The 57,671-nt window shown below is 41.3% G+C and carries 57 protein-coding genes and 1 pseudogene (1 of these 58 running past the window's edge); 16 read left to right on the top strand and 42 right to left on the bottom strand.

The window, feature by feature from the left end:
• On the bottom strand, window positions 1–55 hold the 5' end (the start) of the coding sequence (locus T355_RS15540; protein ID WP_071997181.1) for a phage portal protein. The gene continues 1,919 nt to the left of window position 1, outside the view; the window shows 55 of its 1,974 coding nt (coding positions 1–55); it begins with the start codon at window positions 53–55; its stop codon lies off the left edge, out of view.
• Window positions 56–188: 133 nt separating this feature from the next.
• On the opposite strand from T355_RS15540, the gene T355_RS0106975 reads away from it, so the two are divergent.
• On the top strand, window positions 189–2,048 hold the full coding sequence (locus T355_RS0106975) for a hypothetical protein (protein ID WP_027397135.1): 1,860 nt from the start codon (window positions 189–191) through the stop codon (window positions 2,046–2,048).
• Window positions 2,049–2,241: 193 nt separating this feature from the next.
• Here the strand turns inward: T355_RS0106975 and T355_RS13850 are convergent.
• From T355_RS13850 to T355_RS0106945, 6 genes and pseudogenes are all read right to left on the bottom strand, one after another.
• Window positions 2,242–2,862 (bottom strand): annotated as a pseudogene (locus T355_RS13850) (terminase TerL endonuclease subunit); the annotation flags it as partial.
• Between the two features lie 139 nt (window positions 2,863–3,001).
• The gene (locus T355_RS0106965) at window positions 3,002–3,235 is read right to left on the bottom strand and encodes a hypothetical protein (protein ID WP_027397134.1); all 234 of its coding nucleotides are present in this window, start codon (window positions 3,233–3,235) and stop codon (window positions 3,002–3,004) included.
• On the bottom strand, window positions 3,235–3,513 hold the full coding sequence (locus tag T355_RS14995) for a hypothetical protein (protein WP_071997180.1): 279 nt from the start codon (window positions 3,511–3,513) through the stop codon (window positions 3,235–3,237). Before T355_RS14995 ends, T355_RS0106965 begins: the two co-directional genes overlap by 1 nt.
• Entirely contained in the window at window positions 3,510–3,725 is a 216-nt protein-coding gene (locus T355_RS0106955) for a DUF4314 domain-containing protein (RefSeq protein WP_027397133.1), read from the bottom strand. Before T355_RS0106955 ends, T355_RS14995 begins: the two co-directional genes overlap by 4 nt.
• Window positions 3,725–3,934, bottom strand: coding sequence for a DUF4314 domain-containing protein (locus T355_RS0106950; protein ID WP_027397132.1), 210 nt, complete (start codon window positions 3,932–3,934; stop codon window positions 3,725–3,727). Before T355_RS0106950 ends, T355_RS0106955 begins: the two co-directional genes overlap by 1 nt.
• Window positions 3,935–4,027: 93 nt before the next feature.
• Window positions 4,028–4,474 carry a YaiI/YqxD family protein gene (locus tag T355_RS0106945; protein WP_027397131.1) on the bottom strand — a complete coding sequence of 149 codons (447 nt, stop codon included), beginning with the start codon at window positions 4,472–4,474 and terminating at the stop codon, window positions 4,028–4,030.
• A 159-nt stretch (window positions 4,475–4,633) separates the two neighbouring features.
• Here T355_RS0106945 and T355_RS0106940 point away from each other — a divergent pair, with 159 nt between their 5' ends.
• Entirely contained in the window at window positions 4,634–4,840 is a 207-nt protein-coding gene (locus T355_RS0106940; RefSeq protein ID WP_027397130.1) for a hypothetical protein, read from the top strand.
• Between the two features lie 601 nt (window positions 4,841–5,441).
• Here the strand turns inward: T355_RS0106940 and T355_RS0106930 are convergent.
• From T355_RS0106930 to T355_RS0106915, 4 genes are all read right to left on the bottom strand, one after another.
• A complete protein-coding gene (locus T355_RS0106930; RefSeq protein WP_027397129.1) occupies window positions 5,442–7,058 on the bottom strand; it encodes an NACHT domain-containing protein in 1,617 nt (538 codons plus the stop codon).
• 13 nt (window positions 7,059–7,071) lie between these two features.
• The gene (locus T355_RS0106925; RefSeq protein WP_027397128.1) at window positions 7,072–8,133 is read right to left on the bottom strand and encodes a zinc-ribbon domain-containing protein; all 1,062 of its coding nucleotides are present in this window, start codon (window positions 8,131–8,133) and stop codon (window positions 7,072–7,074) included.
• A gap of 299 nt (window positions 8,134–8,432) precedes the next feature.
• Entirely contained in the window at window positions 8,433–8,693 is a 261-nt protein-coding gene (locus tag T355_RS14990) for a hypothetical protein (protein WP_037329980.1), read from the bottom strand.
• Window positions 8,693–8,902, bottom strand: coding sequence for a DUF4314 domain-containing protein (locus tag T355_RS0106915; RefSeq protein WP_027397127.1), 210 nt, complete (start codon window positions 8,900–8,902; stop codon window positions 8,693–8,695). The genes T355_RS14990 and T355_RS0106915 overlap by 1 nt, the downstream gene beginning before the upstream one ends.
• 629 nt (window positions 8,903–9,531) lie before the next feature.
• Between T355_RS0106915 and T355_RS0106910 the strand changes: the two genes are divergently transcribed.
• Window positions 9,532–10,011: a hypothetical protein gene (locus T355_RS0106910; RefSeq protein ID WP_027397126.1), complete on the top strand. Its 480-nt coding sequence runs from the start codon at window positions 9,532–9,534 to the stop codon at window positions 10,009–10,011.
• Window positions 10,012–10,126: 115 nt separating this feature from the next.
• Here the strand turns inward: T355_RS0106910 and T355_RS0106905 are convergent, their stop codons facing one another.
• From T355_RS0106905 to T355_RS0106895, 3 genes are read right to left on the bottom strand one after another with little or no spacing between them, the layout of a single operon-like run.
• Entirely contained in the window at window positions 10,127–11,092 is a 966-nt protein-coding gene (locus tag T355_RS0106905; RefSeq protein ID WP_051555443.1) for a TPM domain-containing protein, read from the bottom strand.
• Window positions 11,092–11,649 carry a LemA family protein gene (locus T355_RS0106900; protein ID WP_081777633.1) on the bottom strand — a complete coding sequence of 186 codons (558 nt, stop codon included), beginning with the start codon at window positions 11,647–11,649 and terminating at the stop codon, window positions 11,092–11,094. The genes T355_RS0106905 and T355_RS0106900 overlap by 1 nt, the downstream gene beginning before the upstream one ends.
• 25 nt (window positions 11,650–11,674) lie before the next feature.
• Entirely contained in the window at window positions 11,675–11,875 is a 201-nt protein-coding gene (locus T355_RS0106895; protein ID WP_027397123.1) for a hypothetical protein, read from the bottom strand.
• 155 nt (window positions 11,876–12,030) lie between these two features.
• On the opposite strand from T355_RS0106895, the gene T355_RS0106890 reads away from it, so the two are divergent.
• Entirely contained in the window at window positions 12,031–12,816 is a 786-nt protein-coding gene (locus T355_RS0106890) for a hypothetical protein (protein ID WP_027397122.1), read from the top strand.
• A 65-nt stretch (window positions 12,817–12,881) separates the two neighbouring features.
• On the opposite strand, the gene T355_RS14730 is transcribed toward T355_RS0106890, so the two are convergent.
• Window positions 12,882–14,195: a GGDEF domain-containing protein gene (locus tag T355_RS14730; protein WP_027397121.1), complete on the bottom strand. Its 1,314-nt coding sequence runs from the start codon at window positions 14,193–14,195 to the stop codon at window positions 12,882–12,884.
• 249 nt (window positions 14,196–14,444) lie between these two features.
• Here T355_RS14730 and T355_RS0106880 point away from each other — a divergent pair, with 249 nt between their 5' ends.
• Complete coding sequence (locus T355_RS0106880; RefSeq protein ID WP_027397120.1) at window positions 14,445–15,758, top strand: Na+/H+ antiporter NhaC family protein; 1,314 nt, start codon at window positions 14,445–14,447, stop codon at window positions 15,756–15,758.
• A 114-nt stretch (window positions 15,759–15,872) separates the two neighbouring features.
• Here T355_RS0106880 and T355_RS0106875 read toward each other — a convergent pair whose 3' ends face one another.
• Genes T355_RS0106875 through mqnE (T355_RS0106855) form a run of 5 tightly spaced genes read right to left on the bottom strand, consistent with a single transcriptional unit; the run spans window position 15,873 to window position 22,111 of the window.
• On the bottom strand, window positions 15,873–17,993 hold the full coding sequence (locus tag T355_RS0106875) for a M13-type metalloendopeptidase (protein ID WP_027397119.1): 2,121 nt from the start codon (window positions 17,991–17,993) through the stop codon (window positions 15,873–15,875).
• 28 nt (window positions 17,994–18,021) lie between these two features.
• On the bottom strand, window positions 18,022–18,870 hold the full coding sequence (locus T355_RS0106870) for an MTAP family purine nucleoside phosphorylase (RefSeq protein WP_027397118.1): 849 nt from the start codon (window positions 18,868–18,870) through the stop codon (window positions 18,022–18,024).
• 1 nt (window position 18,871) lies between these two features.
• Complete coding sequence (mqnC, locus tag T355_RS0106865; protein ID WP_027397117.1) at window positions 18,872–19,894, bottom strand: cyclic dehypoxanthinyl futalosine synthase; 1,023 nt, start codon at window positions 19,892–19,894, stop codon at window positions 18,872–18,874.
• Window positions 19,895–20,983: an aminofutalosine synthase MqnE gene (gene mqnE, locus T355_RS0106860; protein ID WP_027397116.1), complete on the bottom strand. Its 1,089-nt coding sequence runs from the start codon at window positions 20,981–20,983 to the stop codon at window positions 19,895–19,897.
• A 33-nt stretch (window positions 20,984–21,016) separates the two neighbouring features.
• Window positions 21,017–22,111, bottom strand: a complete 1,095-nt coding sequence (mqnE, locus tag T355_RS0106855; protein WP_027397115.1) for an aminofutalosine synthase MqnE — start codon at window positions 22,109–22,111, stop codon at window positions 21,017–21,019.
• Between the two features lie 292 nt (window positions 22,112–22,403).
• Between mqnE (T355_RS0106855) and dcuC the strand changes: the two genes are divergently transcribed.
• Window positions 22,404–23,678, top strand: a complete 1,275-nt coding sequence (gene dcuC / locus T355_RS0106850) for a C4-dicarboxylate transporter DcuC (RefSeq protein ID WP_027397114.1) — start codon at window positions 22,404–22,406, stop codon at window positions 23,676–23,678.
• Window positions 23,679–23,712: 34 nt separating this feature from the next.
• Window positions 23,713–24,834, top strand: coding sequence for a M20/M25/M40 family metallo-hydrolase (locus T355_RS0106845; protein WP_027397113.1), 1,122 nt, complete (start codon window positions 23,713–23,715; stop codon window positions 24,832–24,834).
• A gap of 90 nt (window positions 24,835–24,924) precedes the next feature.
• Here the strand turns inward: T355_RS0106845 and T355_RS0106840 are convergent, their stop codons facing one another.
• From T355_RS0106840 to thiT, 7 genes are all read right to left on the bottom strand, one after another.
• Window positions 24,925–25,602: a Flp family type IVb pilin gene (locus tag T355_RS0106840; RefSeq protein WP_027397112.1), complete on the bottom strand. Its 678-nt coding sequence runs from the start codon at window positions 25,600–25,602 to the stop codon at window positions 24,925–24,927.
• A gap of 182 nt (window positions 25,603–25,784) precedes the next feature.
• A complete protein-coding gene (locus T355_RS0106835) occupies window positions 25,785–26,507 on the bottom strand; it encodes a Flp family type IVb pilin (protein WP_027397111.1) in 723 nt (240 codons plus the stop codon).
• Between the two features lie 171 nt (window positions 26,508–26,678).
• Window positions 26,679–28,187 (bottom strand): methyl-accepting chemotaxis protein, encoded by a 1,509-nt coding sequence (locus T355_RS14725; protein WP_051555442.1) that lies wholly within the window; start codon window positions 28,185–28,187, stop codon window positions 26,679–26,681.
• Between the two features lie 574 nt (window positions 28,188–28,761).
• The gene (gene rd / locus T355_RS14985; RefSeq protein ID WP_071997179.1) at window positions 28,762–28,920 is read right to left on the bottom strand and encodes a rubredoxin; all 159 of its coding nucleotides are present in this window, start codon (window positions 28,918–28,920) and stop codon (window positions 28,762–28,764) included.
• A 41-nt stretch (window positions 28,921–28,961) separates the two neighbouring features.
• Window positions 28,962–30,083 (bottom strand): GTP pyrophosphokinase, encoded by a 1,122-nt coding sequence (locus T355_RS14720; protein ID WP_051555441.1) that lies wholly within the window; start codon window positions 30,081–30,083, stop codon window positions 28,962–28,964.
• Window positions 30,084–30,236: 153 nt separating this feature from the next.
• Window positions 30,237–31,937, bottom strand: coding sequence for a carbon starvation protein A (locus tag T355_RS0106815; RefSeq protein ID WP_027397110.1), 1,701 nt, complete (start codon window positions 31,935–31,937; stop codon window positions 30,237–30,239).
• 507 nt (window positions 31,938–32,444) lie between these two features.
• Window positions 32,445–32,984, bottom strand: a complete 540-nt coding sequence (gene thiT, locus T355_RS13820; RefSeq protein ID WP_037329976.1) for an energy-coupled thiamine transporter ThiT — start codon at window positions 32,982–32,984, stop codon at window positions 32,445–32,447.
• Window positions 32,985–33,194: 210 nt separating this feature from the next.
• Here thiT and T355_RS0106805 point away from each other — a divergent pair, with 210 nt between their 5' ends.
• Together T355_RS0106805 and T355_RS14715 are read left to right on the top strand one after the other, a co-directional pair.
• Window positions 33,195–35,303 (top strand): Crp/Fnr family transcriptional regulator, encoded by a 2,109-nt coding sequence (locus tag T355_RS0106805; RefSeq protein ID WP_027397109.1) that lies wholly within the window; start codon window positions 33,195–33,197, stop codon window positions 35,301–35,303.
• Window positions 35,304–35,514: 211 nt separating this feature from the next.
• The gene (locus T355_RS14715; protein WP_051555440.1) at window positions 35,515–38,532 is read left to right on the top strand and encodes an ATP-binding protein; all 3,018 of its coding nucleotides are present in this window, start codon (window positions 35,515–35,517) and stop codon (window positions 38,530–38,532) included.
• Between the two features lie 75 nt (window positions 38,533–38,607).
• Here the strand turns inward: T355_RS14715 and cdd are convergent, their stop codons facing one another.
• The 4 genes from cdd to T355_RS0106770 all read right to left on the bottom strand — a co-directional run bounded on the left by cdd (window position 38,608) and on the right by T355_RS0106770 (window position 43,496).
• Window positions 38,608–39,033, bottom strand: a complete 426-nt coding sequence (cdd, locus tag T355_RS0106795) for a cytidine deaminase (RefSeq protein ID WP_037329974.1) — start codon at window positions 39,031–39,033, stop codon at window positions 38,608–38,610.
• Between the two features lie 889 nt (window positions 39,034–39,922).
• Window positions 39,923–41,872 (bottom strand): DUF2075 domain-containing protein, encoded by a 1,950-nt coding sequence (locus T355_RS0106780; protein WP_027397106.1) that lies wholly within the window; start codon window positions 41,870–41,872, stop codon window positions 39,923–39,925.
• Window positions 41,873–41,898: 26 nt separating this feature from the next.
• The gene (locus T355_RS0106775) at window positions 41,899–42,852 is read right to left on the bottom strand and encodes a gamma-glutamyl-gamma-aminobutyrate hydrolase family protein (protein WP_027397105.1); all 954 of its coding nucleotides are present in this window, start codon (window positions 42,850–42,852) and stop codon (window positions 41,899–41,901) included.
• 119 nt (window positions 42,853–42,971) lie between these two features.
• Window positions 42,972–43,496 carry a cysteine hydrolase family protein gene (locus T355_RS0106770; protein WP_037329973.1) on the bottom strand — a complete coding sequence of 175 codons (525 nt, stop codon included), beginning with the start codon at window positions 43,494–43,496 and terminating at the stop codon, window positions 42,972–42,974.
• Between the two features lie 148 nt (window positions 43,497–43,644).
• Between T355_RS0106770 and T355_RS0106765 the strand changes: the two genes are divergently transcribed.
• From T355_RS0106765 to T355_RS14710, 3 genes are all read left to right on the top strand, one after another.
• Window positions 43,645–44,073 carry a MarR family winged helix-turn-helix transcriptional regulator gene (locus tag T355_RS0106765; RefSeq protein WP_027397103.1) on the top strand — a complete coding sequence of 143 codons (429 nt, stop codon included), beginning with the start codon at window positions 43,645–43,647 and terminating at the stop codon, window positions 44,071–44,073.
• A 72-nt stretch (window positions 44,074–44,145) separates the two neighbouring features.
• Entirely contained in the window at window positions 44,146–45,327 is a 1,182-nt protein-coding gene (locus tag T355_RS0106760) for an acyltransferase family protein (RefSeq protein WP_027397102.1), read from the top strand.
• 276 nt (window positions 45,328–45,603) lie between these two features.
• Window positions 45,604–46,986, top strand: coding sequence for a diguanylate cyclase domain-containing protein (locus T355_RS14710; RefSeq protein ID WP_051555439.1), 1,383 nt, complete (start codon window positions 45,604–45,606; stop codon window positions 46,984–46,986).
• Window positions 46,987–47,073: 87 nt separating this feature from the next.
• Here the strand turns inward: T355_RS14710 and T355_RS0106750 are convergent, their stop codons facing one another.
• The 4 genes from T355_RS0106750 to T355_RS0106735 all read right to left on the bottom strand — a co-directional run bounded on the left by T355_RS0106750 (window position 47,074) and on the right by T355_RS0106735 (window position 50,950).
• The gene (locus T355_RS0106750) at window positions 47,074–47,979 is read right to left on the bottom strand and encodes a DMT family transporter (protein WP_027397101.1); all 906 of its coding nucleotides are present in this window, start codon (window positions 47,977–47,979) and stop codon (window positions 47,074–47,076) included.
• A 51-nt stretch (window positions 47,980–48,030) separates the two neighbouring features.
• Window positions 48,031–48,318 (bottom strand): hypothetical protein, encoded by a 288-nt coding sequence (locus tag T355_RS0106745; protein WP_027397100.1) that lies wholly within the window; start codon window positions 48,316–48,318, stop codon window positions 48,031–48,033.
• 18 nt (window positions 48,319–48,336) lie between these two features.
• Window positions 48,337–49,728, bottom strand: coding sequence for an N-acetylglucosamine-specific PTS transporter subunit IIBC (gene nagE / locus T355_RS0106740; protein WP_027397099.1), 1,392 nt, complete (start codon window positions 49,726–49,728; stop codon window positions 48,337–48,339).
• A 94-nt stretch (window positions 49,729–49,822) separates the two neighbouring features.
• Window positions 49,823–50,950 (bottom strand): hypothetical protein, encoded by a 1,128-nt coding sequence (locus T355_RS0106735; protein WP_027397098.1) that lies wholly within the window; start codon window positions 50,948–50,950, stop codon window positions 49,823–49,825.
• Between the two features lie 266 nt (window positions 50,951–51,216).
• Between T355_RS0106735 and fucO the strand changes: the two genes are divergently transcribed.
• The 3 genes from fucO to T355_RS0106720 all read left to right on the top strand — a co-directional run bounded on the left by fucO (window position 51,217) and on the right by T355_RS0106720 (window position 53,401).
• Window positions 51,217–52,362: a lactaldehyde reductase gene (gene fucO / locus T355_RS0106730; protein WP_027397097.1), complete on the top strand. Its 1,146-nt coding sequence runs from the start codon at window positions 51,217–51,219 to the stop codon at window positions 52,360–52,362.
• A 216-nt stretch (window positions 52,363–52,578) separates the two neighbouring features.
• Window positions 52,579–52,893: a DMT family transporter gene (locus tag T355_RS0106725; RefSeq protein WP_027397096.1), complete on the top strand. Its 315-nt coding sequence runs from the start codon at window positions 52,579–52,581 to the stop codon at window positions 52,891–52,893.
• A 31-nt stretch (window positions 52,894–52,924) separates the two neighbouring features.
• The gene (locus T355_RS0106720) at window positions 52,925–53,401 is read left to right on the top strand and encodes a pyridoxamine 5'-phosphate oxidase family protein (protein ID WP_027397095.1); all 477 of its coding nucleotides are present in this window, start codon (window positions 52,925–52,927) and stop codon (window positions 53,399–53,401) included.
• 250 nt (window positions 53,402–53,651) lie between these two features.
• Here the strand turns inward: T355_RS0106720 and T355_RS0106715 are convergent, their stop codons facing one another.
• From T355_RS0106715 to T355_RS0106695, 5 genes are all read right to left on the bottom strand, one after another.
• Window positions 53,652–54,398: a hypothetical protein gene (locus tag T355_RS0106715; protein ID WP_027397094.1), complete on the bottom strand. Its 747-nt coding sequence runs from the start codon at window positions 54,396–54,398 to the stop codon at window positions 53,652–53,654.
• Window positions 54,399–54,507: 109 nt separating this feature from the next.
• Window positions 54,508–54,780 carry a DUF1653 domain-containing protein gene (locus T355_RS15140; RefSeq protein WP_027397093.1) on the bottom strand — a complete coding sequence of 91 codons (273 nt, stop codon included), beginning with the start codon at window positions 54,778–54,780 and terminating at the stop codon, window positions 54,508–54,510.
• Window positions 54,777–55,190 carry a peptide deformylase gene (locus T355_RS0106705; protein WP_027397092.1) on the bottom strand — a complete coding sequence of 138 codons (414 nt, stop codon included), beginning with the start codon at window positions 55,188–55,190 and terminating at the stop codon, window positions 54,777–54,779. Before T355_RS0106705 ends, T355_RS15140 begins: the two co-directional genes overlap by 4 nt.
• 16 nt (window positions 55,191–55,206) lie before the next feature.
• On the bottom strand, window positions 55,207–55,650 hold the full coding sequence (locus T355_RS0106700; protein WP_269318792.1) for a LysR family transcriptional regulator: 444 nt from the start codon (window positions 55,648–55,650) through the stop codon (window positions 55,207–55,209).
• A gap of 24 nt (window positions 55,651–55,674) precedes the next feature.
• A complete protein-coding gene (locus T355_RS0106695; RefSeq protein ID WP_051555438.1) occupies window positions 55,675–56,475 on the bottom strand; it encodes a DAPG hydrolase family protein in 801 nt (266 codons plus the stop codon).
• A gap of 489 nt (window positions 56,476–56,964) precedes the next feature.
• On the opposite strand from T355_RS0106695, the gene T355_RS15265 reads away from it, so the two are divergent.
• A complete protein-coding gene (locus T355_RS15265) occupies window positions 56,965–57,126 on the top strand; it encodes a hypothetical protein (RefSeq protein ID WP_155851687.1) in 162 nt (53 codons plus the stop codon).
• Window positions 57,127–57,218: 92 nt separating this feature from the next.
• On the opposite strand, the gene T355_RS15260 is transcribed toward T355_RS15265, so the two are convergent.
• Together T355_RS15260 and T355_RS13805 are read right to left on the bottom strand one after the other, a co-directional pair.
• Entirely contained in the window at window positions 57,219–57,368 is a 150-nt protein-coding gene (locus T355_RS15260; RefSeq protein WP_155851686.1) for a hypothetical protein, read from the bottom strand.
• A partial coding sequence (locus tag T355_RS13805) for a hypothetical protein (protein WP_037329970.1) occupies window positions 57,361–57,671 on the bottom strand: 311 nt, incomplete at its 5' end. The genes T355_RS15260 and T355_RS13805, both read right to left, overlap by 8 nt.

Here is a 57,671-nt window from a genome sequence, read left to right as displayed (position 1 = left end):
AAAGGTAATTCTTTGGCTTGTCTCTTGAACGAAACAGTTTAGAAAATAGATTCATAAATGATGCCTCCTTTAAAGGAAATTTGATAGAAAACGAGAATATTTAAAAACGTTATGGATAATGATTTATTCTGTATCTAAAAATATTATTTTAAATAAGCATCTCAATACCATTAACGGGAGTGATTTTAATGAGTAATAACGAAAAGTTGTACATCAGACAACATACACACATTGTTCCTTTTTATCATACTGTAGATCGAAAAGACTTATATGATAGTTGGAATTGTACCAAAATATTAAACAAAATATTTTATTTTGACGTTAACGAGGAATCTATATACTATAGGTTTGATAGTTTGATCGAACGCCCTAATCTGTTGAATAAAGAGCATGATTACTTAAGTGCGAGTGAAAGGGATGCTTTTGAATTCTCTTTACTACTTACCAATAAAGATGGAGTGCTTAGCGATATCCCAATATTCTTGTTTAGTGATAAACAAGTGATATCCATTCATGATATCACTATAACTTTGTATGGAAATGGGATAGGTTTTTTATCTTATGATATAGGAAGTAAAGCTGAATTTGGAGATTCTGCAAAAAATATATCTGAGTTTTGTAAAAAATATCGCCATTTCTTGTGGATTGGTGTTTATAAGCCATATTTTATTATGCCAAGCGAAATAAAAAAATCTTTCGATTTTTCAGAGAACGATAATATAAATGAATTGATTGCTAATATCTATTCAAACTCATATGATTTACAAAATATGAGTTCTTTTTCCTTTACAGACTTTATTGAAAAACTATTAGATAATTTAATTGAACTAATATCATCCTCAAGTTTATCGTCGTATCATTTTTTTGATTATTATGCATGTAGGAATTATTTTGCTCTATATAAACCAGGGATAAATATGGAATATGTCAAAAATGTATTGCCAGATTTTGTACTAGAATATAATGGTTGCAAAGAACCAGAAATGATTACAAACGATTTATTTTGCTATACGGATATTAATTGCATGATATTTTTTTCATGTAATCCATTTTTTGAACTAAAGATGCCTACGCTTCATTCTGAGCGATTTAGTAATTATTTTTCTGGATTTATTAAATATAAAATGATTCAGAGAGTGTATACGGATGTATTACAACAATATTACTTTTTAAAGAGTTTAAGTCAGTTATATGCATATGAAAAATTGCCCAAAGACCCACAGGCATACTCAGGTAATTTATCAGATGATCTATATAAAAAAATAAAGGAACTTAGATTAAAAATTAATTTATTTTATTTGTTAAACACAACTTCGTTTGTCAGTTATGAAAAATCTATCAATGATATTTATCTCTATGCGAAAAAAGAATGTAATATAAGTGAAATTTCTGGGAACCTTGAAAAGGGTGTTGATGCTATAGCAGAGATGAGTCAGCAGGTAATGGCCGAAAACAATACTAAAAGGCTGAAAAAGGTTGAGCGTGTAGTAGGTATATTAGCATTTTTCGGGATATGTTCAGTTTTTGCTGATTCATTATCTTTTTGTGACCAGTTCTTTGATGCAAAAGATAAACTACCGCAACTTTTAGAAAATTTTAATATTAATAAAAAAGAAGTTCCTGGGCAATGGATAACCTTGATATGCATTTTTGCAGTAATATTAGCCTTTAATATAACTGGCCTACTAGGATTAATCATACCTGAAGGTATCTTAAATTTTATTATAAAAATACAAAATAAACTTTTAAAAACTCCTGAATACATAAGAGATGCAATTTCAAGAATTAAATATATTAAAAATGAGGGTTTGGGTGTTTTATTTCCCCCTTTATTTAAGGAGCTAAAAAAAACCATAAAGAGAAATTACATCTTACACCCTGGCCGGCTGCTCTTTGTAGCTAGTAGTATACCATTGGTATACATAGTTGCAGAATCTCAAATCATTAGTATTTTTGATGAAGAAGTACAGTGGATATTTGTAATTATTCTATTTATATATAGCACTTTGGTGCTTTATTATACTCATAAGATTTTAAGCCATGAGTAACTAATAAAAATCATTTCAAAATATGTCACCATAAAAAAAATGAGATGGAAAACCTATCCAAAACTGAAAAAAACATTGTCCCTTTTTATGCTTAAGCAAAACTATAGAAGCATGGAAATCTGGCAGAAACACCCCAAACAGACTATCCATCTGCTTGAGTTATTGGCAAAAAGGCTGTAGCACCTGTTGTGTCTTAAATCAACAGCAGCCCACGCCCATCATACACACTTTCACCATTATCCAATCCACAGCGGATTGCTCGGTCAAGGGCCATTATTGTGGCCACAACACCGTCAATCTTCTCTGTGGATTTTTCTTTGTCCGGCTTTATGTTACCGGCCGGGTCTGTCTTTATGAAGATGTTATCCATCATCCATCTAAGTACCGGATGCCCTCCATGAGCTATTTTCTCCTCCAACGTCAGCTTCATAAGCTCCTTGGTTGGTGGGTTCATATCCTTAAAACCCTGACCAAATGGGACCACTGTAAAGCCCATCCCTTCAAGGTTCTGTACCATCTGCACAGCTCCCCAGCGGTCGTATGCGATTTCCCGGATATTAAACCTTTCATTCAGCTTATCAATGAACTGCTCAATGTAGCCGTAATGGACCACATTGCCCTCAGTTGTCAGCAATTTTCCCTGCTTCTCCCACACATCATAAGGCACATGGTCGCGCCTTACTCTTACATCAACGTTGTCCTCAGGAATCCAGAAATAAGGAAGAATATAGTATTTATCATCTTCGTCCAAAGGCGGAAACACCAGCACAAAGGCCGTTATATCCGTGGTACTGGATAGGTCAAGACCTCCATAAAATGAAAGGCGAAAAAATAGGGATGGCCTCAAAAGGTGCAGTTTGGGGCGGATTTGGGAAAATCGATTATTTTGGTGAGTAAATTATAATTACAAATAAAAAATGGCCAGCTCCTTAATTATAGAAACTGGCCTTTACTCATTCATAACAATGTGGACATATGCAAAATCCGTTACTGTACTGATCTATTCCACCACTTCTTATCCATGCAGGCACATTAGGAAATAGATCTTGTAAGTATCCCATTTTTCTGCCGTAATCTAGGTATTTGACGTACATAAGTGACTCTTCCTCGTTTAAGGTATATATTTCTACATTACCGCAACAAGAACACTTAGCCACAATATCAATGCAAACCTGTTCTTCTATCATTATGCACCCTCCCCTTCATCAAACTCCGCTGTTAGTTTTCCTCTGAATTCTCTCGTGTTCTCCTTATTAGGCTCACCATAATAGAAGCCAACCACTGAAGTTGTATTCTTCTTATCCTCCATTATGAAGGTGATGTCACCTTCCTGAGAATAAAGCGTATAAACCTCCACTGCTTCCCTAGTACCGCAATCTGGACAGATCTCAGTACAGTTGTCTTTCCTTGACAGTGCCGGATAACCATCATACTCCTTGCCGCAAATTGGACATACTCTCATCATTCCACCACCTCAAAATCATCCTCATCCAAAACAACAATTACTCCCGATATGTTATCCCATGAAATCTGGATATATCCAAAAACATCCACTGTCCTGACGGTCCCCATGGTTCCAACCGGTGGTGACTGTGGTCCGTACTTCTTAAGAAGCTTTACCCTCATTCCAGGTTGATAGGTTCTTTCAATACGGCTTACTTCCTTGTCGCTTTTCATTATTTAACCACCTCGATCTCATCCTCACCCAGAACCACATTTAATCCCGAGCCGTTATCCCATGCCACCATAACCGAACCGATGTCATCCACGCCTCTTACCGTTCCCTCTGTGCCTATCGGCGGTGCCTGAATATCATCCATCTTTACCAATCGTACCCTCATTCCTGCCAGGTATGTAGCCTTGGCCTTTGCAATCTCATCTCTCATAGCATGACCTCCTCACCATCATTATGTCGTGGTTTGGGCTTCTTGTAAGCGGCCAAAATAAAAAACTGCCCTCATTTGAGAGCAGCTATATTATTAATCTGTTATACTTGCCAACAACCTTGCCAATGACTCCTTGAACTTTATGTCATCATCTTCCAAGCGTTTCCTTGGTCCCCTTAGGTGATGTTTCCCAGATGCCCTGCGCGCCTTCTTGGTAATGTGACGTTCCATAAGTAGCCTATCTATATTTTCATTGGTATACAGCCAACCATTCTGATGGATAGCATACGCCTTCTTACCCAGAGTCATAGCTGCAACACCGTAGTCCTGAGTAACCACCACATCACCTTCGTGGCACAGATTAACAAGGGCAAAATCCACCGCATCCGCCCCTGCTCCAATTATCTTTACCTCACTGTAGTCTGATTTAAGTATATGATTAGTATCACACAGAAGTGTCACTGGAACACCATATTTCACGGCCACTTCCTCAGTCTGCCTAACTACCGGGCATCCATCTGCATCAACAAATATTCTCATATTATCCGTCTCTTTCATTTATCTTTGGCTTGTATTATAACACAATACTTAATAACCAAAAACTGTACATCCATACCATCATCATAACTAAAATGTATTATAAAATAACCGAAATAAATGGTATAATTGGTCCGTAAGATATGTGAGGGGGGCTTATATATGACCGACAACAATCCTATAGTGTCTTTCTTTGACGGGCTTTTAGATCATATTCCTGTACCTTCTTTGAACGGACAAGACAATAATCTATCAAAACAGTTTTTGCAAGAAGTAGAAAGATATGAGTTGGAAGCACAACGCTTTCAGGCTATAAAACAGCACCTCAACGAAATTCCGGACAAACACATGGTTGACGATAATTTCTGATATAAACCTTAACACTCCTTTCTGTATGGGCTACTGTTTCTTCCTTCACAATAGTCCAATACACTGTGGGCTGCCACCCAGCGGCCCAACTTTCTTTATGATGTAAGCCGGGATACAAATTACTTACACTACATCCCGTTTACATAGGGGCTGCATATGCGGCTCCTTTTTTATTGCGCCCATAAAAATATCCCCTCCTTCCTGGTTGTCCAGAAAAGAGGGTACATATCATTTGTGGGTATCTCCGTTTATAAAATCACTTTTTCTTTTTACCCTTTATTTTGCGGTGATCATCAGCATTGACGCTGACTTCAACGACTCCATCCTCATCGTGTCTATTAAATTCGTTGCGCAAAATTACCACAGTCTCCACGTGCAAGCATAAACTTAATATTTCTACGAATAATCTCTCATTTTCCTGTATCCCCTATTCACCATACCGCCAAATCCACCTAATAACCCTAAAAATACAAAATCCCCCGAAAATAGCAAAACTGCTACCTCCGGGGGATGTATTTTTATGCCTTCCGATAACGGGAATTTATAGGAACTGATATATTGATACTTAATCCTGGAATCAGGTTATAATACCATCATCCTTTTACATATCTAAAACTGCTTTTTCTTCCTGGGCTGCATAGTAATCCTGATAAGATTGATGCGCAAAAACATATTGGTTATCCCTCTTGTCCATAATTCCGAGATGAACAATGAGGTTTAAAGCATATAAATTATCATAGGAGAAATTATAATCTTTCTGACAACGATTCATAATATCCATGATTATTTCTTTAGAAATACCAGAATTTGTTTTATTATTTTCAAAGGTTTCATAGCCAATACGTCTTAAAAGCAAATGTATCCTTTCCTCATCAAGATACTCATCATATTTTTCCTGCTGTTCGCGGACAAACAGTGCTTTCAAAAAATCACCAATAATTCTTCCTTCACGTCTTGGAACAGCTCCCGTTGTTTTAACAATAAACAATAGACTTTTAAGAATTAACGGTTTTTTTATGAGCTGGAACAAATTTTCATCCTGGTCAATCGCTTCCCTTACCTTATTTTTTTCACCTTCAGATGCTGTATTCTTCTGTATGAATTCCTCAACTTTCCCGTTGTCCATTTCAAGAAGATTAAATACAGGGATTCTCGAGAATTCCTTACCATCCTGTGGGCGATTTGTAAGAATAATAAAAGTATCAGGATAATTCTCAAGAATATTTGTTAACTCACGCCGACGCTTTGTTTTTAACATATTCCTTTCAGTGTAGGGGATTTCATTATATCCGTCAAAATAAAGATTTATCCTTCCATTTTTCAATAAAGCCTTCAATTCATCTAATTTAATATTCAATTTATCTGCAATATAGTCTTCCAAAGTCAAATGTTCATCTGTCGCCATTCCAAGATATATTAACACAGGAATTTTGCTACTTTTTCCAGCTTTATAATCTTTAGCATCAAGATAAACAATATATTCTAAAGTAGTTGTTTTTCCCGCTCCTGCATCTCCCCAAAGAATCATGCGTTTTTCCTCGATAGAAGCTATTAATTCTCGTACAGATCCTTTTCGAGCGACTTTTTCTCCAGTATCATTTTCGACTGCATTTATATCTAACAGAGAAACATCTTCCTCCGAGTCCAGCTGCACAATTTTGTTAATCTTATCCTTGTACTGACGGATAACGGCATTAATATACTCAAAAGTGTTTTCCTTTGATCCTCCGGATTGATAAATCACTTTCTTCAATTGGCCTATTTGCTCGTTTGTTATTTTTAAACAAGCAATCAAAATATCCAATATTTTCTCATAAGATTGTCCTCTGGTCCAATCTTTACAAGCATGGGCTTCTAAATTTCTCAAATCATATGCTCTCTGGATTTGTTTTGCTCTTATTCCCAAAGCACTTAAAATTGGAGAAAAACCTCCTTGCTCTTCTTTAATAGAATTATATTTAACTCGATTAACGATACATAGCACTTTTCTTGCATATGGTTCAACTTTATTAATAGCAGGAAAAAGCGTATGTAGAGGTTGACTTTCTGTGGCAAGGGCATCTAGAGTTGGTATCAGTCGCGTTCCAAGACCATTTAAATCGTCCTCATCTATGTCATATTTAAGAGTATCCAAAAATACCTTCGCCGCTTCTTCAATATTTTCATCATAACGAGGACGAACCTCTTTTACTATAAAATCAATGATTTCCTTTTCCATATTAAACCTTCTTTTACTTTTTCTTTCTACGTATTATGATAAGACTACGCTCACCACATTTAGAACATTCCATTCTCTTAGTTATTGAACTACCTAACCACGAATATCCACATGAACATTTCCACCAAACCCATACTATCTTCATCTCAAGGCCAACAAACTCGTGAAATGGCATTCCATTTTTTTCTTCATCCCACCATTTTGCTGCCGCATATTCATCATAACGTGTTTTTCTGTGGTCATTATTTTGCAATATACCTTCCAGACTATTTAGTATTTCTCCCATCCAGCCACCTTTTTCTGTATATTTTTTTGCAATTTCTATCGCATGTGGTTCTTGCTTAAATCCTAATATACTCAATTTATATATAGCACCAAATAATCTAATCTTCTTTTTTTCATCGTCTAAATTAAAAAAAGTTTCAATAATTTTTTCATAATCTCTCGAATAATCAAATTCCAAACTGCTTATTTTTCCATATAAACCAAAATATTCAATAAAGCGAAGCCAGCTATAAATACTTCTTTGCGTAGGTTTTTTAGGAAACATACCGCTATCTAAAAGCTCTTCCGTGTAGTTTTCAATATTGATTCCTGTTAGATTTAATAATTTTGTTAAATAGTTTCTCCTTCTGCGTCTCAATATCAATTTTAAAAACTCATCTACCCAATAAGAAGGTTCTTTCTTCCATTCACTATTTTTAAACTTATTCTTTTTACACGGAACAAAAATCCCTTTTATCCCCAACATACATTTTTTGTTTATTTTATGTCTATGATCCTTTATATGTCGATAATATTTTTGAGGTTGGTCAATAGCATCCCAAGCTAAACATAACATAACTGCTTCGTGAAGACTATTTATCTTTGTGTCATCCAGTTTATTTATAATGTCTTCTCTTAAAATATCATTCTGTTCTGCTGTATTATAACAAAGAACCGCTAAGTAAGGATTAACTTTACACATTTCAAGTATAGTCTGGTGCATTCTCTCTGTTTCCAAGGAATGAACCAGATAACGTATTTTATCAAACTGAACTGGATCTTCACATTTTTTAGCAAATATCTCATTCATGTATAAATCACTTTCCTGCTTATTTTTTCCTTCACCCTTGATTAATTCTACATTTATTACACAAATCCTTTAAAACAATTTCATTTATCATTGCATATTATGAGCTTTGAATTATATGCTTTGAATCTTTAAATTAAAACACTTTTTTGACATGACTATATGTATTCAAGTGATACGCTGAAAGTGCCTGACAGCCTACAATAAAAGGCAGTCAGGCACTTTCAGCTTTTTTTATTGAATTATCATATCCAACTATTTAATAAAATGTTGCAACAAAAAATCTAACCCCTTATTGATTTTTACTCAAACTCCGCTGTCAGCTTACCTCTGAATATCTTTGTCGCCTCCTCATCAGGATCACCATAATAGAAGCCCACCACTGAAGTCATATTCTTCTTATCCTCCATTATGAAGGTAATGTCACCCTCCTTAGAATAAAGGGTATACACCTCCACTGCTTCCCTATTACCGCAATCTGGACAGATCTCAGTACGGTTGTCTTTCCTTGACAATGCCGGATAGCTGTCGTACTCCTTGCCGCAAATTGGACATAGTCTCATTACTTCACCACCTCGATTTCATCCTCACCCAGAACCACATTTAATCCCGAGCCGTTATCCCATGCCACCATAACCGAACCGATGTCATCCACACCTATTACCGTTCCCTCGATGCCTATCGGTGGTGCCTGGATATCATCCATCTTGACCAAACGGACTCTCATTCCTGCCAGGTATGTTGCCTTGGCCTGTTCAATAGCTTTTCTCATATAGCATGACCTCCTCACCAACATTATGTCGTGGTTTGGGCTCCTTGTAAGCGGCCAAAATAAAAAACTGCCCTCGTTTGAGAGCAGCTATATTATTCAAGACATTCTTCTAAAGGTATAAAATTGGTATAAAAGTCAATATCAAAACAGTTTGAAATCCTTTATTTGCAAGACTTACCGACAAAAGGCATAAATATCAAGCGGATATTTGTATTTGTATTATTAAATATGAAATACTGCAAAATGTACAATATCTTTTCTTCATCTATCCAAAAAAAATACAAAAGTGACGCAATTCGCAATACATTTTCATATTTAAAAAGAGACTGCGAAAAAGCACCAAAATAAATTGTTAGTAAGAACTGATATATAATGCTATAATTTCTGCAAGAATATATAACGAGCTTTAAGATGTCCCCCACCTCTTTAGGTGGGGGGAAACAAACTTTAACAGCTAGCGAGCATATCTCCCAGCTCGTTGCGACACGAACGAAGTGAGTTAGTCCTTTAGGGAAACGCTAATTGGAAGATTTTTCTTCTTAAAGAAGAAAAATTTGAACAATGGCGTTATAATTTTGAAGTGTGGCTGCTTGATATAGCAGGGCCATATTAAGACGGAGAAAAAGATTATGTTACATTTAAAATTGTCACTTACAAGGCTATTCGTGCTTGTCACTTTACTGTGCTATGTTTTGAGCGGTGTGTGTGCAGCGGAAAATATGGCGCCAGTTACATACACGGCGTACACATCCCTTTATTGGTTACGCGAGGCGGGCGTTCCAGAGGCGGCTGAATTTGCAAACGCCATTGGTGACAAGAAAGTTAGCCTTGCGAAAGATACCGTTCAAAATTACGATGAGCTGGCACCGGTGAATCAGCTTTACATTGAGATGCGCTACGCTGCGCTCAACGAATACATAATACAAAACGATTATCGGAACACGCTTGACATCGCTTGCGGATTTGCCCCGCGTAGTCTTGCCATGTCGCGCCGCGGAATATATTTCGTTGGGGCGGATCTTGCTCCAGCGATTGCGGAAGTCAAGAGAATAAGCGCAAGCCTTTATCGAGTCCCAGGGGCTGAAAGTGAAGCGGATTCCACTGTTTAAAAAGCCCGTCACCTTGCGTTGCGCCAAAGGGTTTAACATCGAACAGTACCGTAAATTGGAAACATTGAAAAACGAAACGTTCCTCTGGGAAATTACATTGTCTGATTAATCCTTTTTACCAGCCGCCGGATGAGCCGCCGCCTCCAGAGGAGCCTCCACCGAAGCCGCCTCCTCCGCCGCCACCGCCGAAGCCGCCTCCACCACCGAAGCCGCCACCTCCGCCACTAAACATGCCCTTGTAGTCAAGGGAACCCAGATGGCCAAAGGAAACTATATATAAAATAGCCATAAACGCAAAAATAGTTAAATTCAGCATTGGCAACAGGACATAACATATCAAAACATAAAAAAGTCCCACGCCAAGAGCAAGCCCAAATGTTCCGTAGAGAATATATTCCCACCATGTATATTCTTCATCCTCTACATTGGCACCTGTCCCTGTATTGACACTTGCAGCTGGATTGTCCTTTACTGCAGTATCATTGCCCAATGCCGTACTTTTTGCATCAGAAGATGAAGAATTTTCAATTACAAAGCCCTCTGGCGGTGCCGCTCCATATTCCTCGTATGTTTTTCCGGCCAGCTTGAAGTAAGCATCAGCTATACCTACGGAATAATCGCCATTTCTAAAGTATGGCACCATACCATCCAGGACCTCACCTGTGTAGCCGTCCGTTAAGGCACCCTCCAGCCCGTAGCCCACTTCTACACGAAATCTTCTGTCTTCCTTGGAAATCAGAAGCAACACTCCATTATTCTTTTTTCTGTCTCCTATTCCCCATTTACGAAACAGCTCGTTGGCGTATTCCTCGATGGATTCCCCCTTCAAGGAAACAATGGTTACCACCACCAGCTGGGCACCAAAACGCTTGTCCAAATCCTGGCCGATGGTTAAAATTTCCTGCTTTTCCTCTGACATCACCATGCCGGCATAATCAGCCACATAAATTTCTCTCGTTGGCGGTGCGGGAATGTCTGCTGCCAGGGCCGTTCCACAATTTACAAATTGTCCCAATATTACCTGACACACAAACAAAACCAAAACCAGCAACGAATGCCAAAGGGTACGCTTCCCCCACATCAGAATGCCACCTGTGGCACACTATGGGCCGATTCCTCAGCCGCAAATGATGCAATAGGAGAATAACCCATCATTCCAGCAAACATAATTCCCGGGAAGGTGCTGACAATAACATTGTAGTCCTTAATGGCATTATTGTAGTCCTTGCGGGCCACAGCAATACGATTTTCTGATCCGGATACTTCCCGCATAAGCTCAGTAAAATGAGCATCCGCCTTTAACTCCGGATAGTTTTCCACCACTGCAAACAGATGGCCCAATGCCCCTGATAACGCAGCATCAGCAGCTGCCATTTCCTCTGGGGAGCTGGCCCCGGCCACCTTGGCTCTGGCGGCTGTTACCTCCGTAAGAACCTTTTCCTCGTACTTCATATACCCCTTTACGGTGTTCACCAGATTAGGTATTAAATCCGCCCGTCGTTGAATCTGATTTTCCACCTGACCATATTGGGCATCGACGTTAATCCGTGCTTCCTTTATGCTGTTATAGGTTCCAATTCCCCCAAAAATAATAACCGCCAACAGCACAATTGAAAGAATACCGCTAACTCTAAGCAAAATAATCCCCCCTGAACCTTATTTATTATTTGTTATATTCATTGGCAATCTCCTGAAATGTTCTTTTGCCATCAATATAATCGGCATATACAATTTCCGGTGATTTACCATGATAAATCTGACATATTCCACAGCTTTCACAATTAGCGCGACAATAAAAATTATCATATATATACTTCTCCCGCTCCGCAGTAGTTGAAGTTTCGATATTAGGAGGACTTCCCATAACAACACCTCGCATTCATCATTTTCTATGCATAATATTTTTTCTATAGTATATCATTCTTCATATAATAAATGTTTTTTTATTGAAGGAAAGACAGATATTTTTGTCGAATTTGATTAAAGTGTAGGAAAGTGCTTTAAGGGAGGTTAAAACCGATGGGAAAAATTATGTTTAAATCATTAGCCATAACATTATTGGCATCCGTTGCTGCTACAGCGGCTCTGGCAGCCCCTATGCAGCAGGCGCACCAAATCGATATTTTGTCCCAGACAGGTATGGGAAGTAAAGGCTGGTTCGTAACGCCGGCAAAGGACAAGGATTGGGAAAAATGGCATTATGCCATAACAGATCTTGATCATGACGGCAATGTCGAGCTATTCAAGGCCAAGGAGGCAGGCCTGGATGGGGCAGCTTATATCCAGTGTGAGGAAATGGACGCAAAAACCTTGGAACGCCGTTGGGGTGTATATCTTACTGGTGGATCGGATTATCCGGATATTTTCAGCGCGCCAGATTCAGCAAAAAATCCTCAAATATATGCAAATCCTGGGGAAGGGATTTATTATTACATATTTGACAGCGTAAAATGGCAAACAGAATTTGAGAACACCACCAAAACTTATGCTATACGCCTGATTGGCGATTTGCTTATTGATGAATTTGCTATAAAGAAATGGCAATTATCCGGCTATGATGGCACGGAAACAAATCACTATTATCTGCCTGGATGGCTAAACAGCGAAGCAGAAAATCATACCGCAGATCAGCCTCCTGTAGAAATTGATAAATCAAGATATGACAATCTCTTACAGGAGCACTTGGGCGGTGGCCAAATTCAACAGGGAGCCATTGGCTGGATGGATACCAAGGAATTATTGACCCAGCTTCAGGAAAAGAAATCCTTTAATATGTTATGGGATTCCTACAGGGCTTTCAAATAACATCTAAACCTAATATATCCCCCTGAGCACCATATGGCTTAGGGGGATATTTCTTTTTCTACGATTTATTTATACTTTTTTACAAACAAAAATATGGTCCGATTATCCTTTGAATAATCATCAGCCCGCAGCATCTCAGTAGTAACCGGAATATATTTCCCTCCTACAAGCCTTTTATATGGAAATGAATAATAATTCTTTTTGCCTTCAAAAAATTCCTTAACAAATTCTATATCCATGTACTTTAAATACGTTTCCTGATCATCGGTATGAATATACCCAGCCTCAACGTAACGCTTTATATCTACAGAAAGAGAATATCTGGTACCATTGAAATTTTTAAACTCCTCCTCATCAATATGAATAATCTGGTAGCTGTTAGTTGTAAGATTCAGCTTCAAGACCTTTTCATACATACAGCTGAGGGCATTGTGGGCACTCTGTCTGCCGGTGCGGTCTACTCCCTTGAGAGCATAGTATTGCTCCTTATCACGATACATGCGCTCATCGGCAATCTTGGCCATTTCATATATATCTTTCTCGCGGCACTCTGTTTGGGTAACGTAACCCAATGATATGGACATGCTATCAACCAGCTTGCCGTGCCAGCCTTCCACCACACTGTTAAATTGGCAAATAAAACGTGGAAGATTAGCCGGAGAAATATAAATAACCGCAGCAAACTCATCGCCACCAAGCCTATATACCCGACCATACTGCGAAAAGCACTGTCTGAGGCAATCCGCAACCCCAATAATCAGCTCATCTCCAGCATCATGACCCAATGTATCATTTACAATTTTAAGACCGTTAACATCAACGGACAGAAATACCATGTTAGTTTGCAGCTTTGAATTATCATATTCCTGCAGATTTTCATTGTACATCTTGCGATTATAAAGCTGAGTAAGACCATCAATATAGGAATTATAAATAAGCTGTGATTCCTTGTTCTTCTCATAGTTTATATCACGGACTGCAAAAATAGCCTTTTTAAGAACGCCATCCTCATCCACCTGCCCAGGAAAAAGAATAGCCTCCAGCCAGCCGGTATTAATTCCTTCATATTGATAGGTAATATACTTTTTATCCCGCAAACGATACCCCATGGTGCTGATTTCCGTAAAATCCACCATGCCAGAAATATACTCCGGTTTAACCAACATCCGGCACATATCCTTGACAGAAATACTGATATTTCCGGTACTTCCCATAATAGTATGGACATGAGCCTCATCCACATATATTTCCCTATACATTTCTGTCACCAGGTCAAAGGAATATATGTAAATATAGAATTTTGACATGGAATCAACAACTGCCAGCTGTTCCCGCAGATTTGCCTCACAGTCAAAGCTCATTTCCATACTGCTATTCATTAAATTATCCATTAGCCTATGTGAATTGCCCATTTTTATTACCTATTTAAAACGCATAAACTAAAAAAACATAATCCGACTACTTCTATTTTGTACCTTCAGTTTATTTCTCCCTTCCCCCCTATTTTTCCTGCTTAAAGCACAGAAAAATAGAATATTTTTAACAAATAGGGTATAATGTTCAAGGACTTTTTATTTACTGGAAAAACTTAGTAAAGTAAATCTTCATCTTGTTTAGGAGGAACGAAATTGGAAAATAAAAAAAGCTTTGGAGCACTGCTGCCTATAGCAGTTTTTGTGTTCCTTTATCTGGGACTGGGTATTACCCTGGAGTACATAATGGATGTACCCATGGGTTTTTATAATGTTTCAGTAGTGGTTGTATTTATGATAGCCCTTCTGGTGGCCTGCATACAGGCAAATGGCATTAATATGAATGAAAAATTAAAAATCATGGCCAACAGCATGGCTGACCCCAATATTATCACCATGATTTTAATTTTCCTTATGGCAGGCGTTTTTGTTGGCGTTTTGGGAAGAAGCAGTGCTGAAAGTGTGGCGTATTTTATCCTGTCCCTTATCCCGGCAGATTATGCTATTCCTGTGCTTTTCCTTATCAGTGCCTTTGTATCATTGGCTATGGGTACCTCTGTAGGAACTATTACACTTATAACGCCTATTGCAATAGCCATTGGTGGCTGCACTGGCTATCCTATGCCACTTTGTGTGGGCACCGTTATGGGAGGAGCCATGTTTGGTGACAACCTTTCCTTTATTTCTGACACCACCATCGCTGCCTGCAACGGTCAAGGCTGTAAAATGCAGGACAAATTCAAGGCTAACTTTAAAATCGCTGTTCCAGCAGCCATTTTAACCATAATAGTTCTCTACTTCCTCACGCTGGAACGCCCGACAGGTGACCTTCATATTGAGGAATATAACCTTATTAAAATTATTCCATATCTTCTGGTACTCATTGGCGGAGTAATGGGCTTTAACGTATTTTTAGTGCTTCTTGTGGGCATTTTCAGTGGTTCTATTCTCATGCTGGGCATGGGTGAAGTATCATATTTGGACTACCTGGCAAATATCGGCAAGGGTACTGCCGGAATGTTCGAAACCTCCATGGTGGCCATTCTGGTATCCTGCATTGGTGGTCTTATAGCTTATAATGGTGGATTTAATGCCCTTCTTTCTACAGTACATAAGATTTTCAGCACCAAAAAGGGTGGTATGCTGGGCATAGGTATGCTGGTTGGCTTTATGGATATTGCCACTGCCAATAATACCGTCGCTATCGTAATGACCAACCCTATTGCCAAGAAAATTTCCGAGAGCTTTAATATTTCAGCCAAGGAATCCGCTTCCTTGCTGGATACCTTCTCATGTATATTCCAGGGTATTCTTCCATACGGTGCCCAGATGCTGGTGGCCCTTTCCATTGCAGCCAGCCTTGGCTGGGAAATTTCCGCTTTTCACGTACTGCCTTATCTTCTTTACCCTTATCTGTTATTAGTAAGCTCCATACTCTTTGTCTTCCTTCCAAGCATAGATGAGGATTAATTTTTAAACTTAATAACTGGCTAAAAAAATAACTCTGCTATTAATCAGTTTAACTGACTAACAGCAGAGTTTTCTTATTGCTTAATTAATTGCTTTATTTAGCTTATTTCAGACCTACCATACAAGAATCCGCTTTTCAGGAGCCAGATACATTTTGTCCCCAGGCTTTATGTCGTAGGTCTCATTGAATTTATCAAATTGCTGCAATATAACGTTGACCCTTAGGTATGGCAACGGATGAGGATCAGTATTCACCTGAAGCTCGCCAAACTCTTTGGTATATATGCTTTGCCACAGTTTGCCATATTGGTTGAAGAATTGCTTGTAATTAAAATCCGGCTTATTCTTGGCAATTGACAATATGCACTGCATGCCACCAATATCCGCAATGGTCTCTCCCTTATTGATTTCACCGTTGCAATGAAGTCCTTCATATACGGTAATACTATTAAGGTAGTCCACCACCTTCTTGGCCCGCTCATTGTAGGCGGCCTTATCCTCAGGAGTCCACCACTCCTTCAGGTTGCCGTTTTCGTCAAACTGGGAGCCGGTGGTATCAAAGCCATGGGAAATCTCATGGGCAATAATCATGCCTATGCCCCCCATCTTCTCCTCATAGGTGTAGTCGCTGTAATAGAATACACCATTGAGAATACCAGCTGGAATATTAATGGAATTGTCAGCAATATTATACATGGCATTAACGGTGTAAGACGGAACCCAATTGATTTCCACCTCGCCGTTCATCTTCTTGATGTACTCACCAATCTCCCATTTTAAAAGGGCATTACGCACATCAATAAGATTCTTGCACTTGTTCAGCTTAATATCATTCCACTTCTTAGGCTTATCCGGCATAACGGCACGAACCTTCAGATTATCCAGCTTAGTAATAGCCTTTTGACGGACCTCAGGTGAAAAGAAGGTTTCATCTTGAAGCATAGCCTTATAGTAATTGGTTACATCAGCTATTATACCTTCAATATCCTGCTTTACTTCCTTGCTGCAATAGGCCTCGGCATAAAGATTGGAGAGCGGTCCTGGTAATACAGCCTTTACATATTCCACACCCCGTACCCAGTCTGGTACACTTCCTTTATATCCCCGTACTGCCAGATTATGCTCCATGGCAATATCATTGGCGGCGGAATTAAGCATTTCCATATTTTCCAGCATACGATAAACAATAAGGGTATCCTTCATATCCTGAAGGTGCTCCTCGTTGTAATATGCCGCCAAAGCCTTTATATAGGCAGGATTTGGAACGGAAAACCGCTCTGCTTGATCAAGGCCATATTTATTAAGGTACGCCATAATAGGATAGCGGCCAGCCATTTCCTTCAGCTCATCAAGAGTTACTGGATTGTTGGTCTTTTGGAGATAATCCGCCTTGGAGGCCTCCTCACGGGTATACATGGTACCAGCCAAAGCATATTCCAAACGATACATGGCCTCGATTTTTGCCTTGGCAGTTTCCTCATCGTACTTTGCCAGCATCATCATCTTCTTGGCCGCCACATCATTGGCATTCTTAATACGCTTGCCCAGCACCGTCATATTGGAATATTCCGCCGCATCTCCCAGGGTAAGGCCCATAGGAATAATATTCATGGCATAATGTTTGGTATCATTCAGATCCGGCTGCAAATCCGGCTCACAGAAGGCACTGTTGGGAACCTCATCACCAATAATGTAATTATCCATGTCCTCCAATGTCTGTATGGCCTCTATTTTGTTCACATCATCCATCAGAGGCTGCAGACCAATTTTATCACGCTTGTTCCAGTTCTTCACCATTTTATAAACCTTCTGGCAAATTGAACCGTCGTGGGAAAACTGGACAGGAGTTTCCAGCAGATTGGCAATGTTATAGTCCACCTTGCTGTTCACTTCATTAAACACATCATAGGATGAGCTGATACCATACTCACCCATTTGCTTTATCCAATAATCGTTGTTGTAGGAATAGAAATTATCCTTGGCAGAAAAGCTGGGCACCTCATGCTTCTTGTCGATAACGCTGACATCCATCCAAGGACTGCCACCATCAGCAATAGGCTTGTTGGCACTGACATACTTTTGATCAGCTGCCCCCTTTGGCTCCTCCTTCTCCAGGATAACCGTGGTCTGCTGAACATCATTTATCTTTGATGCTTCAGAGGCATTAGGTAAAAATACAAAGGCGCAGGCCATTGCCAAAGCCAATAGCTTCATTTTAAATTTCACAAAGACCATATTATCACCGCCATTTCACATCAAATCATCAGCCCTTGGCTGACTCCTGATTGTACACATCCTTTAACAGGGTTTCCTTGCGCAGCTCAAGACATTCGCACTTTCTGTCCTCCGCATCAACATTTCTTATGGTTTCCAAAATAATCTCACCAATCATAGGTGCGTCGTCATAGAAAATGTCTGTCATGTCCTGATGGGACCATTTTTTTATGCCCTCGCCATAATTAACGGTAAAATACAACCCCGCATAGCAGGCACCTATCTCACGGGCAAGATACACCTCAGGGCACATGCTCTGGCCCACAATATCTGCATGGCCGTTAAGCATAGCCACCTCAGCAGGACTTTCAAAATGTCGGCCGTCGGTTACAGCGTATGTACCTCTGGTGAAGATACGTCCATCAAAGCGCTTTTTGGTAGCCTTAATAAGGGCCTCACGAAGCTCCGGGCAAAGGGCATCACGCATTACGAGCAAATATCTGCCATCCAGCATAACATCCTTGCGCATAGACATATCAAGGTAATCATCCGGTACCATAAAATCACGGATATCCAGGAGCTTATTTACTGTTCCTACGCCTCCCTCGGAAATAATACGCTTTACTCCCGCCTCACGGAACACCCAGAACACCTGACGGGAGGCATCTGCTCTGGTGACACCACTGCGCCAGCCGTGCATTCTTACTGTGAGAACGTGCTTCTCCCCTACAGTAAAATGACGGAAGGCCGGACTTTTGCCGTATGGAGTATCAAAATAAAGGTTCTCTGCCACTATTTTAACATCTTCATCCTTCACATTGGCAGGAAAATTTGAGGAAAGAGTGCCGGAACCACCCACCACAGCATAATCTGCCTTGGGAATCATATTATCAGCCATATCAGAATCTCCGTAAAATCTCATATTTGGTATTTCTCTGGGCTGGCTTTTTGCCTGCCCCTTTAATCATTTCAACCATCTTATTAATGGACATATCATAAGCTGTTCCTGCGGCCCTCACCACATTTTCCTCCAGCATAATGCTGCCCAAATCATCTGCACCAAAGCCAAGAGTCAGCTGGCCGATACGCTCCCCCTGGGTTACCCAGGAGCCCTGAATGTGCTTGATATTATCCATATACAGACGGCTCATGGCCAGATTGCGCATATAATCCCAACCAGATACCTTCTCCCCACCCATTTCAGTGTTGTGAGGCTGGAATGTCCAGGAAATAAAGGCTCTGAAGCCACCTGTCTTATCCTGAAGCTGACGAATTCTGTCCATGTGTTCAATGCGCTGAGCCATGGTTTCACCCAAACCGATAACCATAGTTGCCGTTGATTCCATACCAATGGAATGGGCACACTCCATAACATGAAGCCAATCATCAGTCATTATTTTCTTAGGGCTGACCCGCTTGCGCACCTCATCCACCAGGATTTCAGCACCGCCACCCGGGAGGCTGTCCAGCCCCGCAGCCTGCAATCTTTTAAGGCATTCCAATATGGAAATACCCTCCTGATAGGCAAAATGCTGGATTTCCGTGGCTGTAAAGGAATGAATGGTTATATCATATTTGCTCTTAATGGCCTTTAGCATATCCTCATAATATTTAAGGCCCAAATCAGGGTACAGTCCCCCCTGAATCATCAGCTGGGTACCACCCGCATCCACGGTCTCCTGCACCTTTGCCAAGATTTCCTCATTGGTCAGAAGATAGGCATCCTTGTGGTCCTTGCGACGGAAAAAGGCGCAAAAACGACACTCATTTTTGCACACATTGGTATAATTTATATTTCTGTCCACAATAAAGGTTACGGTATCATCAAACCGCTTGCGGCGTTCTGCATCAGCCGCACGGCCCATTTCTATTGGATCGCCGTTATTTAGAAGTTCCACGGCCTCCTTGGATTTCATACGCATTTATTCCGCCTCCTTTATTGGATGATAGAAGGTATCTCTTTCCACAGGAACCATCCCCGTCTCAGTAATAAGCTTTCTAAGACGCTCTCTGGTTGTACCGGTACCGGTCTTGGCACCGGCCTCATGGATAATCTTCTCCTCACCGATGGTACCATCCAAATCATCGGCACCAAAACCGAGGGCCAGCTGTGCCAACGGTGTTGTCAGCATAATCCAGAAGGCCTTGACGTGATCAATATTATCCAAAATCAGGCGGGACATAGCTATCATCTTCATATCCTCCCATGAGCCCACACGCTTTAGGTGACTAAGCTGGGTATTGGCTGGATGAAACGGGAAGGCAATAAAGGCCTGGAAGCCACCTGTTTCGTCCTGAATATCCCGTAGGGTAAAGAGGTGCTGAAGCCGCTCCTCAATGGTTTCAATGTGACCGTACATAATGGAGCAGTTTGTTCTAATACCAAGCTCATGAGCCGCTTTTATTGTTTCTATCCACTGGGCTGTGGTGGCCTTTTTAGGGCAAATTTCCTTGCGCACACGATCATTAAGAATTTCTGCACCGCCACCTGGCAAGGAGGACAAGCCTGCCTCCTGCAAAATCTTCAAAATTTCCTTTACAGATTTTCCTGTCATCTGGCTAAAATGCACCACCTCAACAGGGGTAAAGGCCTTAATGTCCACATTTGGAAGGGCCGCCTTCACCTGGCGCACCACATTCAAATAATAATCGAAGGTCTTGGTTGGATGCAGCGCACTTACAATATGGATTTCCCCAAGATTTTTGACTTTTTTGGCATCCTCAAGGACCTTGGCAATATCCTCCGGTTCCATAACATAGCCCCGCTTGTCCCCCTCCTCACACTGGAAAGCACACAGAGGACAGCCGGAGGTGCAGATATTGGTCAGATTTATATGTCTGTTTACATTATAATAAACATTTTTGCCACTTTTCTTTTCCTTCATTTTGCGGGCACTGGAGGCCAGAAAAAGAAGGTCATTATCTTCGTAAAGGGCAAGGGCATCCTGAAGGGTCAGACGATCCCCGTTTTCAGCCTTTGCCCTTGCAATTTTTATAGCTTCTTCAGTCATTTTGGTAAATCTCCTTAAGAACTAAACTGATGCTCAATCGAAGCGACGCAATATATTGAAATTGCAGTCACAGGCAGCCGGAATACGGCCTGCATCACGAATAATCTTAATAATATGATCCTCACTAAGAGCCGTAGGACTGGTTGCCCCAGCATCGTGAAGAATAGTTTCCTTATGAACAGTGCCATCAATATCGTTGGCACCAAAGCCCAGAGCTATTTGGGCCACTGGAACTGTAAGCATTACCCAATAGGCCTTGATATTCTTAATGTTATCCAACATCAAACGGGAAATGGCCATGGTTCTCAGGTCATCCCACATGGAGGTCTGCTTTACATTCTTTCCCAGCTCTGTATTTTTAGGCAGGAATGGGAAACATATAAAGGTCTGAAGGCCTCCCGTTTCATCCTGAAGATCACGTAATTTTATAAGGTGATCCACCCGCTCCTCAATGGTCTCAATATGACCGTACAGCATGCTGGCATTTGTTTTGATACCCAGCTTATGGGCAGTTCTGGCTACCTCAATCCATTCATCAGCAGTGGCTTTCTTTGGGCACAGCTCAGTTCTTACTCTGTCGGAAAGAATTTCTGCACCGCCTCCCGCAATGGCTTTAAGGCCAGCGGCCTTTAATTTTTTAAGCACTTCCTCAACACTGAGGCCGGAAATCTTAGAAAAATGGGTAATCTCAACCCCTGTAAAGCCCTTTAAATAAAGCTCCGGAAATTCATTATGCAGGGCCTGAAGCCGCTCCAAATAATCCTCAAAGGTCCAGTCCGGATGAAGTCCACTTACCACATGAAGTCCTGCCAAATTTGGGTCCTTTTTGGCATCACGAACAACATTAAGGGCCTCCTCAATGGAAAAGGCATATGCTCCCTTGCTGTCCTTATCCTTGCCAAAGGCGCAAAACTTACAATGGGAGGTGCATATATTCGTAAGATTTACATGGCAATTCACATTGTAGTAAACAATATCGCCGCACTTCTTTTTTCTCACCATATCCGCCATATTGCCCAACCAGGCAATATCATGGCAGTTAAAAAGACGGATACCATCTTCTCTGGTAAGTCTTTCTCCATTTAATATCTTTTGCTCAATATCTGCATATTCATCAGTTGCGTACAAAGCTTATATCCCTCTATTTCTATATATATTCTCGACATGTATGATGTATTTGTTTGCATACGGAATACATTATACCCTAAATGTTCTTTTTTTTCATCCCATTTGCATTTATTATGAGGGTATTTTCTGATTATTCTATGAAAAGATTTTTTGAAATAAGAAATATAGTTTTATTTATTTACGTCACTTACTTAAAAGTGCAAATGATTTTTCTGCAAATTTGAAAAATATATAAGTTTAGCTTATAATTACTAAGGAATTTTTTTATACAGTGAGATTAGGAGGTAGAAAAATGTTACTCGCTGGAATTATTATTGTTATTCTTACATTTGCGCTGATTATCAAAAAGGTTGAGGCGCGCCTGGTACTGTTCTTGGCTGGTATTATCATGTGCCTGATTGGTAATATGCCAGAGGATATTATGCCTGCTTTTATCAAAGCTATGACTAATAATTCTCTCGTACCAACCATCTGTACCGTAATGGGTTTTTCCTATGTTATGAAGCTGACCGAGTGCGACCAGCATCTGGTTCAGTCCATCTCAGGAGTTCTTAAGAAGGGTCGCGTTATTCTTGTTCCATTGTCCTTCTTCCTGACCTGGTGGATCAGCTTGGCTATCCCATCTGCATCTGGTTGTTCTGCAGCTGTTGGTAGTATTTTGATTCCAACTCTTATTGCAGCTGGTGTTCATCCAGCCATGGCTGCTGCCACCGTATTGGCTGGTACTTGGGGTAGTGCCATCAGCCCTGGTAATGCTCATAATCCATTTGTTGCTGACTTGGCTGGCACCGATATGATGACTGTTATCATCAACGAGACCCCAGCTTCCATCATTGCATCCTTCGCCTGCGTTGCAGTAATGACTGCTTATGCTGTTATTATGAAGGAAGGCGCTAATGAGGAGCGCAGTGAGGCGTATCGTGCATCTATTGAAAATGATGGTGTACATGATTTTGATTCCTTCAAGGTTAATCCTCTCAAGGCTATTGTACCACTGGTACCACTTGTACTTTTGATTCTCAGCTCCAAGCAGATTGCTGTGCTGCCAGAAATGAGCGTTGCTCTTTCCATGATTCTCGGTGTTGTTCTTGGTCTTTTAGTTACCTGGTCCAACGCACAGCAGGTTTGCAAGAACTTCTTTAGAGGCATGGGCGATGCTTACAGCGATGTAATTGGTCTTATCGTCTGCGCCAGCATCTTTACCACTGGTATGTCCGCTATAGGTCTTACCAAAGCCATGACTGAGCTCATGGAGGGCTCTCAGTCCGCAGCAGCTGCTGCCGGCACCTTTGGTCCTTTCCTTATTGCTGTTATTTCCGGTTCAGGTGATGCTGCTGCCTTTGCATTCAATGGTGCAGTAACTCCATTTGCTGAGCAGTTCGGTCTCAGCATTATGAACCTCGGTTCTCTGGCACAAATTGCCGGTGCAATGGGCCGTTCCATGTCCCCAGTGGCTGGTGCTGCTATTATCTGCGCTGGTTTGGCCAAGGTTAACCCTATGGAAGTAACCAAGCGCAATGCTCTGCCTTGTATTGCAGCAGCAATTGCACTGATGCTTTTCTTGTAATTGATTAATGAATTAAACGGAAGAAGGAATTTCCATGATTAATGAACAGCGTGTGCTGGATGAGTTTTTGGAATTGGTGCAGATTCGCTGTTCCACTCATGATGAGCGTGAGATAGCTGACCTGTTGACAAAGCGTTTGGAGACCTTAGGTGGTACTGTAAAGGAAGATAATGCCGGCAGTAAAATCGGTGGCAACACCGGTAATTTGGTGGCAGATTTCCCTGGTACTATTGAGGCTCCTACTGTAATGCTTACAGCCCACATGGACTGTGTTGAGCCATGCGAAGGCGTTAAGCCTGTAATAAAGGATGGTATCATCTATTCTGACGGTACTACTATCCTTGGTGGCGATGACAAGGCCGGTGTGGTGGCTATTTTAGAAACATTACGTCAGCTCAAGGAGAATAATCTTCCTCACGGCCCACTTCAGGTGGTGTTCACCGTGGCTGAGGAAAATGGTGTTCATGGCTCACAGAATCTGGATACCAGTCTCCTCCACTCTGATTTTGGCTTTACCCTTGATACTCATAATCATCCTGGTTCCATGACCTTTATGGCTCCTGGCAAGAATCAGATTAAGATTCATATTGAGGGCAAGGCAAGCCATGCAGGTGTTGACCCGGATGCAGGTATTAATGCTATCTGCGCTGCTGGTATGCTTATAGCTGATGCTCCTCAGGGACGCATTGACGAGGAAACCACCTGTAACCTTGGTAAAATCGTCGGTGGATCCGCTACCAATGTGGTGGCTGAAAGCTGTGATGTATTCTACGAAAGCCGCAGCCGTGACAAGGCAAAGCTGGATAAGATTACCAAGGACATTTGCGACCACTTCGTAAATGGTGCAGCCAAGACACATTGCAAGATTACTGCAGAGGTTAGTCCTGATTACGGCCCATATTGCCACGAAAAGGACTCCCCGGCTATCAAGACAGCAGTTAAAGCCGCTGAAAAGCTGGGACTGCCTGTAAATCTTGAGGAATCAGGCGGTGGCTCCGATGCCAACCACTTCAACACCTACGGTGTCCCTACTGTAGTTCTCTCTGTTGGAATGGAAAAGGCCCACACCAAGGATGAGTACATTGAAATTAAGGATTTGTACGACTCTGCAAGATGGACCTTGGAAATCGTAAAAACCGTTGCTGAAAACAAATAAAAAATAATTGCCCCTTAATTGGGGCAAAAAAATTGAGGTTAGCCGATTGGCTAACCTCTTTTTTATTTGGTACTACGTTTAATATTAATTTTAGTTGAGTCCCGTCGTAAGACCGGCCTGTCTACCAGTCGTACCACTATTACCATTAGTTTTATAGTTAGGATTAATTACAATCTCAACATCTGTTAATTTACCATTTTCAAATTTGAACTTCTCTGCCTTAACTCCAAGACTATTTGTTGTAGGATTACTAACGTTATCCAAAGCATAATCGGAGTAAAAGTATCTATGGGTTGAGCCGTCCTCTACAGACGAAAATCCAAAAATACTAAGATCTTGAAGCGTAGTGTTACTAGCATTACCGCCCCGTGTCAAGGAGAAATTATATCCATTTTCATCATAAGAAAAAGTTCCCAACAAAACACTTCCTGAAGCCGCAGTCCCCAGTATACTTTCAACTTCAGCCTTGGACCTATTACCATTACCAATAAGCTTATCTTTAATACTTTTCAAATACTTTACATCCACAGCCAAACGCTCACTATTAGGAACATTCTTCAGATCTTCTACACTCATTGATGCCCATCTATCCTGCTCTGTTTCAACCCCAAGAGCCTGGGCTACTCTGGTAAAGGTATTGGAAATGGCTTCATCAATTCCACTGCCCTGCATAGCTATAGCAATAGCCAAAATAAACGCCAAAAGCAGAGCATACTCCACTATCCCCTGACCATTTTGTCTTCTTCCAACACTTAATCTTTTCAACATAATGAATCACCTCTCTAAGTACATTATGCCTCTGATTAATCACATTCCTGTTACCTTATTATCGTCAGCCAGTACTTTATACTTAATTATAAATTAAAAAATTTTATTCATCAAACCAATTTTCATTATTTATAAAAATTGAGGTTAGCTTTTTTGCTAACCTCTTTTGTTTTTCTTATTTTTTACTTAGTTACTGTGACATTAAGATCTGCTCTACTGGTTCGCCCATCAATTTCTTTACCCGAATTTGGATTAACTGCTAAATTTACACTTGTGACTTTACCATCACTGTCAAATCCTATATTCATTATTTTTATACCATTACCAGTCTTTTTCTTACCATTATTGTAGAACTCCTGACTATTGGAAAGAGCATAATCAGAAAAAAGATAGCGACGGGAAGAATCAAATGCTGTGCCGTCCGGGGATTTTGTAGCCCAATTAAATAAGTCATTACCCGAAGCAGATATTTGATTATCAAAATTTGTTTTAATAAAATTACCATCTGCATCCGTGTCTTCAGTGAAATGTCCTAATAAAATACCATTAGAATCTATTTTATCTAGCTTGCTTACATTTACTTTTAAAATACTCGCCAGTGTTGCTTTATCCATGCCAATAAAATGATTGCCAATATTGGACAAAAAATCCCGGTCAGATGCCAGTCGTGCCGCAGCAGATGCACTGTCATTTAAAAGATCATTGGCATTCATCGTACTCCATTTATCCTGATCTGTCTCAAATCCCAAAGCCTGAGCCACTCTAGTAAAGGTATTGGCAATGGCAGTATCAATTCCACTCCCCTGCATAGCTATAGCAATAGCCAGAATAAACGCCAGCAACAAGGCATACTCCACTATACCCTGTCCCTTTTGTTTTTTCATATCTCTTACATTCATCAACATAATGAATCACCTCTCTATAAACATTATGTCTTTCATTAAACACCCTTCTGTTACCTTTTTATCGTAATTATTGAATTTTAACTTAATTTTTATTACCCTAATAATAAAACAAAAATAGGTGAAAATCCATGCTTTCACCTATTTTAATTTTATTTTAATCTTATGCTGTTTTTAAACCTTAAACTGTCTTACAGCCTCCTGCAACAGCTCTGCCTGGGCACTGAGCTCCACAGATGCAGAAGCGCTTTCTTCAGCCGTGGCAGAATTTGTCTGCACTACATTTGATACCTGTACAACCCCTTGATTAAGCATTTGCAGTGATGAATTCTGCTTTACAGAAGCATCGGCAATTTCGCTGACAAGAGATGCCACCTGACCTACGCCATCCTTGATACTCTTTAAAGCCTCAGAGGTTTCATTGGCCAGCTGGGTTCCGAGATTAACCTTGGTAATGGATTCCTCAATAATATCCGTGGTTTCCTTGGCAGCCTTGGCGCTTCTGGCAGCCAGATTTCTGACCTCCTCTGCTACCACTGCAAAGCCCTTGCCGTGCTGGCCGGCCCTGGCCGCCTCGACAGCTGCATTAAGGGCCAAGATATTGGTCTGGAAGGCAATCTCATCAATTACCTTAATAATCTTGGCTATATTGTTGGAGGATTCATTTATATCTCCCATGGCTTTTAACATTTCATTCATGCGCCTGTTACCCATATCTGCTTTGCCGTTGGCATCACGGGTAATATTGTTGGCGTGTTCAGCCTTCTGGGCGTTCTGGGCTGTCTGGTTTGTAATCTCCTGAATCGTGGCGGATAGCTGTTCCACAGAAGCCGCTTGGGTGGTAGCACCCTGGGCCAGCATATTGCCACTGTCGGAAATATTTTTGGACCCTGCAGCCACCTGTGATGCCGAAACACCAATACTCTTCATTAGCTCGTGCATGGTGTTCTTCATCTTATTGGTATTTATTGCCAGCTGAGCCAGCTCATCACTGCCAACAACTGTAATATCATTGGTAGTAAGATCACCAGATGCAATTCTGGTCATTGTCTCCGTAACATCATATACTGCATTCATCTTGCGGTTGATGATATAAATGGAAACTGCACCAACAATGAGGAACAAAACAACTGCGGCCATTGCCATCTTAACCAAAAATTCCCGTTCCTGAGCAATAACAGGCGCACTTGGAGCACCAACAAAAAGCATGCCCACACGCTTGCCACTGCCGTCAACAATAGGCTGATAGCAGGTGTAATATGGTACGCCGATTACATCCGCCTCCACATTGGCAACCTCACCCTTGCCCATTACTGTGGCAACAATATCATCGTTAGCCTTGGTACCAACTGCCCGCTGACCGTCCTTCATAACATTGGTGGAAACACGGGTATCATTATTGAAAATTGTAACAGCCTCTTCCCCAGCCAGAGCATCCAATTCGCTGGAAAGGCCCTCCATCAAGGTTGAGCCCTTATACAGCTTGCCATCCTTGATATTCCACTCACCGGGGTACTTAACTTCAATCAGCTGCTCTACCCTCTCAGCCACATCAGCCACCTTGCTGATATAGGCTTCATCAAAGCCCTTTGCTGAATTTATGTAAGCCAGAATCCCCAGCAATACACACGCAACCAGCAAACAACCATCTACAAATATTACTGCCTGTGTTTTTAACTTCATACTCTTCCCTCTTTTCGGCGAATTGAGCCTAATAATCTGACTTGCATTTTCGTTCACAACTTCACATTTGTAAAATTCGCTACGATATATAAAATATCCTTTATTGGTATTAAATTTTTAATAAAAATACACTTTTCATTTGCAGATTTTTCCAATAATTCCTATTTAAATGATATTTATTCGCATTTTTTTAAGTCCCTTCACAAAGGTACCCAAAATAAGTATAATAAAGATACAGACAAAATATTCAATAAAGTCTGACTCTTTTTTCTAACAAAAAAGGGGGTGCATAGGTGAAATTCAAAACGGATGCTATTTGGTATGAGATTTTATGGTAGAAGGTGATGGAATAATAGACGACCTTCTGGAAAACGTGGAAGTAGACCGGTAAGCAGTCGTCGAAAGTTGATGTTTTTGCCGATTATTAACTGCCGAATTATTAACTACCGTGTTATTAACTATCGTGTTATTAATTGCCGTTTTATTAACTACCGAATTAGTATAATTTGTGAATCAAAAAGCAGGATTCCTGTTATTGGGACCCTGCTTTTCTTATGCTTTTCCTTATGACCTTTTATACTTTTTCAAACATATCCTTGGTGACACCGCAAATTGGGCATACCCAATCATCAGGAATATCCTCGAAAGGTGTGCCTGGAGCGATACCGCCATCTGGATCCCCCACCTCAGGATCATAAATATAACCGCATGGTCCACACTGATACTTGTCCATAATAACTCTCCTCTCTTAAATAAAACATGTATATAAATAAATTATACATCACCCCAAATACCGGAAATCCATTTGCTTTCATTAACCAGACGCAGCTTGCGACTGATTTCAAAAAGCTCATCCGTATCTTGCTTAACCTTTTTATCATTTCCACTGGCAGACAAGGCGTAAAAACGCTTCACCTGCTCTCTTGTGTATTTATTCTTTATAAGAATAGCCTGACACAAGTTATTAAACAGCATATTGGTAGTGAAAAATTCCGTATGGGTTTCACGGGCAAAATACCTTGTGAGTTTTAGCATGGTATCACTGTATTCAAGCAAGGCTCCATACAAATCTCCCAAAGTCTTGAGTTCAAACCAGAAAAGGTGCCGCAAATGATTGTAGGCCGGCGTTGGCAAATATTCCAGCTGCAAAGCTGTGCTATACATTTCAATGAACTCATGATACTCATCATTCTTGGAAAGGTACTCGTTAAGAGTTACCTCATCCAAAGGCAATATCTGGTACTCCCCATGGGCAATCTGATGAATGATTCCATCCTTGTATTTCTGAATATTTTCACTCAGCTCCACAAACTGGTTGTCGGCTATCTCCAAAAGTCCCGCAATTCGGGAAAACTCACGGCGTATTGTACTAGGGACACCAAAAGAGCTCTTGTAACCCAAATCATGCTCTATTTCAGCCCAGGCATGCTGCAAAACTGTACGTATCTGAATCTCACAGCGAATTTTGCAAAGCTCCTCATTATAGCCATCCTCAGGGCGCAAAGATACAATATTATGGAGAGAAAGATAACCAAACTGGGTTGCCGTAAGGGCAGCCCTTTTGTCCACGGAATTTTCCTCATCCACCACAAAGGTCTCTCGCAAAGCATCGGAAATCTTGTCCACAGTATCATTTAGGTAACAAATAATACGGGCACCACAAAGGTCTGTTATATCGTAAATAGATGAATACTTACCACTTTTGCGGCGCAACTTATCTGCCAGACTGTCAACTGTCTTTATACGGTGGCTGACTTCCATCGTGAAGAAATTATGCTTTTTTATCATCTCCGTTAATTTATTATGAAGGATTTCACCTAATTCATTATAGGTATCAATGTTCTTTGAGTAAGTCTGAAGTATTTCTTTCTCCTTACTCAGCAAGTCACCGTACATAACTTCTCCCCCAAAATCTGTGATGATATCACACATATATACACTTACATTAATTCTCCACCAAAAAGAAAAGTCCTGCAAAAAAAAGGAACACTTGATAAAAAGCAAGTGCTCCTAAAAAAATGTCTTTATTTTTTATCCTCTAAAGTCATATTACATGCCTGCCACAGGCTCTTTTGACTCTTCCTCATCGTCCTCAACATGACCTGTAATAAGCTCCTTGCCACAGTGCTCAACCACAAGGACTGCCAATGTCATAAGGGCCAGAGCCAAAATAAGCTGGAGACCATCCACCATAAATACGAAGTCACCAGTACCCAGCTTGGTATAAATTCCCATAACACTAAGAACCAATGCACTCATGGTAACCAGGAACATAAAGGTCATTGGCACATAGAGCATCCAGCCCTTGCGGCCGGTAGTACGGAGGAACACAGCCAAAGCGATAAGAACAAGGGCAGACAGAAGCTGATTGGCTGCACCAAAGAGAGGCCAGATGTTCATATACCCTGCCAGACACAGGAGATAAGCCAATACAAGGGTAACTGCGGTAGATACATAATTATTACTAAAGAATTTTGCTACTGCATTCTGTTCTTCACCTTCATCAGCCGCAAACAGCTCCTGCAGGGACATACGGCCGATACGGGCAACAGAATCAATAGTAGTCATGGCCAAAGCGGATACACACATGGTCATAAAGCAAACTGCCACATGCTGAGGAAGACCGAACATCATAAAGAAGCCACCAACTGCCCCGGCAAAAGTCTGGAAAGGAGTGCCCTGTGGCAGTACGCCATCAGTTGCAGCAGAGCAAACGATTACCAAGGCCACAACACCAAGCAGGGATTCAACGAGCATGGCACCATAACCTACGGACAGCATATCCTTTTCATTATCGACAGTCTTGGAAGAAGTACCGGAGGAAACGAGGCTATGGAAGCCAGACACTGCACCACAGGCAATGGTGATAAAGAGAATTGGGAACAAGCTCAGACCATTTACCTCGAAGCCAACAAAGGCTGGCATGTTGATAGTAGGATTTGCAACCAGTACACCAATAACAGCTCCTGCAAGCATCCCCAGAAGCAGGAAGGAAGAAAGATAATCACGAGGCTGCATCAAAAGCCACATAGGAAGTACAGAAGCAATGAAGCAATAACCAAATACCACATAACGCCATACAGTGGCATCAAAATATATAGGGAATGCTATACCAGCAGCCATCATGGCCAGGAAAAGAACAAAGCCCACAGCCAGCTTTACACCCTCCTTAGGCTGGAATTTACGGATGAAGAAGCCAAAGCCCATGGCCACGAAAATGTACAGCATAGAAATAGATGCTGCGGAGGCATTCGGAACTGCCAGACTGCCATCCTTGGCAAAGCCATTGAAGGTATTGGCTACGATATCAGCAAAAGCGGCGATTACCAACAAGGTGAACAGCCAGCAGAACAGCAGAAACAGGCGACGACCTGTTTTACCTACATACTGTTCAATAAGCATACCCATTGACTTGCCCTGATTTTTCACAGAAGCATAAAGAGCGGTGAAATCCTGAACTGCACCGAAGAACACACCACCCACCAGCAGCCAGAGAAGTGCAGGAAGCCAGCCAAACATAGCGGCAATAATTGGTCCAGTGATAGGGCCTGCTCCTGCGATGGACGAAAACTGATCGGCAAATACTGTAAACTTTGATGCAGGAGAATAATCCTTGCCATCCTCGAATTCATGGGCTGGAGTTTTGGCATCCACGTCAATACCCCAGGTCCTGACCAGCCATCTGCCGTAAACCAGATATGCAGCTGTAAAGAATACAATTGCAAAACCAACGACCATTAATCCATTCATAAATAATTCCTTCTTTCCAGATTAATAATAGAAACATTAGGCCTCACAACACCAACAAAAAAATCCTCCATCTCCAGTTTCCTGAAGACGAAGGATTAACTCCGCGGTACCACTTCTCTTGCTGTCTGTACAGACAGCCACTTTATAACAGACCATCATCTGCCCTTTTTGATAACGGTGAAGACACCGGAGAAACTTATCCCAAACCTATATTGGGTTCAGCCCTCTGCTGACAGGTGATAAAATACAGAATCCGCTTTGCCCCACTCACACCATATTGAAGCTCGCTGAAAAGCACTACATCTGCACTCGCGTCCTGAGTCTTTGCATTTGTGTTGTTTTGTTGTGACATATAGTAACACTATCCCTAATATAGGTCAAGAAAAATATTTGATTTTGTAATATTTTTTTATAAAAACAGCGAACTGTCAGACAATTGTGTGCAAATTATCCTGTTTTCCAGGACAATATTCTGTATAGTCCACTACGAAGATACATTATTACATTTTAAACAGAATCATTTTGCATAGCCGCAATAATTCGCTTCGTTGGCAAAAAATGAAGAATAAGACAGCAAATTATCATCTCAGGTACAACAGTGCATCCGTTATAAATAGCAGAATACATCACAGGAGATGTTCCTTCTGGTGCGTATGAGCCAAAAAACACCACCCCGGAAATAAAGTGAAGCAGGAACTTAACAAAAAAAGCTACAATAGTTCCTAGAATAATTCGCTTTTTAAATATGGACACCACTGCCATGGCCATATAAGGGAATGGATAATCAAACAATACCTGAACCGGATGATAAAAATACGGATCCATCATAAGTCCAATAATTCCACAAATAAAACCAGCCAAAAGAGTAATACGACCACCATAACAGCAGGCCAGCAATATGAGAGGTATCATAGTACCAAAACCCACATCGCCCCCTTGAGGCATCTTGAAAAAACGAATCTGATTAAGCACTATTGTCATGGTAATAACCAGAGCTGTGCGTGAAATTATCTGCGCTGAATAATGACTATTATTAACCGAAAACATATTTACTACACCAAACCTTAATTTAAAAATAAAACTTCTGTTATTATACAACAAAATATCTGTATATTAAAAATAATTATTTATTAACTTTTATATGCTGTTTTTCCGCCTAAAAGATTGGACTCTTTTCCCTTGCTTACATATTGCAATTTAGGTAGAATTGAATTAATGGATAATGTGTATTTTATATGACGTTAGGGAGGTTTCTTCTTGGAGAAAATTAAAATTGAAAAGGGTCAAACCCTTTACCAGTGTGACGAGCCAGTAGAATATTTGGATATCGTCCTGACTGGTGAAATTGCCATGACTGACGGCACCAATACAGAGGTAAGTCTCACCAATGGTTCCGTGATAGGGGCAACCTACAAGCCGGGCGAAGGATACAGCTTTAATTATGTGGCAAAGGACACTACCATCATTCTGCGCTTTGATTATGAATCCGAGGATGATATTGTAACTGCCGTAACCAGTACACCTGCTGTGGCCCCTGCTATTGCAGCCACCAGCATGGAGGCTGCAAAAAACACACTCACTGCTTTATCTGAGGCTACAGATGCCGCCAATGCTCTCTGCAGGGAACTAAAATACAACTACAATGAGTATCAGTTTATGTGTGTACAGCTGGGAAAAGCTCCATCAAAATATCCTATGCTGGATGTTTTGGCTGCTCCGGAGGCTTCTGAGGCCCTTTCCGGCTGGCAGGCAGATATTTGTAATGCCTTCTGTGATAACAAGGAGGAGCTGGAAAAGAGCTTCTACCCGCTCAATGTAAACTTCTGTGTTGAAACTGTTATGCGTGCCGCTTCTCTTGGCCGTTACTTCATACAGGAGCTTCTTTCTGTTCTGAACTTTATTAACACCACTAAGTATACATCTGCTGACTTCACTTCAGAATTCTATGATGTTAAATCACGTATTGGCGGCGACAGCTCTGCTTCATCCGGTGCTGCTCCTACCATCAAAAATGCAATTGATATGATTTTGGCATTCTCCGGTGTGGATTCTGAGGTGGCTGATAACTTCCGCAAGGATGTTAAGGCATATATAGATGTTGAAGACCGTCATTCTCACTCTGATGAGATGCGTCGTCTCCGCAGAAATCTTTGCGATGGCTTCTATAAGATTTACGAGGAAGCATTCTATAAGAGCCTGGAAACTGACCACCTGCCTGTAGAGGTTCAGATGTTCTTCTACTTTGGCTTCGTTGATGAGGTGATGGCCGGTGAAGCTAATACCGAATTTCTTTACAAGACCGTAGTTGGTTGGGAGAAGGATCCACATGGTCGCATCCTCTCATTCTACGATTGGCTTGTAAAAATCTACAAGGGCGAGGCAATGCCTTCCAAGAATGAGTTTGACAGTGACTGGCTGGATTATCTCCGTGAAGAGGTCCGTAACAACAGAATGACCCAGAAAGAGGCCGATAAGCTGAAGGAAGATGGTCGTGCCAAGGTAGATTACGAGATTCACAATATGTTCATGGGTGCCAACAAAACCACCCATGGTCATCTGGCCTCATTCGTGCCAATGTTCAACTCTCAGGATGTGATTCGTCCACTGGATAAGTGTCTCCTTACCCCATCGAATGTAAGAGCATCCTTCCAGAAGGTTTTGGACATTGATTACAGCCTGTTCTATCGTCCGGCGCTGAAATCCTATCCTGAATTTAAGATTCAGCATTTTATGTACAACACTGAAATCAAGCCATATATCATTCTTATGCCAAATATTGGTATCCGCGGTCTTATGTGGCAGGAGGTGGAAGGGCCTCGCAAGGAGACTCCGGCTCACATGATGCTGTCCATTTTCCACACTGAAGAGCTGGATGCAACTGTCGTGAGGATGTGTGCCTTCTTCCGTTGGGAGATGTGCCGTCGTATCATGGGTGTACGCTACTCTGATATTTCCGAGCCATCCCTCACTTCCGAGTATACCAACTATCTCCAGTTCTACCGCAAGAACGGTTACCTCTCCAGTGACGCCAAGGAAAGCATTAAGATGGCACTGCAGAAGGCCCGCAACGATTATAAGGTAGTATTTGTGGCTGACTATGAGAAATACATCCTCAATGAGGCTCAGGGTATGTCCCGCCTTAACAAGGAGGCCCGTGAAATACTCTTTAAATACTGCACCTTCTCTGCTAAATACCGCAGTCTACGTGGCAGTACACCACAATACTCACAGCTGTGCGAGGCCTTTAAGCTATCCCAGGCTAACCGTCTCCACAATCTGGATCTGACTCTCAGAAAGATGAAGAGCATAAATCCAGACGGCGTGGCTCCGGAGGTTCCTGCTGAAATCGAATTTGCAAAGCTGTAAAAACACTACAAAAGCCCATGGATATGGCGGCTACATGCTGTTCATGTTCATGGGCTTTTTACATTATTTTATACGAGCAATATTCTTATTCAAATTTCTCACTTGTATACATCTTTTTTTTGGCATTGGTAAAAGGATTTTAAGCGAACAGTAAAGAATATTACCTAATTAGAGATATTAATCCGACTTTGTGCTCTGGGAGGTGCAGAAAGTGCGTAATATATGGGGGAAATTTATAAAACAGCTTAATATGAAGGCACTGTTTTGCCTTACAGCCATACTGGCCTGTATTTTTGTCGGGGCCAAAATGATGTCTGCATTGCCCGCGGAAGCCAACAACGAAAAGGTCATTCGGGTGGGATATTATGAGGAAAACGGCTTCCAGATGGGAACTGGGGACAATATTGTAAAAAGCGGCTATGCCTACGATTATTTACAGCGCCTTAAATTATTAAATTCCTGGAAATACGAGTATGTATATGGTACCTATGGAGAGCTTTATGATAAGCTCCTAAATGGAGAAATTGACTTTTTGGCAGGACTGGCCCACACTCCTGACCGTGAAACGGTTATCAGCTTCCCTGATGAACCTATGGGCTACATTCAATATTTGTTCTTCAAGCGATCCTCTGATGATTCTGTCACTTCAGAGCCCAGCTCCTTTAATGGGAAAAAGATCGCAGCCCTTACTGGAGCCCAATATAACCTTGCCTTAAAATTCTTAGCAGATCACAATATTCAGGCAGAACTCATTCAGTACAATGACCTCAAGGAACGTGATGAGGCCCTGAAAAAAGGCGATGTAGATATAATGATTGCCGAGGGATATAATTCCTTCAAAAATATGGGAATCGAAAATTGTCTGGAAGCCGGCACCTCTGATTATTATTTAGCCGTCAATAAATCCCGGCCTGATATTTTGTCAGATGTAAACCGGTCCCAGCACAGATTATACAGGGAAAGTCCAGATTTTATTGCTGATCTTACGAATAAGTGGTTTAAGCGAACCTCCTTCACCACTACCCTATCCAAGGTTGAGAAGAAATGGCTGGCGGAGCATGACAGCATTACCGTGGGCTATCTAAATGATTATCTGCCATACTGCACTACTGACAGTGACGGCAACGTTACAGGTGTTGTAAAGGATATTGTTCCTGAAATATTTAAGTCTTTGGGATTTTTAAATATTAAAGTCTCCTACAAGGGCTACGATAATGTCACTGATCTCAATGAAGCCTTGCATAATCATGATGTGGATGTGATATTCCCGGTGGTGTCCAATTATTGGATCACTGAAATGCACGATGTTGTGCCAAGTGTTCCAGCTGTAAGCTCATACTTTAATGTTTTATATGCAGGTGAATACCCTGACCTGGCCAATTCCAAAATTGCTGTATCAAAGCGCAACGGCATAATGGATGACTACAGAGTAGTATATTATCCAAATAGTAAGTTCACTTATTATAAAAATGCTTATGACTGTCTTGATGCTGTTTTAGATGGCAAAGCTGATGCGGTATTTGTCAGCGACCTTAGAACAGAATATCTCTTAAGGAGTAAAGACAGATATAAGGATTTGAATACAGCCCAGCTTTTAAATGAAGGTACCCTGGGCTTTGCCGGACTGCAGGAAAATATTGAGGGAATGCAGGTGATAAATCACGGTCTAAGCCTGATAGATAAGGATTTTGCCCTCTCCCATGCCTATAACTATATGCCAAAGGATGATATTACAGTGACGGAATTTTTCCGTAAAAACTTCTGGATTCCTATTGGCATACTGAGCCTGTTCTTCCTGGTGATTATCTTCTTTATTTCCAGAGAAAGTAAGAAAAAGACTGCATTTCTCCGCACCACGGAGGAACAGCGGCAAAAGCTGGCGGATCAGGTGGAAGAGATTTCTATACTGAATGAAGAGCTAACTGCCATGAATGAGGAGCTGCAGGCCCGTGAAGCACTTCTGGAGGAGCTTTCAGAGGAAAAGGATTTCCAGCTGGCAAAAACCAAGATTCTAAATCAGCAGCTTCAGGACCAGCATGCGGAGCTTCAAGAGGCACGGGATGCAGCAAACAAGGCCAATGATGCCAAAACTGCATTTTTGTTCAATATGAGCCACGATATCCGTACACCACTCAATGCCATAATCGGCTTTACGGAGCTGGAGGAACGGTCATCGGAAAGCACCATAAAAAATAAGCAATACCGCAAGAAAATCAAGATGGCCAGCCATCAGCTGCTGGATATTCTAAACAATGTTCTGGAAATGTCCCGCATTGAAAGCAAAAAGCTGGTTATTGAAGAAGGGCTGACTGATGCTATAGAGCTGTTTGAGTCCTGCCTTGCCATTTTCGAAGGCGAGATGAAAAACAAAAATCAACATTTTACCAGCTCCTGCGACATCAAGCATCAGTACCTGTATATAGACAGGACCCATGTGGCAGAGATTATAATGAACATCTTCAGTAACTCCGTAAAGTATACCCAGGAGGGTGGAAATATCTTTGCTGGTGTCAGAGAGCTGCCAGGAAACAACGCTGGCGAGTGTATCTTGGAATTTACCATTCGTGATAATGGTATTGGTATGTCCGAGGAATTTGTAAGCCAAATCTTTGAACAGTTCTCTCGTGCCCGCACTACCTCCCAAAGCGGTATTCAGGGTACTGGTCTGGGGATGGCCATTGTAAAAAGTATGATAGATTTAATGGGTGGTACCATTACAGTCAAGAGTAAGCTGGGAGAAGGAACAGAAATGACCTTCAGGCTGCCTCTTAGAATTGGTGAAGCACCTCAGGAGGCTGATGAAAGCAGTGTTCATCCAGAGGTACTTGATTTCAGCGGAAAGCGGATTTTGATGGCCGAGGATAATGAGCTAAATGCAGAAATTGCCATGACCCTGTTGGAAAACAGTGGGGTCGCTGTAGAGCGGGCCAAGGATGGTCTGGAATGCATCGATATGCTGACAGAGCACGATGCCAATTATTATGACATGATTCTTATGGATGTGCAGATGCCAAATCTAAATGGCTATGACACTACACAACAAATAAGGAAAATGTCTGATCCAATAAAAGCCAATATCCCTATAGTAGCCATGACAGCCAATGCTTTTAAGGAAGACCAGCAGCGTGCATTGGATATGGGCATGAACGGTCATCTGGCCAAGCCGATTAACATTGGCAAGGTCTTCGGTACTCTAAAGGAAATATTATTGGAAAAAGACGAAAAATAGGCAGATACCACGACAAAAGGGGCTGTCGCGCTAAAAAAAAATTAGTTGCGATGCCCCTTTTTATTATGCCTCTTTTTACTTTAAAAATTCAGGGCCGAAGCTCATGGGAAGAAGCTCCGCCAAGGTCATTTCCTTATAATCTTCCGTGGATTTTCCTATAATGACCGTAATCTCTTCAGGATTGCCAAACTCCCTCATTACCTGCCGGCACACGCCGCAAGGAGTACAATAATCCTCTATTTTCCCATCTGGCCCCCCCACTATGGCCACTGCCACCAGCTTGGCTGATTTATCCTGGGCTATGGCATGGAAAATAGCATTCCTCTCCGCACATATCCCTGCCGGATAGGAAGCATTTTCCACATTCACCCCGGTATACACCTTACCATCAGACATCAGCACCGCCGCTGCCACATGAAAATGAGAGTACGGCGCATAGGCATGGGATATATTATCTAGTGCCTTTTGTATAAGCTCTTTCCGATCAAAATCTATAGCCATAATTCTGCTCCTTTATATTCTAAATTTCCAATTATTCGATATTTTCTAATAACTGTGGTGTATGATGTGTGTTTTTTGATAGGTTGCTTTAATTTTATATTTTATATACTTCTTTTGTTGAATTATGTAATATTTTATAAAAAATTTCCTAATTTCTTTTATGTATTTTCACAAATATGTTATAATTATGTTGCTGCTTTTCCTCTATACTACGGTAGCAGAGGGAGGTGTCTTATGAACCATTTAACCTTCCTTGAATCTGTTATTGCAGGTATAGTAGCCTTCTATATTTGTAAATGGCTGGACAGATTCTTAAAATAAGCAGTCAGCCGAAGACTGAGCACGGTCTATAAACGTGCAAGAACCCCTGTGATAAGTGTAGCAGACTCATCACAGGGGTTCATCTTTTGGTGAATATGAACCATCAACCTTCTTAAACACCATTTGCCTTGCAATAATTATACCCCACAAAACATTACCTGGCAAGTATAGTTGCTTACTATATTTGCAAGTGGCTTGACAGACACCTGTTATAAGCAGCCACCCCCGACTGAGCACGGCCGTAAAAAGTGCAAGACCCTCGAAGATGATAGTTTTCCAGGCCATTCATCTATCGAGGGTCTCTTTTTGTGCCTATATGTCGTTAGTCAATCTTTCCTACAACAATTATAGATTTTTCAGAAAAAAGTCAATAAATGTGCAAGAACCCCTGAGATGTAAGTGTACCAGACCTCATCACAGGGGTTCTTTTTTGGTGAAATAAAAACACATATCATTAAAACACCATTTGCCTTGTGTCTATTATATATTACAGCATTTTTTTGACAAGTTTCACTCAAAAATAATTATCTGTAGATATAACTACAAAACATCAGCAATTTCTTGATATTTATTCCTTACCATATATCTCCTCATCCTCTGCCGCTACCTTGGTTTCACCTACGGAAAACGGATAAATGGTTTGTGGTGACATAAACAACCGCTTTTTGAAATATTTGCTTAATTCATTATCTGTACAGTAAACATAACATCCCTTCATTCCACGCGTCATCAAGGTCCGGTATGTATTCTTTATGATTTCATCAGCAAGTGCTAAGGCCTTTTCCGGATTTTTCCTGTACATAGACTTTATTCCGAATAGCGATTTATCTGTAGATGCCCTTTTATTAAAATCCGTTACGATGCAGCCGTTTTCAAACCGCAAATCATCGCCTATTATTACACCAACATAATCAAACTCCAAGCCCTGAGTTGTATGTATACAACCAGCTTCATTAATTGAGCTTTCACTGGTAGCAAAAGCCTTGCCATTATTTAAATTCCAGCTAATCCCAAAATCGTCTATTACAATATCATGATGATTACTGTCATTCCGTCTTGCATCATTCGGCCACTCCCAACAGTATCCAGCTAAAATTCTTGATTTGTTGTTTATTTTGTTTTTTTCGACTATCAAATTACGGAGCTCATGGGGACTGGAACAAACCCTAAAATCATAATCAAGCCCCTCTAAATTGTAATTTGCAGTTTTACGAATTTCTAAAACATCGTCAAGCCATGCCAAATATCCATTGGACCCATTACATCTAAACTGAGAAATCAATTCCATTTCCACAACTTCGGATTTCTCCACCTCTGCCCATTTCTTTATTTCACCGACAGAGCCTATATCATGTATGGTAACTCTTTGATTTTCGTCTATGAAAAAAACGGAACAAGCAGCTGCATGTATTATTTCTTTAATTTGGTTTTCTCCCAAATTGCGGTATATACCTGATTTTGCATTTAGTCTGTGAGCCTCATCTGCTAGTATGGTATGAATAATATTATTATTTGCTTCAATATAGCTTCCAGATCCTTTAAACATATTGTCCACATTTTTCTTAGTTGTGGTACCCTTTAATTTTTCTGCATATACCTGACGCGGCGCAGTATTTTTTGACACATATTGTACTACCTGTCCATATTGTGTCAGTTTTGCAAGTAAATTAATTGCTATTACGCTCTTCCCTGTCCCAGGGCCGCCCTGACAAATAATCGTTCTTTTCTTATGATCCTTTTGACATTGTTTTGCCACTGCCAAAATTTTCTCATAAACGACCTTCTGTTCATCTATCATCACAAACTCATCATTGCCTTTTATCATAGATGCCAATGAATCCTGCAAACTTTTTGAAGGTCTTATCTTCCCATTGTCTACTTCATAAAGTATTTCTTTGTCATCGCCATACTTTACATACTTTTTTATAAAAGACCTTAAATCATCAACCTGCCCCATAGTAAATGCAGGTGCTTCATTAGTATAAAATTCGTACTGTATGTCATCCAATGGATCATTGATTGACCTTCTATAATTATGCAAAAATGCACATGGTTTTAACTGAATATTTTTATCTTGAACTGTGGCATTATAATCTGATATTAATTGGGCATATGACCACGCCTGATAAGATGGATGAACCACTCTCCTAACTGCACCACCAGTAAATGTCTCAACCAATGCATCTACCGAATCAACTTTGGTTAATTCACTCCATTGTTTAAGTTCGATAATGACCATTCCTGGTTTACTATCAGTATCATAACCACTAATCATAAAATCCACACGCTTAGCAGTTTGAGGAACATTATACTCTATGGCGATACCAGCATTTGCAGGTATTTCAGCATCCGTCATAACCTTATACATATAATGCAACGAATTAACCCAGGCTCTAAACTGATTTTGAGGTGTATTGATGCCCATAATCCTTCTGATATTGTCTTCTATTTCCAAAGCAATAGTATCCTGTTCAACACTATGCAAAAAATCACTTTTTACACCATCATAAACAATCATAATCTCACGTCACCTCACGGAATTTATTAAATTACTTCGGAGGAATTTTCTTTTGCCAAATTGACAATGGCCTTGAAATACACAATGGAATTTTCATCCAAGTGGCGGACCACGGCAATTTCCGGATGGTACTGCAACCCTAAAACGAATGTTTTATCCGGTCTTTCAACGGCCTCGATAATATCTGTTCCGTTTGTTTTAGAAATACCGGTTGTTTTCAGGCGGGTCCCATCTATACTTTTTACCGCCTGATGATGCCAGCTTGGCACATTTGAAATAATATTTCTCTTGGTGAGCTGCGCAAGTACCGAATTCTTTTCCGTCACAATGACATCATGAAAGGCAAAATCCCTATAGCCCTGCTCATTTGGTTCATTGCGATGCTCATATTTATAATTTTTTCCAAGACCCGCCATATAGTCGGGTATATCCTGTATAAGATCGGCTCCAGAAACAACGGCGAGCATCTGCATCCCTCGACAAATAGCGAGAATCGGAATATCCTTTTCCAGACAGTAAGACATCAGCAGATAATCCGACACATCACGCTCAGCGTTAAAGCCCTCCTTGCTAAGAACAGGCTGCGGCGTATAATACAATGATGGACTGATGTCCTGGCCACCGGGAAAAACAACGGCCCCTAGTTTTCCTATGGCCATTTGTACATTGGAATTTTGCCAAGTATTGCACCTTACCAGCTTTCCGCCCTCCAATGTCAGAGCACCATTTTCATCCTTGTAGCCGATTATTTTCCCATCTGCCGTATATTCCAAATCCGCCGAACGAACCTGATCCAAAACAACGGGGGTGCCACCCGCAGCTTCAATGGCCTTACAAGCTGCCTCAAAGGTTTCCGATGTATCCCCCCGCCATGCTACACCGACTAATGGCTTATTTCCAGCGGCTTCTGCCGTTATGTTCAGAAAAAGGACAAGAAACATCATCGCCCATACTATTGTTGCCGAAATAATCTTTCTCATACTACAGGCCTCCTATTCAATTATACCGACGTCTGACGCTGTATATTTTATCTATTACTTTTGCAGCATCTCTTGCATTTTTCATAGAACTTTTATTAATTATTCATAGAGCTTTGATTTTACAGTTCAATATTACGTATCTCTATCTGGCACATTTTCATGGCCTTTAATGCTCCCTCGTGGCTTTCCGGGGTAACTCCCGCACAGCAGGAGGCATCCACGGCAATTTTCTGTTCCGGACTGGCGGCCTTCAATATCATGGCATTGGAAATAACGCATATATCTGTGCAAAGCCCCACTAATTCAACCTCATCATATTCCTTCACCAATGATGGCAGCTCCATGGAACCGAATGCCGGCTTTTTTATTACAGCCTTTGCCTTATCAATATATGGCTGCAAGGCTGAACATATCTCCCATCCCTTTTCACCTTCAATACAGTGCTCAACAGGAAGGTTCTTCCCCTCCTGGGTGGAAAGATAATCCTTATGATGGGTATCCTGGGTAAAAATCAGGTCTGCATCCTGTACATTCCCCAGCTTTTCCACCATCTTAGGCAGCATCTCCTGTGCCTCTTTGGTTCCCAATGCCCCATCAATAAAATCATTCTGCATATCCACGATAACAATACATTTACTTGACATAATATATACTCCCCCTCAACAATAATACATCTGCATAAAATTATACCGCGAAACGACTTAATTCATAAACTAAAAAATTAGTTGCAAAAAAAACGTTTGTCATCTAAAATGATGCATATACAACAAAAGTCGAAGGGAGGAAAACTGGATGTTATCTTTTAAGGACATTCCCTGCTATTATCTTAAGCTCCGTTGGGCTGAGATGCTCAGCAGAAAATTTTATAACAAAAGAATGATGGATTGTGGTATCACCGGCAGGCAGTTCACTCTGCTTTTCATAATAAAATACAACGGTGGCAGCTCCCTAAGCGAATTGGGCGATATGATGAATTTGGACAGATCCACTATTAACCGCTCCATTCAGCCCTTACTGAAAAAAGGATTGCTGGAAGACCGCAAAGCTGAAGGTCAACGCAACAGCAGTATCTGGCTTACGGAACGCGGTGAAGAAGTATTTAACGAGTCATCAAAATCCTGGAATAAGGCTCAGGAGGATTTTGCAAAGCTATTCACCAAAGAGGAGCTGGAAAAATTCGACTCAACTCTGGAATTATTAAAGCGATTAGAGGATGATTAATTCTATAAGGTATTTGATGTATATGCACCAAATACCACAAATCAACACATTATTTAAAAAGGAGCTTTATTTATGCAACGTTTATTTTTCTTGGATAATCTAAAAGCCTTCGTGGTCAATTGGATGATTTTGCTACACATAGCTTTATGCTATATTGTTATGCCACTTCCCTGGTGGTATGTCCTTGATCCCCAGCCGAGCGTCGGCTTAAATTATTTTGTTATGATTACCGACATGGTTATTATGCCAATAATGTTTTTTATATCAGGATATTTTGCCATCCGCTCACTGGCCAAGAAAACTGGCAAGGATTTCTGGATGCCAAAGTGGACCCGTATAGGTATACCATGGCTCATCGGCATATTGATTATTGCTCCACTTACCAGCATTATCATGCCATATAGCCGTGGTCTCTGCAATGACATTTGGACGGCTCTTACAAAATATTACTGGTATGATGCAGCTACTGGCGGTGCCGGCGAATTCTTTAATCAGGTTCCATTCTGGTATCTTGGAATGTTGCTGCTGCTCTATGCTATTGCTTATTTCATTGTTAAAATTCGTCCATCGTATGCTCAGCAAAAGGCTCCTAGTTCCCCAAAAATTTGGTTATTCCTGGGACTTACCGTATTTACTTTTATAAATGGCATGGTCATTGATATGATTACCGGTGACGAATATCTGTGGGTAAATTTTTTCTATATTCTTAAGGTTCAGGTTAGCCGTGTCTTATTGTATGTACTTTACTTCTTCCTCGGTATTCACGCTTGGCGCCGCCACTGGTTTGAGGAAGGCTGTTATGTTCCTTCTGCCGCCAAGTGGACTCCATTGTTTATCATCTCCGCTGCCTTCATTGACTGGTCCTTCATTCACAGCCCAGCTATAGTAAGCAGTCCATTGGAATTTCTCTTTTATATTTCCATTAGTCATGCCATGTTGCTTACTTCCAGTGTCTTTGCCCTGTTAGGCATATTCTACCGCTTCTGTAATTTCACCAACAATACCCTGGGAAATCTGGCGTCTACCTCATACACCATGTATTTCTGCCATACAATTTTTATCTTCTGGCCATCTCTGTATATGATGAATATGAATATTCATGCCTTCTATAAATTCATTATTGCCGTCATCATTACTTGGCCAATAACCTTTATCTGCGGCAAGCTGCTGCTTAATTCTTCATTGTTTGCCGGCAGCAAAAAGGCAAAGGTTACTTCTCCTGAAAACAATCCTATATTAGCATCATCCAAATAATTTATTAATATCACTGCCAATTAGGGCAGCTTAAAAACAAAAGTCCTATAACTATTGCAATTACTCTTGCATACGTTATAGGATTTTTTGGTATCATTATTAGTTTATATTCATGTTATTTGCAATATATGCTTTTTTTGAAATTAATATATCATAATACCTATAAAGTTATTGCCTATAAAGTTATTGCCTATTAACTACAATTTATGCTAAAATTTTCCACGTATAATTCAATAATTCTGTTTATTTATGCATGTTTTGAAGGACAGATGATATATGGCAAACATTGAAGCTATATTAAGTACAATATCCCAAAAATATATATCGATACACGTTATTGATATAAAAAATGACCGTTATGAAGCTGTAAAATCCATTGAAGCTATTGATAAATTTTCTGCGGGTGAAGCAAGTGCCCAAAAGGCTCTGAACAATGTAATGAACCATTTGACCCAAGGTGAATCCAAAAAAATTATCAATGAATTCACTGATCTTTCCACTTTGGAAGAACGGTTGAAGGAACAGAATATCATCAGATGTTCCTTCTTTTCCAATGCAACTGGCTGGTGTGAAGCCACCTTCATTCGTTGTGACAAATGTGAAAAAAAGCCCTCAAAGAAAGCTATATTCATGGTGGAAGATATTAACGAACAGATACGTCGGGAACGCATCATGCTCGAACAGATCAGAAAAGCCGAGGAGCAAGCTCTGAGGAAAGAGGCTCAGGCTATTCGTGATCCTTTAACCGGACTTTTAAACCAGGCCGGTATGGAACATTCTATTATGGATTTCCTTAAAATGTGCCCTGCCGCCAGCTGTGTTCTGATGACCTTGGACATTGATAATTTTAAGCTCATAAATGATGTATTTGGACATATTGTAGGTGATGAGGTATTAATAAAGGTAGCTGATATTCTACGGGAAAAGTGTCCAAAGCCTTGTTTCCTCGCCCGCAATGGTGGTGATGAATTCACTGTATTCTTTACCAATACTTCCCTGGAGGAAATCCGCCCATTCTTTAAATCCTTTGTAAATGAACGAACTTATTTTGAAGCCAACAATGAACATCACGAATTTTCCATGTCTATGGGAGCAGCGGAATATCCTGTTCAGACCAATGATTACAAAAGACTTCGGGAAATGGCCGATGCTGCCCTATATGCTGTGAAAATGAACCATAAGGACGGCTATCAATTTTATTATGAAGGTCTTGAGGAAGGAAACCGTGAGCAGCTGGGCTTCAATATTGGCGACCTTGTTAAGGGGCTGCCGGGAGCATTCATTGTATACAAAGTTGATACCAACGGCCATATTCTCTTTGCCAATGATGATGCCATAAAATTATTTGGATGCGATAATATGCAGGACTTGATATTGTATTCTGAGGGTAGCTTTATCAATTTGATTCATCACGATGATTTAAAGCATGTGCTCCGTTCTGTATATGATCAGTATCGTATTCTTAAAAATACTGATGGTTCAAAGGAATATCAGGATGGTTTTGTAAAGTTCCGTATCATAAATAAACAAGGCAAGGAAATAACTGTGGATTGCTCAGGTCGCCGTATTGCCAACAAGTTCCACGGTGATATTGTATATGTATTTATTCATGAAAGCGATGTAAAAGAACAATATATAAAGATGGCCGCAAACCTTTAAAAAGCATCTTTTATGGTGTATTCAACAAAAAAGCCTGTCTATCCACCTAACCAGGTGAATGACAGGCTCATATTATTATGTGATTTTCTATTTTTTATGCACAAGGGACAAGTACAGTACCGGACACAAAATCATCATTGTCCCCAAAAATTCCGGCATTTGATAAAGAACATCCAACAGCCATACTGACAGCAAAATTGCGCTGACAGGCTCCACCAGCTCATAGATGGCAGCTATCTGAGGCTTAATGTATTGCAGACTGGCCAGAAATGTCCAAAAGGCTATTGCCGTACCAAAAAGAACGGTGTAAACCACATTTAAAATGGTAAACGTATCCAGTTCCACAGTTTCCGTAATGGTCCATGGCTGAACTATTGGCAACAGCACGGAACCAGTCAGCAAAAGTCCCCAGCCCGTCACATTTGACGGCCGAAAATTCTTCATAAGATAGCCAGGCTGTACAGTGTATATTACGCCAAATATAGGAAGCATTATCCCGTAGATAATTCCCTCCTCAGATACGGACAGGGTTGTCATATCTCCATGGGTTGCCATCACCACCGCTCCCGTAACGGCAGAAATACAGCATAGTATTTCGTAAAATTTCGGTACAGACTTACTGCGCAGGGACATCCATAAAATAGTGGCAATTGGTGCCAGACTTACAAATACAGTGGCCATGGCAGCATTCATGTGCCTCACCGCAGACAGATAAACATACTGCACCCACATTAAGGTGATGAAGCTGAATATCAGCATCTGAATAATATTTTTCCTGCCCTTCCAAGGTGCAAAGAAGTTCTTTTTGTATATAAAATAATCTGCGCCTAAAAGAACAATACCCGCAAAAAACATGCGGATTGTCACCACCCACATGGCAGGCAGTCCCTTGTTTTGTACAAGATACTGACAGGTTACCCCCATTATGCCCCACAGAATTGAGCCAGTAATGGCAAGGATTGCCCCCTTTTTTCCCGGGGAAACATCAAGCATAAAAGTCCTCCAAAATTTTTTGTTCTACACCAGACAATGCTTCCATTTATCTTATCCGACGCTGGCTTTTTTTAATTTGTAAAATACCCGGCACAAGCCAATAAACATTGCAAATACCCCGAAGCTGGCCAAAAATTGCAGATAGTCCGAATAATAAAGCACGGAATAATCCTTCAGGGCCAACGCAATGATGTTGATTATGGTGCAACCCAAAAGCACGCCCAGACATTTTTTCTCAAATGAGGTTATTTCATCTGCGTCATTGCTATAGGAATATGCCATTACGGATATAAAAAACGTAATAAAGGACAACAGCGCCCCCAAATGACCAATTAACATTTATAAGCCTCCAACTAATTAACCTTTGCTACCTCTGATTGCCAAAATTTCATCGGCAATCTGCTCCGCCTTTAAGCCCACAACAACCTGAACCGCATTTCCTGCTACCAGTACGCCACGCACTTCCTTAATTCGTTTCAAGCCTTCGTTATCCACCAAGGATAAATCCCGTACTGTGCAACGCAGCCTTGTGGCACAATTAGCGATTTCCGTCAGATTACTGTTACCGCCTAACCCCTGCAATATAAGCTGTGATACATCACTCATATTGGCAGGCGCATCATCAGCAGGCATATCCTCATCATATCGCCCAATGGTTGGAATGTCAAAATATCGGATAGCCCAGCTGAAAATTCCATAATACAAGGCAAATACCACCGCACCAATTATAATGATCAGCTCCGGCTTAGTTGCCAGTCCCCAATCTATTACATAGTCGATGAAGCCCGCTGAAAAGCCAAATCCATCCAAAACGCCCAAAGAGTAGGTTACAGCCAAGGATAATCCCGTAAGCACGGCATGAACCACATAAAGGGCCGGTGCCAGGAACATAAACATAAATTCGATGGGCTCAGTAATACCTGTAAGAAATGACGTAAAGGCAACTGAAGCCAGTACACCACCGATTTTCGCCCTGTTTTCTGACTTGGCCGCATGATACATGGCTAATGCCACTGCGGGCATACCAAACATCATCATAGGGAAGAAGCCCGCCATAAACATACCCGCAGACGGATCACCGGCAAAGAAACGGTTTAAATCACCAGTAACCACCGCTCCGGTCACCGGATTGGTATATTCACCAAAGACAAACCAAATAAAGCTGTTAAGAATATGATGAAGGCCTACAGGAATAAGCAATCGGTTTAGCACGCCATATACAAAGGTTCCCAGTGCACCTGCCCCAATTATCCATTCACCAACAGAATGAATAAAGGCCTGACAAGGACCCCAAATGACGCCAAATATTGCCGCCAAAATAATAGATACCAATGCAGTCACAATCAGCACAAAACGACGTCCGCCGAAAAAGCCCAAATACTCTGGCAGCTTAACCTTGTGATAGCGATTATAAATAACTCCCGCCTCAATACCGCTTACAATACCAGCCAATACACTCATGTTTAAGGTTTCATCTATGGTTTTTAATGCCGAGGTCAGGATGAGATACCCAATAGCACCGGCTAAGCCAGCCGCTCCATTGCTATCCTTAGCCAGGCCTACGCCAATACCGATAGAAAAAATAAGGGCCAAATTATCAAAAACAGCCCCACCGGCCTTGGTTATAAATGGTATGTCCAATACATCCGGTGCCCCCAAGCGTAAAAGTAGGGCAGCTGCCGGCAATACTGCAATCGGCAGCATCAATGCCTTACCAATGCTTTGCAATCTGATAAACAAATCCTTCATAAATTTCATCCCCATTTTAATATTATACCCAGAAAAAAATCGGACTGCGTCGGCCAGTCCGATTCACATAACAACTTATTTCATAATTCACATATTATTGACTAATATCCACACTGGAGCTGCCAATGGCCAAACCATCATCAAAGGACGAGGTGTACTGACTTATCATATCAATTATCCCGTCACCAGTAAAGCCCTTTGGCACCGCAGATGCCCCAGTCTTTTTATCCTCACCGTCAAGATACCCCTCCGGCATCTCCTTGTATTCCTTGCTACGGGTAAATTCATCCCAGGCATTTTGGATAGCCCGCAGCTTGTAGAGAAGCTTTTCGATAATTTCCGAAGCAGCATCCTTGGCACTGTCCTTTGAGGATGCAGCCTGTCCCATGGAAGCAGCATCCGAACCATTGTCCTCTGATAATTGTTTGCCGCCTTTATCCCCATCGTCGGCCTTATTTAACTCCGACATAATGGTATTAATTTCCCGCATAACAGAGGAAATAATCTCTTTAGCCACAGTTTCTGATGCCCGTTTATCAGTGGCCTCCGCCTGAGCTACATCTTCTGTCACCACGGCAGCTTCACCGCTTGCCTCACTATTTGTCATTCCATTGGTGGCAGATGCTTCTATAGGAGCTGCATTGACCATAGCTGCCCCAATGTTATTTTCTCCATCAACATTAGCTGCGGCATTTACATCCGTACCAGCCATTGCATCAGCACTTTCTGCATTGATGTCTGCGGATATATCATCCCCCATGCCACCAGAGAATGAGGATGCACCACCAACCGCACCGGCTCCACCACCCTTGGCTGCCGTCAACTCAGCCAAAGCCTCACTGGATGCCTTTAATTGTGCCCGCATCAAAGCCTGCCTAGCCTCAGCCTTGGTATGGCAGCTTGATAAATCCCTTTCCAGCTCCTCCCGTGCCCGTTGAGCCCCTTTGGCCTTGCGATAAAGATCAGGATCATTTTCCCGCAGGTAACTCATTTCATCAGCCGAAAGCTTGCGTCCGCCCTTGAGCTTTGTTTTAATCGTGGCAGTTCTTATTGGATCACTGTGCTTGGTATTTTGATTACTGCTAATCTTTTGCAAGGCACTTTGCAGCTTTTCCGTCTTATTGGGTATTAGACTCTGTCCTGTTTTTATGCGGTACTTGGCAGCTGTTTTCAAATTTCGTTGCTGCACGTATGCACCGACACGCCCAATTCCCTCTAGCATAAGAACACCTCCCTGTAGTTCTATCAATATTATATCGAAATAATATAATTTTAAATTAAACTACTTGACTCAGCCTGAACCTAGTTGATTTTTATCCGTTTGGACTGCACTCTACCAGCACACATGACGGGAAAGCTGGTAAATGAAAGCTAATCCCAAAATTGTCAAATAATTTATAAAATTCTTACTCCAATTATTGTCATAGTTAGTCAAAAGGTTTAAAATTTACATAGTGTATTAATTATAAAAGATTGGGGGATTACCAAATGTCAAACAGAATCGTTTTAAACACCATTTCTTACCATGGCTCAGGTTCCATCAATGAAATCATTGGTGAAGTAGAACGGGGCGGTTACAAGCATATCTTTGTATGCACCGATCCGGATCTGGTAAAATTTGGGGTTACATCCAAGATTACGGACCTGCTTAGCAAAAACAATATTCCATTTACTGTTTACGACAAAATCAAGCCAAACCCAACCATTCAGAACGTACAGGATGGTGTGGCAGCTTTTAAGGCCTGCAATGCTGACGCCATTGTTGCTGTTGGCGGCGGTTCATCCATGGACACAGCAAAAGCTGTTGGTATTATTATCAACAATCCTGAATTTGAGGATGTTCGCTCTCTGGAAGGCTTGTCTCCAACCAAGAATCATGCTGTACCTACTATAGCCGTACCAACTACAGCCGGAACTGCGGCAGAGGTTACTATAAACTATGTAATCACTGATGTGGAAAAGCAGCGTAAATTCGTATGTGTTGACCCTAATGATATTCCTGCTGTGGCAATCATCGACCCTGATATGATGGCTTCCATGCCAAAGGGATTAACAGCTGCCACTGGTATGGATGCCCTAACCCATGCTATTGAAGGTTATATCACCAAAGCAGCCTGGGAGCTTACTGATATGTTCCATCTCGAAGCTATTAAGCTTATTTCCCAGAATCTCCGTGATGCAGTAGCCAACAAGCCAGAAGGACGTAAAGGAATGGCTTTGGCACAGTATATCGCAGGAATGGGCTTTTCCAACGTTGGTCTGGGGATAGACCATGCGATGGCTCATACTCTCAGCGCACATTATGACACCCCTCATGGTGTTGCCTGTGCTATGCTCCTACCAATTTCTATGGAGTTTAACAAGGAACATACTGGTGAGCGCTATCGTGAAATTGCCAGAGCTATGGGAGTCGCTAATGTTGACTCCATGTCCCAGGCCGAATACCGCGATGCTGCCATTGCCGCAGTAAAGAAGCTGTCTGAGGATGTTGGAATTCCAGCCAAGAACGAAAAGATTACCGAAGCTGACCTTAAGATTCTGGCCAAGGATGCCCTGGCTGATGCCTGCTATCCTGGCAATCCATGCGAAGCCACTGAACAGCAGGTAATTGACATGTTCCGCCAGCTTATGTAATTCGTTACAAAACATTGGGGACCATTCACAGAATGGTCCCCTTTTTTTGCTTTCATGTTCTATTTGCTTATTACCCAGATAATTGACACTTATTTATGATTTTGCTATATTATGTACCATAATATATTGTGCCGCCGGGTACGTCCTATGTCTGTTTCATTAGGCCTTTGAAGAAACAGCTGGACGTGCCCTTTTCTTTTGAAGGGAGATATTATATTGTATTGGATATATTTGGTTATTGCCGGCATGTTTGAAACAGTTTGGGCTGTGGCCCTTAAATACTCTCAGGGCTTTAGCCGCCCAATTCCAAGCTTTATTACATTTATTGGAATGGTCGCCAGTTTTTATTTCTTGGCCAAAGCCCTAAAGGGCATTCAATTGGGTATGGGGTATGCCGTCTGGACTGGCATTGGTGTCATCGGCACTTTTATTGTCAGCATTGTGCTTTTTAACGATTACATAAACCTTGCCCAAGGTATATGCATTTTTTTAATTTTTGCTGGCATCGTAGGATTACGTCTTTTAAGTTAAACAACTATTTATTACATAGTGGAGGTCAATTATGTTTAGAGAAATGAGAAGATTTAAACAGGAAATTTCCAAATCCGAGTGCATTGAAGTTTTAACCAATTCCAAAAGAGGTGTCCTTTCTCTCATTGGCGATAATGGCTATCCTTATGGTGTGCCTTTAGACCACTGGTATTGTGAGGAAGATAACAGACTTTATTTTCACTGTGCAAAGGTAGGGCATAAAATGGATGCCATAAAAGCATGTGACAAGGCCAGCTACTGTACCTATGATGAAGGATACCGCAAAGAGGGCGAATGGGCATTAAATATAAAAAGCGTCATCATTTTTGGACGGGTTAAGCTGGTCGATGACGAAGAAAGGGCCCGGAAGATATGCACTCACCTGGTACAAAAATTTACGGATGACAAAGAGTATCTTGAAAAGGAATTAAAAACTGCTTTTTCCCGGGTGCAGTGTATTGAATTGATCCCAGAACACATGACGGGAAAGCTGGTAAACGAAAGCTAATCCCAAAATTGTCAAATTATTTATAAAATTATCACTCCAATCATTGTCATAGTTAGTCAAAAGTTTTAAAAACATGTTCCGACAGCTTTTGTAATTCACAACTCTATCTTCATATAATTCAACCTAAAAAATGGGGGCTGTTGCATTTGATGATTTTTTCACCAAAGCGACAGCCCCTTTTTTTCTTTCATGGTCAGCTTTCATTTGCTTCTATGCTACTGACCTATATTTATTCTTTTATTTGATTTCATCAATTCAGACTGCTAAGCTGAATCATTACAGCCTGAGGATAATACTTGAAGTTCATGGATTGACCATGTCCCATATCTACAACATCACCAGGTGCCGGAGTATAAGACCAGCCATAAATTGCAGCATACTTATACAATGGAGAATCAGCATTCAGTGCACTGATATCAAAGGCAGTAGTTGCACCCTTTACCAAAATAAGACGGTCAACAGTAAAGGTCTGCTGGTCAAAGGTAGCCAAAAGACCAATATCCTTATAGTACCAGCTCTCTGCATTAATGCCACACAGTGCCATGGTTTCAGAAGGAGTCAGCAGAGTGCCAGGACCATATTTATTTGACAGCTCAGGCTCGGTCATGTCAAGATGAAGTCCACCAATAGTCTCAGGGTATTGAGGTGCAGCGGCAAATGGCACCATCGGCATACTGCTACCCATGTTTATGGTTCTCTTTCCAGCTACAGTGTTCCAATACACATTGACAAAATCAACCCCAGTTCTACCGATAATGGTAATCGTAGCACTGCCGTTCAACTGATCACCGGCCACGTTATTGGCCTCTGATACACGGATGCCATTCATCATGTAATCACCAAAGACCACCATACGATGACCATTTTGGTCACACCATGAGCCTTCCACAGCATTCATAAATTGAGGTAAAGGCCCCTTCTCAGTTGTTGCCGCAAACGCCATAGTACAGCTAAGCAGCATCACCAATGATAAAAATACGGTTACTATTCTTCTCATACCTCGTCCTCCTCATCTGTTTTTTCTTCTACAGGTTACAAAACGTCCATGATATTTGAGTTAATTATATAATATGAATACAAAAAAGTCATCTACAAAGGCAGCCGAGCTAACTTCCGACAAGTGTTATCCTTTTTTTACCTTTCTGCAAAAACTTTGAATTTCCTGCACAATAAAAGAGGCTGTTGTAAATAACTGTCATATCAAGTGGTCTAGCATAAATACCACCATCACCATACATAGCCTGATACACAACAAGCTGTTCATCCGTTTCGGTATCCACACCTCCGCCCCCAAGCAGACTTTCATTGGCAGCATTAACTATTGCTACAGCATAGTGTTTTGCCGTAATATCTCCCAACACGGTCTTAATGCTCGTCATATCAATTTACCCTCCAAATGGTCCATTTCATGCTGCACGATTTCAGCCTCCATGCCCATAATTTTACGCTTTTCCTTATTCCAATTAATATCCCGGTATTTTACCTCAATCCATTCATGTCGCTCTGCTTCACGCTCTCCGGAAATAGAAAGACACCCTTCCAGCGCCTTGTAGGTTCTAGGAGATTTCTTTACAATCACTGGATTTAACATTGCGGTCAGCGCATTCCCTTCAGCTACAGCAATAATGGCTTTTCGCTCACCAATCATATTAGCTGCCATACCCACACATCGCTCTCTGTGTGCAGCAAGGGTATCCAGCAAATCCCTCGCGATAGGTATATCTTCTTTTGTTGCTGTTTCAGCTTTCTGACCGAGGAAAATCAAATCCCTCACTATTTCCTTTACCATGTTCGTTCTCCTTCATCTATAAATTCCATGATCCATACAGCGGATAACGGGCAAGCACCATTTCTTTCAGTCCGGACTTCTTTTTGCCGGGCAGGGGCAGATTGAAAATAATATCATACTTTCCTTCCATCACCCCATCATATAAGGCTGCCACTTCATCCCGTTCGATAAGGATTTCAATGTTTGGGTATTCGTACTGAAAATCCTGCAAAACTCTCGGAAAGACAGTACGTTCAAAGCCCCATTGGTAACCCACATGGATTTCTCCGGCGAATCCCTCGGCGGCATCCTTGGTGTGTTGGACGGCTTCCTCGATTCTCGTGATGATGCTTTTGGCTTCCTTGACAAAGACTTTTCCTGCTGGGGTGAGAAGAACCTTTCGATTATCCCGCTGAAAAAGCTGCACGCCCAGTTTTTCCTCTAAGGCTTTGATTTGATTGGAAACCGCCGTTTGCGAAATATCTTAGCTGCTGAATGTTCATGTTCAGAAATTATCCTTGTTCTCGGCGTAAACTTCCGGCAGGATTGCAGCCAGATTGGTAAACTCTTTGATATTATGGGCAAATAAGCCCTTGGACACTTCCACGGGAACTTTCGCACCCTCAGGCAGAGTGCAGCGAATCTCCCCGTCCACCACGCCGTAGCCGATCCAAAAACGGGAACACAGCATCACGCCGTCCTGATAAGGATACCATTTATGCACCATCGCCGCCGCGCAGGAGCCATCACCGATGCCGCAAACAAAGGATGCGCAGTTTTCCTTGCCAATCAGGGACGTGTCAAAGCCAAAATCAGCAGGGCTTTTGAAGCAAATCTTCAGAAAGCCGGGGCCACCACCCACATCCTCCAAAATATAATGATTGACTCCCCATGTCTTTTCGTTGACCGGCACATTGGGGTCACAAACATAATCCGCTTTATCGGCGCGAGCAAAATAATGGTCTTCTGGATCCCAAATCTTATAGCGCAAATCCGAGCCTACGCTGTGCCACGGGAACCACCAGTCCAGCATTTCCGGGGTAACACCTGGCATATAGGTTTCGTTGCAGACAAAGCCAGTGCCGTTTGCCGCCGTGCCGTAACCGACTTGGGCATAGTCCTTGTCTTTCCCTGCCAAATAGAGGTTTTTCTCTTCAAAAGGCACAGCGGACTTTTCCTGCGGCGCATCCAGAAGAGCGATTTTCTCCGCCGGGATGTTCGCCATATCCCGCTCAAAGAATTTGTAATAAGAAAGTGCCTTCTCCTCTTTGCTCACGCCGACCTTTTTGCCCAAAAACAGTTTCATGATGATTTCCTCCCTGCAAAAGTCATGTTATTTGAAATATGTCCTTCCGTGAAACGCAGGATGCACTGCTGCATCGCATTAAGAAAGGCACCGACAAGCCTGTTCCGGTTCAGGTGATATGTATATTGTAGCAGATATTTTGATTGGCAGAAAATTGATATGGGCAAAAAATAGCCCCTACTCGCATCAAAAATATTCATTGTTATAGTTGTTTAATCATGTTAAAATTAGGTTATCATATTACTTTCCGTATAACGTTTTCCTTTTATGTGCTACATTTTTGTAGCCATTCCTTCCTTTGCCAGTCTGTATGACCGGCTCTTTTTTTTGCCTAGTTATCCCCACTCTATACACATTTTACTAAAAATATATACATAATCTGTGGATAATTGTTGTCAGTTAATACTAATAAAAATTTACGTTTTAAAAAAACCTATCTTGTAATATAATTAATTTCGACGGAATAAAAAAACTGGGGAGGATTGTTAGTTGGTAAGGTTTGAGGATTGTCAGGATTTAAGTGAGCAAATACATAACAGCCTGATGGAGATTCGGAAGCTGGAATGTGAGATGGCAGAGCTTGACAGGATGCTTGACAATGTGGGGGATAAACTTAATTCTGTTGACCACTTCATAATTCCAGAAATTTAATATTGAGCAACGCCTTGCAACAGCAGGGTGTATTTTTTCCCAGAAGGCTTTTAGCTATATTACTGCTTACTGTTTATATGGATGGGAGGCCCTTATATGTTCCCTGCTTGTGCAGGGCTTTTCTTTTGGGCAAAATAAAGGGCCATTCTCTGATCTGAGAACAGCCCCGTGATTATTATTTGGTAGAATGGCCCGTCAATTTTGAGGGTCGTATTGGTACCACCGACCACCTTGTCAATCATATCGTCCTTCTATTATGATGACATGTTTGCCTTCCTCCCTCATGTTCTTAATAAAATCTAAACCGACGCCTGGTCTGAGCATGCCATTGTCTCTCATCTTGGCTTTTTTCCTAAGTTCATCTATCTTACCTACCTCAGCCAACTTATCCAAATCTTTCATATCTCCATCATAATTACCCTGAGCGACATGATAATCGACAATACCCAAATGGTTCCTTATTTTTGTGACAAGATATACCCTCGCGCCGCCGACCACCATGTCAAGTTCCATGTCGTCCATCTTGTTCATGAATTTCTTTTCCA

The organism is Anaerovibrio lipolyticus LB2005, assembly GCF_000621545.1.
Lineage (GTDB): Bacteria > Bacillota > Negativicutes > Selenomonadales > Selenomonadaceae > Anaerovibrio > Anaerovibrio lipolyticus_A.
This window is presented reverse-complemented; position numbering and strand designations above follow the sequence as displayed.

What these genes read in the sequence shown, in the direction of transcription:
- T355_RS0106835 (WP_027397111.1), bottom strand. Translation starts at nt 26,507, where the DNA reads ATGTTGATGAATGTAAGAGATATGAAAAAACAAAAGGGACAGGGTATA.
- T355_RS0106765 (WP_027397103.1), top strand. Translation starts at nt 43,645, where the DNA reads ATGTTATCTTTTAAGGACATTCCCTGCTATTATCTTAAGCTCCGTTGG.
- mqnC (WP_027397117.1), bottom strand. Translation starts at nt 19,894, where the DNA reads ATGCGTATGAAATCCAAGGAGGCCGTGGAACTTCTAAATAACGGCGAT.
- cdd (WP_037329974.1), bottom strand. Translation starts at nt 39,033, where the DNA reads ATGGCTATAGATTTTGATCGGAAAGAGCTTATACAAAAGGCACTAGAT.
- T355_RS0106735 (WP_027397098.1), bottom strand. Translation starts at nt 50,950, where the DNA reads ATGCTAGAGGGAATTGGGCGTGTCGGTGCATACGTGCAGCAACGAAAT.
- T355_RS0106890 (WP_027397122.1), top strand. Translation starts at nt 12,031, where the DNA reads ATGGGAAAAATTATGTTTAAATCATTAGCCATAACATTATTGGCATCC.
- fucO (WP_027397097.1), top strand. Translation starts at nt 51,217, where the DNA reads ATGTCAAACAGAATCGTTTTAAACACCATTTCTTACCATGGCTCAGGT.
- T355_RS0106760 (WP_027397102.1), top strand. Translation starts at nt 44,146, where the DNA reads ATGCAACGTTTATTTTTCTTGGATAATCTAAAAGCCTTCGTGGTCAAT.
- T355_RS0106910 (WP_027397126.1), top strand. Translation starts at nt 9,532, where the DNA reads ATGTTACATTTAAAATTGTCACTTACAAGGCTATTCGTGCTTGTCACT.
- T355_RS0106705 (WP_027397092.1), bottom strand. Translation starts at nt 55,190, where the DNA reads ATGGTAAAGGAAATAGTGAGGGATTTGATTTTCCTCGGTCAGAAAGCT.
- T355_RS0106715 (WP_027397094.1), bottom strand. Translation starts at nt 54,398, where the DNA reads ATGAGAAGAATAGTAACCGTATTTTTATCATTGGTGATGCTGCTTAGC.
- T355_RS0106965 (WP_027397134.1), bottom strand. Translation starts at nt 3,235, where the DNA reads ATGATAGAAGAACAGGTTTGCATTGATATTGTGGCTAAGTGTTCTTGT.
- T355_RS0106940 (WP_027397130.1), top strand. Translation starts at nt 4,634, where the DNA reads ATGACCGACAACAATCCTATAGTGTCTTTCTTTGACGGGCTTTTAGAT.
- T355_RS0106815 (WP_027397110.1), bottom strand. Translation starts at nt 31,937, where the DNA reads ATGAATGGATTAATGGTCGTTGGTTTTGCAATTGTATTCTTTACAGCT.
- T355_RS0106695 (WP_051555438.1), bottom strand. Translation starts at nt 56,475, where the DNA reads ATGAAACTGTTTTTGGGCAAAAAGGTCGGCGTGAGCAAAGAGGAGAAG.
- T355_RS0106870 (WP_027397118.1), bottom strand. Translation starts at nt 18,870, where the DNA reads ATGGCTGATAATATGATTCCCAAGGCAGATTATGCTGTGGTGGGTGGT.
- dcuC (WP_027397114.1), top strand. Translation starts at nt 22,404, where the DNA reads ATGTTACTCGCTGGAATTATTATTGTTATTCTTACATTTGCGCTGATT.
- T355_RS0106750 (WP_027397101.1), bottom strand. Translation starts at nt 47,979, where the DNA reads ATGCTTGATGTTTCCCCGGGAAAAAAGGGGGCAATCCTTGCCATTACT.
- T355_RS0106925 (WP_027397128.1), bottom strand. Translation starts at nt 8,133, where the DNA reads ATGAATGAGATATTTGCTAAAAAATGTGAAGATCCAGTTCAGTTTGAT.
- T355_RS0106945 (WP_027397131.1), bottom strand. Translation starts at nt 4,474, where the DNA reads ATGAGAATATTTGTTGATGCAGATGGATGCCCGGTAGTTAGGCAGACT.
- T355_RS0106780 (WP_027397106.1), bottom strand. Translation starts at nt 41,872, where the DNA reads ATGATTGTTTATGATGGTGTAAAAAGTGATTTTTTGCATAGTGTTGAA.
- T355_RS15140 (WP_027397093.1), bottom strand. Translation starts at nt 54,780, where the DNA reads ATGACGAGCATTAAGACCGTGTTGGGAGATATTACGGCAAAACACTAT.
- T355_RS14730 (WP_027397121.1), bottom strand. Translation starts at nt 14,195, where the DNA reads ATGAATAGCAGTATGGAAATGAGCTTTGACTGTGAGGCAAATCTGCGG.
- T355_RS14995 (WP_071997180.1), bottom strand. Translation starts at nt 3,513, where the DNA reads ATGATGAGAGTATGTCCAATTTGCGGCAAGGAGTATGATGGTTATCCG.
- T355_RS0106930 (WP_027397129.1), bottom strand. Translation starts at nt 7,058, where the DNA reads ATGGAAAAGGAAATCATTGATTTTATAGTAAAAGAGGTTCGTCCTCGT.
- T355_RS0106770 (WP_037329973.1), bottom strand. Translation starts at nt 43,496, where the DNA reads ATGTCAAGTAAATGTATTGTTATCGTGGATATGCAGAATGATTTTATT.
- T355_RS0106975 (WP_027397135.1), top strand. Translation starts at nt 189, where the DNA reads ATGAGTAATAACGAAAAGTTGTACATCAGACAACATACACACATTGTT.
- mqnE (WP_027397116.1), bottom strand. Translation starts at nt 20,983, where the DNA reads ATGACTGAAGAAGCTATAAAAATTGCAAGGGCAAAGGCTGAAAACGGG.
- T355_RS0106775 (WP_027397105.1), bottom strand. Translation starts at nt 42,852, where the DNA reads ATGAGAAAGATTATTTCGGCAACAATAGTATGGGCGATGATGTTTCTT.
- T355_RS0106895 (WP_027397123.1), bottom strand. Translation starts at nt 11,875, where the DNA reads ATGGGAAGTCCTCCTAATATCGAAACTTCAACTACTGCGGAGCGGGAG.
- T355_RS0106840 (WP_027397112.1), bottom strand. Translation starts at nt 25,602, where the DNA reads ATGTTGAAAAGATTAAGTGTTGGAAGAAGACAAAATGGTCAGGGGATA.
- nagE (WP_027397099.1), bottom strand. Translation starts at nt 49,728, where the DNA reads ATGAAGGATTTGTTTATCAGATTGCAAAGCATTGGTAAGGCATTGATG.
- T355_RS0106845 (WP_027397113.1), top strand. Translation starts at nt 23,713, where the DNA reads ATGATTAATGAACAGCGTGTGCTGGATGAGTTTTTGGAATTGGTGCAG.
- T355_RS15260 (WP_155851686.1), bottom strand. Translation starts at nt 57,368, where the DNA reads ATGATTGACAAGGTGGTCGGTGGTACCAATACGACCCTCAAAATTGAC.
- thiT (WP_037329976.1), bottom strand. Translation starts at nt 32,984, where the DNA reads ATGTTTTCGGTTAATAATAGTCATTATTCAGCGCAGATAATTTCACGC.
- T355_RS0106915 (WP_027397127.1), bottom strand. Translation starts at nt 8,902, where the DNA reads ATGAGAAAAGCTATTGAACAGGCCAAGGCAACATACCTGGCAGGAATG.
- T355_RS14710 (WP_051555439.1), top strand. Translation starts at nt 45,604, where the DNA reads ATGGCAAACATTGAAGCTATATTAAGTACAATATCCCAAAAATATATA.
- T355_RS14725 (WP_051555442.1), bottom strand. Translation starts at nt 28,187, where the DNA reads ATGAAGTTAAAAACACAGGCAGTAATATTTGTAGATGGTTGTTTGCTG.
- T355_RS14990 (WP_037329980.1), bottom strand. Translation starts at nt 8,693, where the DNA reads ATGAGACTATGTCCAATTTGCGGCAAGGAGTACGACAGCTATCCGGCA.
- T355_RS0106745 (WP_027397100.1), bottom strand. Translation starts at nt 48,318, where the DNA reads ATGTTAATTGGTCATTTGGGGGCGCTGTTGTCCTTTATTACGTTTTTT.
- T355_RS0106720 (WP_027397095.1), top strand. Translation starts at nt 52,925, where the DNA reads ATGTTTAGAGAAATGAGAAGATTTAAACAGGAAATTTCCAAATCCGAG.
- T355_RS0106950 (WP_027397132.1), bottom strand. Translation starts at nt 3,934, where the DNA reads ATGAGAGATGAGATTGCAAAGGCCAAGGCTACATACCTGGCAGGAATG.
- T355_RS0106875 (WP_027397119.1), bottom strand. Translation starts at nt 17,993, where the DNA reads ATGGTCTTTGTGAAATTTAAAATGAAGCTATTGGCTTTGGCAATGGCC.
- T355_RS0106905 (WP_051555443.1), bottom strand. Translation starts at nt 11,092, where the DNA reads ATGTGGGGGAAGCGTACCCTTTGGCATTCGTTGCTGGTTTTGGTTTTG.
- rd (WP_071997179.1), bottom strand. Translation starts at nt 28,920, where the DNA reads ATGGACAAGTATCAGTGTGGACCATGCGGTTATATTTATGATCCTGAG.
- T355_RS0106955 (WP_027397133.1), bottom strand. Translation starts at nt 3,725, where the DNA reads ATGAAAAGCGACAAGGAAGTAAGCCGTATTGAAAGAACCTATCAACCT.
- T355_RS14720 (WP_051555441.1), bottom strand. Translation starts at nt 30,083, where the DNA reads ATGTACGGTGACTTGCTGAGTAAGGAGAAAGAAATACTTCAGACTTAC.